Consider the following 40,565-nt stretch of genomic DNA (forward strand, 5'->3'; position numbering starts at 1 on the left):
CTAGATTTATCTGTTAGACAGTGGCGTTGTCCATCATGTAATTCCGTGAATGGACGTGATGAAAATGCTGCTAAAAATATTCAAATGGTTGGGGCATCAACCATTGGGTTAGGTGATGTGAGACTGGCTATGCCAGCAATCGCTGTTTGACCCCAGAATCCCCACCCTTTTAGGGTGGGGAGTATGTCAACAGTCCAAAAGGAAAATTTCTCGACCAACACAACTTTTCTAATCGTGCATGGAAGACAATCTTAGCTAAATGTGGGATTTCCTATCGTAAGAGCTACCAGACACGACATACTTTTATCAGTTTGTGCGTAGAGTCACATATTAACAGCACAGCAATCGGGCGATGGACTGGAACATCCACAAAGATGATAGACAAGCACTATGCTGCTACTAACTTTACAAATTTGAGACCACCTGAACTTTCCTGAAGTACCCCGACCTGTTTAGCTAAACTCGCTAACCTCAAGCAGTAGTATCAAGGCGATCGCTTTCACTTCGCACCACTCCACTAGAATAGATATATATTGCGAATTGTATAGTTAGGGATTAGCTGTGATGGCTCCCGCCGTTTTAATTCAAAATCTACAAAAACGCTACGGCACTGTTGAAGCTGTCAAAGACGTATCCTTTCAAGTAGAGTCAGGAGAAATCTTTGGTTTACTAGGCCCTAACGGTGCTGGTAAAACAACCACTCTGCGTGCTTTGTGTACCCTCACAACTCCAGATGCAGGTAAAATCGAAGTATCTGGGATTTCTGTATTGGATAACCCCAGAGTAGCCAGACAACGGCTAGGCTATGTAGCTCAAGAAGTCGCCTTAGATAAAGTGCTGACTGGAAGAGAACTGCTGCAATTGCAAGCCGCCCTTTATCATCTCCCAGGCGCAGTAGCCAAACAGCGAATTGAGACAGTTTTAGACTTACTCGGTTTACAAGAATACGCCGATAAAAAAACCGGAACTTACTCTGGCGGTTTACGCAAGCGTCTAGACTTGGCGGCTGGGTTACTTCATGCACCGGATGTTTTGGTGCTAGATGAGCCGACTGTGGGACTTGACATAGAAAGCCGTTTTGTGGTATGGGAATTCCTGCGGAAGTTGCGGGCGGCTGGGACAACGGTGGTGATTACCAGTCATTATCTCGAAGAGATTGACGCATTAGCCGATCGCGTCGCCATTATTGACCGTGGTGTTGTCATCGCCAATGGTACACCCTCACAGTTAAAAGACAAAGTAGGGGGCGATCGCATCACCTTACGTATCCGCGAATTTTCCCCCACCCAAGAAGCAGAAACAGCCAAAGCCCTGCTACAAACCTTGCCATTTGTCCAAGAAATCATCATCAACACGGCTCAAGGTAATTCCCTCAACTTGGTAGTCCAACCGCAAAATGATGCCTTGATTACCATTCAGCAATCGCTCAATGATGCAGGTTTACCCATTTTTGGCATTGCTCAATCCCGTCCCAGCCTAGATGATGTTTATCTGGCAGCTACAGGACGCACCCTTTTAGATGCAGAACTAGCAGCAGTCGCCAACCGTGATCCTAAAGCTGAGAAAAAGCAGAATATGAGATAGGGATTGGGGACTGGGGACTGGGGACTGGGTGATCAATACCCTATTCCCTATTCTCTATTCCCAATGCCCAATGCCCTATTCCCAATGCCCTATTCCCAAAATCATTATGAGTGTAACCCCTAAATCTGATATCAATTGGCAACAAATTACAGCACCTCAAGACTACTCACCTGCTGCACCTAACTTTTTGGGTGAAATAGTCCAAGAAACCCTGGCTTTAACTCGTCGTTTATTTATTCAATTACAACGCCGCCCCTCGACTTTATTGGCTGGGATTATTCAGCCTGTAATGTGGTTGGTGTTGTTTGGTGCGTTGTTCCAAAATGCACCTAAAGGTTTATTTGGCAGTACGACAAATTACGGACAGTTTTTAGCGGCTGGTGTCATCGTATTTACCGCCTTTGCTGGGGCTTTAAATGCTGGCTTACCTGTGATGTTTGACCGGGAATTCGGCTTTTTGAATCGCTTGTTAGTCGCTCCTTTAGCTTCCCGGTTTTCCATTGTCTTCGCTTCGGCAATCTTTATTGTCAGCCAAAGCTTACTGCAAGCAGCCGTAATAGTTGGTGCAGCAGCATTTCTCGGCGCAGGACTACCCGATGTAGCGGGATTGGGTGCGATCGCACTCATCGTATTTCTGTTAGCCTTGGGTGTAACAGCAATTTCTTTGGGTTTGGCTTTTGCCCTACCTGGACACATTGAATTAATTGCTGTAATTTTCGTCACTAACCTGCCCTTACTGTTTGCCAGCACAGCCTTAGCACCTTTATCTTTCATGCCCAAGTGGTTGCAAGTTGTCGCTACCCTCAACCCTCTGAGTTACGCCATTGAACCAATTCGCTATCTCTACACTCACAGTGAGTGGAGTTTAGGAAACGTAGTCATGCAAGCTCCTTGGGGTGATATTACCTTTGGTGGCGCATTATTAATCTTGTTCGGCTTTGCTGTAGTAGCTTTGTTGAGCATTCAGCCCCAACTTCGCCGAACTCTTGCATAAGATAAAAGCAGGATGGTGTGAAAGGAATCTATGCAAAAATCAATTTCAACAGTTACTAAACTTTTCTTAGCCAGCATCGCTGGTATTACCTTTGCTTCCCAGCCTAGCTTTGCTCAACTAGGCACTGTCGATGCTGGTGGCAATAATTCAGAGCAACAAAATAATCTCGACTTTAGCTCTGGCAATTTCAATATGTTTAACCTGATACATCAAGCCACCTTCGGCACTAGCTCATGGAATGCTAGTCAGCAAGGTGAACAACTTGATGAAGCAGCAAAAGCATTCCGAGAGAGGCAAAATCAAGCCATTGGCAATAATCAGCAGCAGGGACAGACACCCGCTATTTTGCCCATCATTATCAAGCCCAGCGTTACCCAACCAGTCGTTACACCCCCAGCCCAGTGATGAGTAATGAGTGCTGAGTCAGAAGTAAAAATACTACTCAGCACTCACCACTAATTAATTCAATCCCAAAGCAGCTAACACATCGCTAGCATGGGTGGATGTATTGACACTGGCATCAACATGAATGATTTTGCCATCAGGCCCGATAACGTAGGTGACACGCTTGGCATAACCACCACCATCAACATCATAAGCTTTGATGAGAGTTTGGTTGGTGTCAGCCAATAGAGGGAAATTCAGATTATATTTTTGAGTAAATGCCTGATGAGAAGCTTCATCATCAGCACTGACTCCAAACACAACTACATCTTTATTTTGATAATCTGCTTTGGCATCCCGGAAGCTACAAGCTTGCTTAGTGCAACCAGGGGTGTCATCTTTCGGGTAGAAATATAAAACAACAGTCTTTCCAGCAAAATCAGATAACGAGACGGTGTTACCGTTGGTATCTTTGACGGTAAATGCAGGTGCATCTGTACCAACCGCTAGAGGCATAATGAACCTTTCCTGTTTTAAATGTTTGATGACTCTGAAATTTTACAATAATTTACAATAATTAAATAACTTTATGAAACAACTAGAGGCGGGAGAGGAAGCAGAGGAAACAGAGGAAGAAATTCTTTCCCAGTCCCTTCCAGTCCCCAATACCCAAAACTATGTCTATTGTTGACTCTCAAAATTCCAAAATCCTCACCTATCCACCCAGCAGCGTAGCTAGAGCCGAGCGATCGCTGATTTGTTCTCCGTTCAAGCTAGAATTATTTGAAACCATGCGTCGCCAGAGTGTACCTTTAGGTGCGATCGCCTCCGAAAATGGTGTAAAAAATAGTTACAGTAAAAAACCACTCTCAGAATTGGCTTGCGATAACGCCTTGGGTTGGTTAATCGAAGTCGGTATATTAAGGCGCGAAGTTGACGGACAGGGTATTACAGATAGTTTTCGCCTCACACCTTTAGGACATCAAATCGTAGAAAAATACCAAAGTCAAAACTTACCTAATCCCTCATGGCGCGATCGCCTATATAATGCCATCACTCGCTGGTTGCGATCGCCATTTTAGAACTAACCACAAAAGAGTTAGGTTGAAGTATTTTCAGGGAAAGAAATCTTCAGAGAAACATCAACTTATGAATAAATTCTCTACCATATTCATCTAACTGCATGGGTGAGATTGTGCAACTGGGTTGCGTAGTTGATTCAATTTGAGGCAGAATTTCCGCCTTCGGATTAAGATAGTAGCTGCCCAACTTCTATATTATCCCCCAAATATCTCACCCAATCTTCTGAATAACTCAAAGTAGCTATGAAATCAATTATGGTAGTGGGGACAACCTCCCACGCAGGGAAATCACTGATAACTACAGCTATTTGTCGCATTTTGTCGCGGCGTGGTTGGCGAGTGGCTCCCTTTAAAGGACAAAATATGGCTTTAAATGCCTATGTTACAGGCAGTGGGGGAGAAATAGGCTACGCGCAAGCAGTCCAAGCTTGGGCGGCAGGGGTGATACCTTGGGTAGAAATGAATCCAATTTTGCTCAAACCCCAAGGTGATATGACATCCCAGGTAATCATCAAAGGGAAATATGTAGGTAAAGTGAATGCGGCTGACTACTATGAGCAATATTTTCAACTAGGTTGGCGAACCATTGAAGAATCACTACAGCATTTAAGCACAGAATTTGATTTAGTAGTTTGTGAAGGTGCGGGTAGCCCAGCAGAAATTAACCTCAAGCACCGAGACTTAACTAATATGCGGGTAGCAAAATATTTGAATGCCCCCACCATATTAGTAGTTGATATTGACCGTGGTGGTGCTTTTGCCCATGTAGTCGGTACCTTGGAATTATTAGATCCAGAAGAACGCCAATTAATTAAAGGTATAGTAATTAACAAATTCCGAGGACAGCGATCGCTCTTAGAACCGGGGATTAAATGGTTAGAAGAACGGATAAAAATACCTGTAATTGGTGTTATACCTTACCTGCAAGAAATTTTTCCCGCAGAAGATTCTCTAGATTTGTGGGAACGTAAAACATCGAAAACCCAGGGCGATGTTAACATCAGTGTGATCCGCTTACCCAGAATTTCTAACTTTACCGACTTTGACCCCCTAGAAGCAGAACCAACAGTTGCCGTAAAATACGTTAGTCTCAAGCAAGATTTAGGACACCCAGATGCAGTCATTATTCCTGGGACAAAAACCACAATTGCAGATTTAATACTGCTGCAAAAAAGCGGCATGGCAGAAGCCATACAAAACTATGCAGCTTCTGGGGGTACAGTTTTGGGAATTTGTGGCGGCTACCAAATACTAGGACAAATGATTGCTGATCCTGAAGGATTAGAAGGGCAAGCTGGTAGATTTACGGGTTTGAATCTCTTACCAATTAAAACAATCATTACAGGACAGAAAACTGCCCGTCAGCGTCAAGTTAGCTCAAATTTTCCGCAAATGGGCTTACCAGTTACCGGGTTTGAAATTCATCAGGGGCGATCGCGTGTTGAGTTACAAGCAGATAATCAAGCCTATCAACCTTTATTTGATGATGCTAACCTAGGCTTAGTGGATAGCTGTCAATCAGTTTGGGGTACATATCTCCACGGACTCTTTGATAATGGCCCTTGGCGACGTGCTTGGCTAAATCGGCTGCGTCAACAACGAGGCTTAAAATCATTACCCACAGGCGTGGCTAACTACCGAGAACAACGCGAACAAATGCTAGACAATCTCGCCACTGAAATTGAAAACCACCTAGACTTAAATCCCTTGTTATCCTAATTGGACTGTATTTCATGAATGTTCGTGTCCGCTTTTTACCAGATGATGTCACCGTTGATGCAGAAGTAGGAGAACCCCTATTAGATGTAGCTGAACGGGCTGGGGTGTTCATTCCTACTGGTTGCCTCATGGGAACTTGTCATGCTTGTACAGTAGAACTAGATGATGGAGATACCATCCAGGCTTGCATTACATCTGTACCACCCCAAAACCCAGAATTAACCATCAATTTATTCAGTGATCCTACTTGGTAATTTTTCTCAACTCGCAGCAAACCCTCAGCGTACCTCTGCGCTTACCTCCGCGCTCCTCTGCGTTTAAATTTCCACTGAGAAAATTGTGGTAATTAGTGAGAGGGTTGGGTCTGATACTTTAACCCAACCCTCAAAATTATCCTGATTCCGAGTCAACTAATTCGCTGTTTGCTTGAGAGCATATTCCCGAAATCTCTCTAAATCTTCCTGAATTGTCGATTCCACGGCTCGCCCCAAAAACAGGTTATCCATAATTTTGCCAAGAATACCGGGAATAGCATAAGAAACGGTCATCTTGACAATACTGCTACCGTGGCGATCATAAAAGCGGATAGCTCCCTGATTAGGCAACCCATCCACTGATTCCCATTGAATGATTTGATGGGGAACTACCTTGAGAATGCGAGATTTCCAGGTAAATTCTAAACCACCAGTATTCAGTTTCCAAAGGGAAATGTCGGGATTTTCTGGTGGCACCTTGACTGAATCAATCCACTTCATCCATTTGGGCATTTGTTCCAAGTCAGCCCATAGACTCCAAACTAAATCTATGGGTGCTTCTACTTCTATCTGTACGCTATGTTCTAGCCAGTTAGCCATTACTTTTTGGTGTTGAGATTTGGTTGGGTTAGTAGCTCTAACTCTATTGTTTAATATTTTCCAGAATGGCTTTTGCTGCCCGTCGTCCTGAAATTGTCGCTCCTTCCATGCTGTCGATGTAGTCTTGTTGAGTGTAACTACCTGCGAGGAAGAAGTTAGGTACTGGGGTTTTTTGGTTAGGACGATACAAATCCATTCCTGGTGCTTCTCGGTAGAGAGACTGAGCTAGTTTCACCACGCTATACCAAGTCATGTTTAATTCCCGTGATGAGGGGAATAATTCATGCACTTGTTTAAGGACGTGTTGGGCGATCGCTTCGTTACTTTCTTTAATAAATGGATCTCCCGGTGTCAGCACTAACTGTAACAATGACCCTTGTCCCGGCCGATAATAATCACTGGGGCTAGTTAAAGCCAAATCAGCAAAACAAGAAAAGTCAGCATCAGCAGTATAAAGCAAGTTATCTATGCCCACCGCATGATCCAGTTGTTGACGCTGCTGGGCATCTTGCAGTTCTGTCACCCAACCATCAAATCTTAACTGTACAGTAGCAACTGGTACTGCATCTAATTTATATATATTGTCGAATTCTGACCACTTACGCCATTCCTGTGGCAAAATCCGTTGAATTCCTGGCACATCGCAAGCGCAAACGTAAGCATCAGCTGTAATTAATTCTGTAGTCTCCCCTTGGGCAACTACTATGCCAGTTACGTGAGTTTTTCCCTCTACTTCCGTAAACTGAATTTCCCGGACTTGGCGACGAGTATAAACTTTTGTGCCTCTAGCTTCTAAATATTTCAGGATGGGTTTGTGTAGATATTCGTCGGGGGAACCTTCCAACATTCGCAGTACAGACGCTTCGCTTCTGACTGCGAAGAATTGGAAGATGGTTAACATACAACGGGCAGAAATGTTTTCACAGTCAATAAATCCCAAAGCGTAAGCGATAGGATTCCACATTCTTTTGATACTGCCCTGACTGCCGCCGTGGCTGCGGAACCAATCCGCAAAACTTATTTTATCTAAGTCGCGGATGGTTTTCATCGCTCCTTCAAAGTCTACTAACCCCCGAACAATGGGGCTAGTACCGAGAGCGATCGCATTTTGGACTTTATCTTGTAAAGAGAGTTGAGAAGTCGTAAAAAATGCTTTCAACCCATTAAAAGGCGCGCCCGTAAAAAAGCGAAAATCTAAAGCACCAGTACGCCCGCCTTTGTTGATAAAAGTGTGGGTATGTTCTTTGAGGCGTAAATGGGAAAACGCTCCCACTTTTTGCATTAGCTCAAACAGTTGGTAGTAGCACCCAAAAAATACGTGCAATCCCATTTCTAGATGATTGCCATCGCTATCAACCCAACTGCCAACTTTACCCCCAACAAACGGACGGGACTCAAAAATCTGGACTTCACAGCCAGCATCAGCTAAATCCATTGCGGTTGCTAGCCCAGCCAATCCCGCACCTACAATTGCAACGCGCATTCCGTTCTTCCTTATCAGTTTCTTTACAAATTGTAACTGGGTTGGTGTCGGAATTTGCTACTGATATCTCGTAACCCTGTATTTACAGGGACGGCAAAGTTATGCGCCTGATGCTCAATCTACTTGTCTTACTGCTACACAAAGCTTGGCTAAACTTATTTGAGTCTCACCATTCCTCTAGAAATGAATCACTTCTAGAGACAATCTTGTTAGTCAAAGCAGACTAAAAAGCATGAGTAAGTCTTTATTCACAAGTCAAAAGTTGTGCAGCCATGACATCAAAACACCTCCTATCTACATACCTATTTGTTTTCATCTGATATCGGTAAGCTTCTAATCAGTTCGCGAATCACATCAGTTGCTGGTCTACCTGTCTGTTGACAATATTTTTCCAGCTTTTCTGCTTCTTGTGCTGCTAAATTAACGGTGATGCGTTTAACGGCCCATTTTTTATTAGTCATTATCATGCTATTTGCTGTGTATTGACATCATCAAAAAACAACTAACTTGAAGATGAAGACGATAAGATTAACAGAATTTGCCGCAAGAAACAAGTGATACCGTTCATACGTAAAATCTTTCTTTTGTGAAGTTTTGCCGGTTTTTTCAAGGAAATAGAATAACTCTCTACGAATGTCACGAGTTTAATCGTACAGACTCCCTATTTAACGGGATGACTTTTGTCGTATGATTTTTAAGTCTGACTATATAAACTTAAGCAATGAATTTTAGCTAATTAGTTTGCATATCATCTATCTCTCCCAAGTTTTTGCTGTTCCCAAGCTGGTGGATTGTGATTCTCTCAAATCATATAGAGACACTGGAATAGAAACATATTCTAGAAGTCATTCCTTAAAAGTAAATCCCAACAGAGCGATTACTCAGTTGGCTGGTAGTGTCTAATCTGCATATCCCCCTCATCGATGACTGCTTCTGAGTAAATACTGTTTGCTGCTTCTTGGGCGATTTTTTATCAGTTTAGACAACTGATTATAGCTCTGCATCCAGGTACTATTTAAAACTGACAAACTCATTGGAACACAATGTTTTGCACTTAGATAGCCATGATGAGTTTTTTTAGCTTTTGTTCCTGTTGTTTTGGCAAATTTCTGCGGATTTTTGAGGAATTCGCGTTGATTAAATTGCATCAGTATGAAGATAGCCAAAAAAAGACTAAAAATCTCTTCGTCTTTGCTGGCTATTCCCTAGTAGATGCTCAACCATAATTGTCAGTTACTTGTGCAACTAAAGTTAAATGGTTGACTTTATTTATTTATCTATAACTAGCTGCCGAATATCGCCATTCACTTTCATCATTAAATTCAGAAATTAGAAAAATCCAGTATCATGGTTTTAGGTGGTTGTTATATAGCTATTATAGCCATAATTTTTGGGCTTGAGAAAATATTTATGAACAGAGAAAATTGTAATTTGTGGGAATTTGCTCCGTAAATATCCAGATAAAAAGAGTTATTTTTATCTAAATTTCACAAATTCTTAGTTTAATCATCTCAGTTTCCGGTTAAATACTGAATATAAATTTATGAGTAGTTTAAAATTAGCTACTGACTGAGATATTTCTGAAGCAGTTCAGTTACTATCTAGCTACTGAAGTTACCCAAATAATTGGCAAAAATAACTAGAAAATGGGTAAGTTTATGAAAATTTTATGAAGTCATTAGATGATTAAATGGCCTATGTATTGAGGAAATAGTGTTGATTTTTGGGGAAAAATAATCAATCCTCCCACATCTATCACTCAGGGTGACAGATATTAGTCATATAACTAAGGCTAAAGCTGCTTGTGGGACTGAAATCAACTTGTAGGCCGCGTCAAACTTACGTGATATATACCGCGTAAGTAGTTTTTCAGAGCATACAGTAACTATAAGGACAGTGATAGCGGCTAAGAGTCAGTTAGCCGCTATCACAGATGAGGTAATTAAATTTAGCGATCGCTTTCCCCCGCATCCTATTCTGTTTCAAATTGGGGCATGAGTTGGAAAGTACCAATACCTAAATCTTTGGGGGAGAGCGATCGCGTCTCAAATAAAGCCATCATATCTCGCAATTGGGGATTGCCACGAGCCGCACCTGTCAAACCTTTGGCAATAATTAAACCACAATAACCCTTGGTATTCTTACAACGTTGATTCCATTTTTTTCTGGCTCCTATATGCACAGGATCATCGTCTAAGAATTCGCCAAACAAGAACAATTCACCATTGTGAGTTTGTAATAAACCTAAGTCGTAGCGATCGCCATCAAAAGGATCTGTCCCTGGATTAAAGCAAATCGCTTTTAACCCCCCAGCCGCTTCCAGATTTTCGATCACAGTCTTAGCCTTGGGGCGGGAAGTTTGGATTAATACCACTGGCAAGCCATCCCCCACTTGTTCAATGTCACCGACTGGATGATAATTCACACTTTCACGCAAATACTCCAGCATTTCCCAAGAAATCACGCCCAAGCTGAGAAAAGAGTCTTCTGGGATTAAGTCATCTCGCAAAGAATGAAACAGGGTTGAGCCTACACCATCAAGTTCTGACTCTGCCCCTTCCACCTCTGCCATCTCCTCTAATTCTGCTGCGAGTTCTGGCATGGTGGAGATAGTCACAGCCACCGATTTTGTAGATTCCTTGGGTTTAGGTAGAGAAATACGATAGCGATGACTGAGGCTAGGAAATTCGTCACTATACAGTTGACTACCGTGATCACGAATAAAGCGACAAATACTTTCTAAAGCCAGGAACATCACCTGGGCTTCTTCTTCATAGAGAACAGCACGTAGACCTTCTAAGGGGTGGATATTACCGAAATTTGGCGTAATTTCAGATACATCTGTATCTGCTAAATCATCAAATTCATCCTCATCATCAAAATCATCCTCACGTTCAAAAGTGAGAAACAAACAATCTTGCTTGAGAAAAGCTTCTTCTAAATGCGCTGGCGATTCGCCATCCTGTAAAACTGCCGACCGAAATCGTTTGAGGGAATCTTCGGAGCGATATAACAAAATGCCATACTCCATCCCCAGCATACCCATTATGGAGGCGTAGAGTGTGCCTACATCCCACTTATTAATTTCTATTGACAAAATTTGCTGTTCTTGTATGAATTCCCAAGGAGCAGTTTGCCAAATAGCTAATGCTTTATCTTCTAAAGCCTGGGCGTACTGTGGCGGTAAATCAGGGGTTTGACTGTCGATAATTTCGGCAAAAGAGCGAAATAATTCATCAATCAACGGTAATTCGGGAACATAGTCAATGGCGATATCTAAATCTTGCAGGACACCACGCAAGTAAAACTGGATTTCCCGATCCCTGACCACAATTCTTTGGGGTCGTGCTGGTTTAGCTGGACTGTGGGGGTTTTCCATTGCTCGCATCAGTGTGCGAACAATTGCTTCAGGGCCAGCGTCAGGAGATATTACGTCCATTCCCCGGACAATACCTTGTGAGCCATCTACCCAAAGAATACATTCGCCCTTGGCCTCTGAGTTGGTAGTTTCGGCAGCTGATAACAACGGACGGCGATCGCCCTCCCATATAGAAGGAATTTGGGTTAATTTCTTCAGCCGACGACTGGTAGAGCGATTCAAACTTGTCATAGAGTAAAATTAATCAAAAGAAGCAATTTAGGAGTAACCTGGTGGGAACGGCTAGCCAAGAAGCAAATTTTCCTAGCTTGACCTGAAATTGGTTGCGACTCAGGTTGCCACAGGGATGGATCTTTAAAAATACCGAATCTATAAACATACCGAGTCTCTCAATTCTAGAATAAAAATCTTTCAGTGCTTTGGCGCGAGTGTTGACAATTTCGCAATTAGCAACATCATTCTCGCTAGAATAAGTACAAAAACGCCAAACCAACCCACGGCAATCACCAGCCCCAAACAGGGTATCTTAGACTACTTAAGGAGTTGAAAACAAAATGACACAAGCAACCCAACCTCAACAACGCGGTATACAGTTGAGTGAAGCAGCTCTACGCCAAGTCAAGACTCTCCAACAGAAGCAAGGCTCAGACTTATGCTTACGGGTAGGAGTGCGCCAAGGTGGCTGCTCTGGGATGTCTTATATGATGGACTTTGAACAAGAAAGTAAAATCACTTCCCAGGATGAAGTTTTTGATTACGATGGCTTCAAAATTGTCTGCGATAAAAAGAGCCTACTATATCTTTATGGCTTAATGCTCGACTATAGCGATGCCATGATTGGCGGGGGTTTCCAATTCACTAACCCTAATGCTAACCAAACCTGTGGTTGTGGTAAGTCCTTTGGTGTATAGTCAACTGTCCACAGTTAAGAGTTTGCAGTCAATTTTGGCGGAATTTTTGACTGTAGACTCTTGACTTATGCCTAGTATTGACTATTGACTATTGACTATTGACTATTGATGAATATTGTATGACTCAAACAGTAGAATCCTTGTTTGATACAGGTTTGGAACGTTATAAAGCCGGAGAACCGGCGGCTGATTTAATTCCTGTGTTTAAGGAAGTGTGCGATCGCTCCCCTAAAGCCAGTGCTGCTTGGATTTGTTTAGCGTGGTTGTACCTACTGGAAAATAAACCCAACTTAGCCCTGAAAGCTGCCCAAAAAGCAGTCAAGTTAAATCCACAAGACCCCCAAGCCAGAGTCAATCTCGCTATAGCTATGCTGGAAACCAAAGAAAAAGGTGTGCGCCAACATATTGATATTGCACAGCAATTAATCACCATCAATCCAGAATGGCAGGAGGAAGTGCAAAATAGTATTGCAGATGGTTTCAGCCGTAAACCAGATTGGCAAAGTTTAGCAAAAGTTAAAGGCTGGTTGTTTGGGGAGTAGAGGATAGGGGTTAGGGGGACAAATCAATGCAAAATTCAAAATACCCTGCGGGAACGCCAAAGGCGTACAAAATTCAAAATTAAATAAATAAATTTTCCACAGAATTCTTGACTTTTGACTTGTTTATACCCAGTCCCCAGTCCCCAATACCTGATGAATTATGAAAGATAAACTCTTAAACTGGCTGAATTTGATTTTAGTCGCGGATGTATTTTTGGTGTTGTTTGGCTTTGCTTGGTTTGCGATCGCAGTTATGGGTGATGCAGCCGGAGTCAATCTCGGTCTGGATTTGTGGCACAAACTCTGGCAACCTGTGTTTAACCCGGCTATTGGTATCCTCATGGGCGGTGCGCTGCTGAGTGGGTTAATCAGTTGGGTATCCAAAAAGTTTCTTTCTAGTCAGTAGTCATTAGGCATTGACAAGAAATAGATCCCCGACTTCTTTGAGAAGTCGGGGATCTGGTTATGCGCGACACAAATATCACTTGCCGAACCACCGCAGAATTTGCCACAATAAAGCCAAATTCCCTGCTACTAAGTCAAAAATCATGCCTAGCAATGGTGACATCCTACGTAACCGCTATCAAATCATCAAGCTCCTGGGAAGTGGTGGATTCGGTGACACCTATTTAGCTGAAGATTTGGGAATACCTATTAATCCTAAGCCTAAGTGCGTGGTTAAGCGGCTGAAAACTCACAACCTCACAGCCGAGCAATTAGATTGGGTGAAAAACTCCTTTGAGCAGGAAGCGGTAGCTTTGTACACATTGGGTAATCTTCACCCCCAAATTCCCAAGTTATCAGAATATTTTCAGGTAGGGAATGAATTTTATTTAGTCCAAGAGTTTATTGACGGGTATGATTTAACAAAACTCATTACCCTTGGGAAAAAACTCTCTGAAACAGAAGTTATCCAGCTTTTAGCAGAAATTTTAGAAGTGTTGGCTGTTGTCCACCAACAGAATATGATTCACCGGGATATCAGCCCCAAGAATATCATGCGTCGTCGTCTGGATGGGAAAATCATGTTGATAGACTTTGGCGCAGTCAAGCAGATAGTATTTCAGAAGTCTGGGCAAACTAGCTTGACTATGGGGGTAGGGACACCTGGTTTTATGCCTTTAGAACAATTTAATGGTAAACCGAAATTAGCCAGTGATGTCTACGCCGTCGGGATGGTGGGTATTCAAGCACTCACAGGTATACCACCACATTTATTAGAAGATGATGAAGATGGTGAAGTAATTTGGCAAAAGCACGTCAGTATTGATCAGCGATTTGCACAAATATTGAACAAAATGATCAGTCGTCGTGTGGCTCAACGTTACCAAAATGCAGCAGAAGCTTTACAAGCCATACGCTTATTAAATCAACCTCTTGCTCCCACAATTCTCAAACCAACCCTACCCCTCAAAAGTTTTTCTTTTGAAGTGGTAACGGTAAATGCAAGCGGAAACATCACCAACCGCCGCAAGCAGGAAGCAAAATATTTTGCAGAAGACTTGGGGAAGGGTGTCACCTTGGAAATGGTGCAGATACCAGGGGGAACTTTTATGATGGGTTCACCGGAAAGCGAAAAAGACCGACGTTCAAATGAAAGTCCTCAGCATCAGGTGACAGTTCCCGGTTTCTTCATGGGGAAATATCCAGTCACCCAAGCACAGTATCAAGCAATGATGGGGAAAAATCCTTCTTATTTCAAAGGTGATAACAGACCTGTAGAAACAGTGAGTTGGGATGATGCGGTAGAATTCTGTAAAAAACTGAGTCAGAAGACAGGAAAAACCTACAGACTACCCAGCGAAGCCGAATGGGAATATGCTTGTCGAGCAGGAACAACCACGCCGTTTTATTTTGGCGAAACCATCACCACAGATTTAGTTAATTACGATGGTAACTATACCTACGGTGCTGCACCCAAAGGTAAATATCGTCAACAAACAACAGATGTAGGAATTTTTCCGCCGAACTCTTGCGGTTTATATGATATGTGTGGTAATGTATGGCAGTGGTGTCAAGATATATATAATAGTAGTTACCAAGGTGCGCCGACAGATGGTAGTGCGTGGTTAACAGGTAGAGATAATAACTCAAGGCTGCTGCGTGGCGGTTCTTGGCTCAACCATGCTAGGAGTTGCCGTTCTGCCTTTCGCTTTAGCTATGCGCGCCACTATCGTCCCTTCGATGTTGGTTGTCGGGTGGTGGGTGTGGCGGTGGACTGAGGATTCCTTACCCTTTACACTTCTTATTATTTTCCCTTCTTTTCTTATTCCGCCTGACGGCGGATCGAAATTTTTTCAAAATCTGGTGTCTTGATATTGAGAATATTATACGCTTCATTCTGGAAATTTGTCAACTAAACCGAGTGGCGGTGAAAGATGGTAGGGGTGGGAGCAATGCTCATCTGAAGGAGAATCAGCCCAAATTTATATGACTTACGCAATATTTCACCAAACCCCTGATGATTACGTAGGGGTAATACCCTACGGAAAGCCTTCGGCTACATGAATTACCCCTACTGACGTGGCAAGCTTAAAATGTTGCATTAAAACTCTCTTGTGGGATGGGCATCTTGCCCGTCCGGTGCGGGCAAGATGCGCCCACACCACAAGAACTATATTTCTGCACTACTTTAGCCTTGCCACGCCAATACTTTCATGATGTTTTGGGTAAGTCCTGATTTACTTCAAAATTTCTTTGAGTGCTGGTTCTAAATTCGGGTATTGATACTGAAAACCAGACTCTAAGGTGCGTTTGGGTAAGACTTGCTGACCTTCTAATACTACACGCGCACCGTCTCCCAACATGGCTTCTAATGCAAAGCCAGGAACAGGTAGCCAAGAAGGACGATTCATGACTTTACCCATTGTTTGGCTTAAATCATTCATCCGTACAGGATTAGGGGCAGTAGCGTTATATACGCCTTCCATTTGGGGATTTGTTAAGGCTTGAATAATCAAGTTTACCACATCTTCTAGGTGAATCCAAGAAAACCACTGTCTACCGCTACCAATAGGGCCGCCAGCAAACAGTTTAAACGGGGTAATCATTTTACCCAAAGCACCACCTAAACCCAACACAATACCGAAGCGTAAAATTACTAAGCGGACACCAGCTTGTTTGACTTTTTCGGCTTCTGCTTCCCAAGCTTGGCAAACTTGAGCCAGAAAATCATTGCCTGGGGTGCTACTTTCATCAAAGGTAGCTGTTTCACTCGTACCATAATAGCCAATGGCAGAGGTATTAACTAACACTCTAGGCTTGGGGTTAGCTTTAGCTATGGCTTCGACTATTTTTTGTGTGCCTAATTTCCGACTGTTGAGAATTTCTTGTTCTTGTTGTGGTGTCCAGCGTTTTTCGGCTATTGGTTCTCCGGCTAAATGTACCACACCATCACACCCGGCAATTGTATCTTGCCAAGCACCGGATGTAGTGGGTGTATAGGCAACAATTTCTACATTGCTAAAAGCTTCTGCTGGAAACACTTTGCGAGCAGAAGCGGTGTTACGGGTTAATACTATTATTTGATGACCGTCTTTGTGGAGTCTTGCTACTAATTCACTACCTACAAATCCTGTTGCACCAGTAATTGCTATTTTCATCATGCACCTCAGCTTAACCCTTATTTTAAAGTTTTTTATCAAATTTTAAACTTATGTTGCACTATTGGGCATTGGGAAATGGGCATTGGGCATGAGGAATAGGACTATGCTGTTTACTTTTGGCGTTTAGTAGTAAAGATGGTGGTAAACATCATTAACATCCCACCAACCAGGATAATGGCTGCTAGTCCTCCTGTCACCCAGTCCAGTAGATTTTGATTTTCCATCAATGATTCCATAGTTCAGTAGTCCATAGTCAATAGTCCATAGTCAATAGTTTATAAGCTAATGACTAATGACTAATGACTAATGACTAATTTAAAAATCTACTCCGCGTTTGAGTTCTACACCGTGGTTAGCATAGTGTTTGTGACAGTAAACTTCTGAGTGAACGCTAGCTAAGTCAAAGTAGGCGGGGTGATTTTGGCATCGTCCGGTAATAATCACCTCGGTGTCGCGGGGTTTGCGAAGTAAAGCTTCAACTATGGGTTCAACGGGTAATAGTTCTAAGTCAACGGTGGGATTTAGTTCATCGAGGATGATGGTTTTGTAAAGTCCAGATGCGATCGCAGTTTTGGCAATTTCCCAACCACGTTCCGCTTCTACATAGTCTAATTCTTGCCGAGAATTGCGCCAGACTATGGCATCTCGACCGCAGCGTTGATGATCGACGACTTCAGGATATGATTGTCGCAAGGCGGCGATCGCTGCATCTTCTGTGTAACCGCTACCACCTTTGAGCCACTGCATAATCAATACACGGGTAGAACCAGGATGGTTGATACCTCTACCAATGGCTTGTAAGGCTTTACCTAAAGCACTGGTGGATTTTCCTTTACCTGCACCTGTATAAATTTCAATCCCGTTAATCAAGAGTTCTTGGGCTTTGGCGTGGTGTTGCGGTTTCATTTCGGAATGCAAATCCGCAATATCTAGTAATTGTTGCGGTGCAGCGCGTCCGGTGGCGATGATTTCTAACTCTTGGGGTTTAGATTTAAGTGTCCGTACTACTTCATCAACTGAGAGTAAACCTAAATCTAGAACGGGGTTAAGTTCATCCAAGACGACGACGGAATATAAACCAGAGGCGATCGCACCTTTGGCAACATCCCAACCTCGTGCAGCTTCGGCGCGATCGTAGGCTGTAATTTCTTCTGGGCCGAAAAATTCGGCTCTCCCTGTCCGTACTTGATCGATTAAATGAGGAAAACCGCGTTGTAAAGCAGCGATCGCCCCATCTTCATCATAATCCCGTTCTGGCCCTTTTAAAAAGCGCAGTAGTAAAACTCGGTTGTAATTACTCTGTGTATTGATTCCTAAGCCAATTGAGCGCAAAACCACGCCTAAAGCCGCTTGGGATTTTCCTTTACCCAAGCCATCATATACGTGTATTTGGCCAGTAAGCCGTTCTGAACGCACTTGCGCTGTGCGAATACCGATGCCGTTCCTTGTCATCTGTTGAAAAGCTATAACGTGGCAGTCTCTCATCTTACCGGAGGTGCTGCACAATCAGCCAGCATATCCAGTTGTACTCTTTGTGCGTGTGTGGGTATTTTAAGGATAAATTAGGGTATACTGACACACCAAGATAGCAAGCAGCACAGTCAGATAAATACCCCTAGTTTTCTCAATAGTACAGCTATCCTCTTTATAGTTTATCTTGGCTTTTGTATTTTTATGTTTGACGATTTGATTCTGCCTAGAATTTGGCCTATTGGTTTAATTTTGTTTAACTTTCTCTTTTTCTTGATTGCTATTCCCATTGAGGCTTATGTTTATCATAAAAGATTAAATTTTGATAAAAAAACCAGTGTATTTTATGCCATCGCTGTCAATCTCTTTTCTGGTGTTTTTGGTTGGCTATTATTCTTTTTTGTAGAACCTAGATTACCAATTCAGCTTCAAACCGAACTCATAAACTTTGTTTTTTTTAATAGCTTAAAATCAACTAACACACAAGGTGTATTAATTTTTACTACAATTACGATTTTCTTCTTTACCTTCTTAGTGAAGTTTTTTCTGTTAAGGTTTTTTGTGTTTCTCCTCAATGAAGATTTTACTAAAAAGCGAGAAGAACAACCAACATCTCCCCGTGCTAGATTGCGCTTCTTAACTAAAGCTCAATTCCAAAATACCAATTTAGTTACTACTACTATCATAGCTAATTCATTGAGTTACACTGCTATTACTATAGTTCTAGTGTTACGTAATAGGTAAAAATGTTTATCTTTTGCTCAAGGGTATCTCCATGAACTCATTTATCAAAGATATTTTCGGGATATTTAAAATATTTGAAGATGTTTACGCGCGCATCAAAAAGATATTAATTCCACCTAAAGCTTACTCCTGGCAAACCTTAATGTATTTAAGTGTTTTTTCCTGGGCATTATCTTATTTTGCCATAGGTTATGTCAGGGATATAATAGCATTGTGTGGCTGGTTATTTTTAATTGCGGGTACAGCTTGGTATACTACTGATGATCCTGTGAAAGTACCTGGAACTTATATGCCTCTAGGCGCAGTAATTACAGGGTTTTTAGTCAGTGTATTTGCCTTGGGAAATCAAGAAACTGGAATTACACCAATAGCAATTGTTTTTTGGCCGACAATAGCAGCATTAATTACAGCTATTCCTGAATTTATTGAAGGTAATGATATTGATTCTAAAGCGCGAGTTCCTAAACCAGAATCACGGCAAAAAATTATTATTTTAGTTGGTAGCTGTATGATTATTAGCTGCTGGCTTCAGTTTTATTTTGTTATGGATAAATGGTTACAGCAATATCCGAGTGTACTGGCTGATGATTTTCGGCGTAGTACCTTTGTAATTATCAGTGAAAAATCAGAAGAAATCCCAAAAAATGGCGTTTTGATTCTGAATAGACTGCAACCATTAGTAGAAGAACAAATAGCTGATAAACGTTGGTCAGAAGTTGAAAGATGGTTGCTAGAGGCAAATGTCAGATTAGCACAATTAGGTAAGCAAGTTTTAGAGCAAAATTTAGCCCAATATCAAGAAAAAGAAGTATGGCGTATTGAACCACGCGTAGTTAACACTAAGGCTGGGTATAGATTAGATTTATTAAGTATCTGGCTAGGGCCAAGTTCTAATGCCAATGGGTATTATTTGAAAAAATCATGCCAAATCGAACCAGTGGCTATAAGTACAGGCAATCGACGTACAAGTAATAGATTACCGGAAGATAAACCTACTGTAGCAGAAATCGATTGCGATCGCTTAAGTCAATTGATTCCAGGTGCGCCACCACCGCAGCAGTAGGTAATAGGGAATGGGGGAGATGAGGCAGAAAACTAATGACTAATAACTAATGACTAATGACTAATAACTAATAACTAATAACTATGACGAGAACTTTTGTAATTGCCAAAAATGTCTTTCAGGAAGTGATACGCGATCGCATCCTCTATATTATCGGTTTTTATGCTCTACTCTTAGCTGTGGCTATCCGCGCTTTCCCTGAGTATGCAGCTAGTACCGAAGACAAAATGTTTTTAGATTTCGGTTTGGCGGCAATGAGTGCTATTAGTCTAATTGTGACTATATTTATCGGTACTGGACTTGTTAACAAAGAAATCGAAAAACGCACGATTCTATTATTAATTGCTAAACCTGTCAGCCGTGGGGAATTTATCGCAGGTAAGTTTTTGGGTTTATCGTCGGTTTTGGTTGTCTTACTTGCTAGTATGACAGCTATTTATATTCTGTTTTTGCAGTTTGGTAATATCGCTTATTCCATCACCAGCATTTTAATTGCATCGGTGTTTTTATGCTTGCAATTAGCTTTGATGGCTGCTGTGGCTATCACTTTTGGTGTATTTACTAGCTCTTTGTTAGCTGTATCTTTAACCTTTGCTGTATATTTAATGGGGAATATTACTGAGAATTTAGTACAACTGAGTCGGATGAGTCGCAATCCTGTAATGGAACGAATTACTAATATTTTGTATCTGATATTGCCAGATTTATCGCGACTAGATTTAAAAAATGATGCGGTTTATGGTTTGCAAGCAATACCGAATGCTACTACATTGATTGCCAATGCTGGTTATGGCTTAGTTTATATGATTATGTTGTTAGCGATCGCAATTTTTATTTTCTCACGTCGGGAATTTTAAAGGCTGAAAATCATACCAAGCTTATGTAATTTTATTCAAGCACATCAGGGCGGGCTTTCCTGCCCACCCTACAAGATTTATTTTCTACGTTAGGAATATATCCTAGTGCATCATTGAACAATGGCTATTTGAGGGTTGTGAATTTTGCCATCTGGCATAATTGTATTCCGCAACTTAGCAAAAATAATTTTGGTGTCTCGCAGGGTTGCATCACTCAAGTTAGCCTGGGTTAAATTTGTCCATGTCAAGTCAGCAGCAGTTAAGTTTACCTGAGTTAAATCAGCTTCGAGTAGGTTAGCCCCGCATAACTTGGTGGCTGTGAGATTGGCTTGAGTTAAATTAGCTTCAATTAATGATGCTTCTATTAACTTAGCCTGACTTAAGTTGCTTTCCCTCAAATCAGTCTCACATAAAGAAGCACCCCAGAAATTTGTACCACAACATTGCGATCGCCACAAAAAAGCTCCGCATAAATTTGCAAATGTTAAATCAGCATCATTTAAATTAACTTCTGATAACGAAGCTTCATCTAACTTAGCTTCACGCAAATTAGCTTGCTTTAAATTCGCACCGTTGAGGTTAGCACCTGTCAAGATACAACCGCATAAATTAGCGTAGCTTAAATCAGCACCAATCAAATTAATCCCAGTTAAATCTACCCCGGCTAAATCAATACCGCTTAAATCACAGCCACTAAAATCTCGACGCTGACAAAATTTGTCTTTGATTTGACTCAATACTGATTCTTGTTTGTCAGCAAAATTCTTCATTGTGTTTACCTCAAAGTGTCAATGTTTACAAAAATCAGTTATTAAACTTGCTGTTTACCGAGATGACACCCACAAAAAAAAGTCAGTCTTACACTCAAAAAAATCCCAAGTGATTAAAAAATTTGGCAGTACGAAAAATTATCCTTGACAAGCTATTTTAGCGACATACAACGCTGATTTAAGTCAGGAAAAATTGATAATGTCAAAGAATTATATACTGAGAAATCATTTAATTAATGCAGTATACAATTTTTAGCAGCTTGCAAGCGGTTAATTTGGCAAACCTTTGAAATATCAAAGCTGCGTGTAATTATTACTTGTATTGAAAAAAATAATTTTTACTTAAAATCTTTCTTGAGAGGGATTTATTTTTTGTGGAAATAAGTTATTAGTCCTACAAAAATTCTAGTAGCTGATAAAACATTAAAAAAACGTGAATTCGATGAACCTCTCCCCAACCCCTCTCCGACGCGGAGAGGGGCTAAAATCTGCTGAGGTTTCAACGAAAAATAAAGCTTTGAAAGCCTCTCTCCTTGTAGGGGAGAGGTTTGGAGAGGGGTTTTTCAATTCGTCGAACTCACATTAAAGAAGACAGGAAAATATCTAGAGACGGTTGTTTATTCTTCTTCCCAGGTTTGTAATTGCCAATAAACAAGTACAAGAGTAATGCCTAACAGCACTGTAGCGGCTGCGGCTGCATAACCAAAATCGAATTGAGCAAAAGCTTCTTGATAAATATAATACACGAGTAAATTCGTAGTATTCAGGGGGCCGCCACCTGTGACTACATAAACTGTTTCAAAACTGCGTAAGGTAAAAATAGAGGTGGTAATTGTGGCAAAAATTAAAGTCGGTCGCAAACCGGGTAAAGTAATATGCCAAAATTGTTGCCAACCGTTAGCACCGTCGAGTTCTGCGGCTTCGTAGCGACTGGGGGGAATAGTCTGTAAACCAGCCAAAAACACCACCATATTAAAACCCAGTTGCTTCCAAATAGTCATAATAATTATTACAGGCATTGCCCAAAATGTATCTCCCAACCAAGAAATTGGCGCAATACCAAATAAATTTAACAATTCATTGACGGGGCCTGATGTTTGAAATAACCAACGAAATCCTAAACCGGCGGCTACTAGAGAAATAATAGAAGGTAAAAAATAGGCACTGCGGAGAAAACCGCGCAAGGCTAGAGAACGATTTAATAAAGCTGCCAAACCGATGGGAATAACTAAACTCGGAATTAAACTGGCAAGGGTAAAATAAACTGTGTTGCCGATAACTTGCCAAAAATCAGGGTTGAGGATTAAACGCCAATAGTTTTTCAAACCTACCCAATAAGTACCTCTAGAGGTGAAACTCCCAGCAGTAAAGCTGAGGTAACACAAATAGGCAATCGGCCAAATCACAAATAAACCTAACAAAATTAGGGCAGGTGTGAGAAAAGTCCAGGCGGCAAATGTATCATTGTCTAACCATGAGTTGGTGTATTTTTTTGGCATGAGCATTTTCCTCTTGGCGATTTAGCTACTGTATTGACAGCTTTGTAATTTTGAGTTTTGATTTTTGAATTGTTGAATTGCTTATGAACCTCCGCCTTGATTCTACTTTGAGCCTTGTTTCTCCCAGCGTTAATACTCATCACCTAGCTCAAGACGCTCCTTTAAAATTGGGGATAATGGCTTCTGGTAGTGGCAGTAATTTTGAAGCAGTTGCTCAAGCGATCGCTGATAAACAACTTAATGCCCAAATTCAAGTTTTAATTTACAATAATCCCCAGGCTAAAGTCGCAACTAGAGCCGCCGACAAGGGCGTAAAGGCGGTTTTGTTGAATCACCGCGAATATAAAAGCCGTGAATCTTTTGATCAGGAAATTGTCAATACTTTACAGCAATATGATGTAGATTGGATAGTTTTAGCGGGTTGGATGCGTGTTGTGACATCTGTTTTGATTGATGCTTTTCCCAATAAAATTATTAATATTCACCCCAGCCTATTACCTAGTTTCAAAGGCATTCACGCTGTTGAACAAGCTTTGCAAGCTGGGGTAAAAATTACTGGTTGCACAGTGCATTTAGTTTGTTTAGAAGTTGATAGCGGCCCGATATTAGTGCAAGCAGCCGTGCCAATACTACCAGACGACACAGCCGAAACCCTCCACGCCAGAATTCAAGTCCAAGAACATCAGATATTACCACAGGCGATCGCGATCGCAGCAGGTGTAGCAGTGTAGGGGAGCAGAGGGAGCAGGGAAACTAACAACTAATGACTAATGACCAATGACCAATGACTAATAACTATGAATTCTGAAGTTTCCACAAACAGCTAGAAACCCAATTTGTCATCATATGAGCAACAATTGGCACTAACAAGTTACCACTCAACAATGCGCTGTATCCCAGTATTATACCAATAATGGTAGCCCAAATTACATAAGGCCATTGTTGAGAACCGCTCAGATGCAAAATGCCAAAGCACACACTAGAGCCAATTACAGCGAAATGATCCAGCCCTAAAGCGGATAACATCACACCGCGAAATAATAATTCTTCACTTAATCCCGGTAGCAAACCTAACCAAATTAAATCCGGCCATACTAAAGGTTTCAGCACTAATTCTAAGTAATAGTCTGCACTTTGGCGGTATGGCGGGTATAAGCGATAAGCCAGCCCACTCAAAACTGTAATCATTACACCCACACCCAACCCTAAAGCAAAGTCTCTTGGATACCAATGCCATTCAAATAATAAAAAGTTGCCCAAGCGTAACCACACTTTGGCAACTATCCATAACAGGGTTGCAGTTGCTCCCATCGCCACTAGCACTTGGGTGCGGGTTAAGTATGGAATTTCTGGATCTTGTTTTTTTTGTTCAACCACGGGAGTTTGGGGAATGGGGGAGATGAGGGAACGGAGGAGAGAAACTAATGACTAATAACTAATAACTAATGACTAATGACTTTCTTCTAAAGGAGATATTTTAGGAATTAGGGAAGCTGGGTTTATACCTGCTTTGTGGGCAACTAAAACACCTACGGCTTCTAAATATGAGTTTACTTGTATAGATTTTATGCCTAAGCTTTGGGGTGTGACTTTGACTTGGGTGTGATTTTCCTCAACGGTGATGATTTGACATGGCTTTTGGCTGAGGCTGAGTAATGCACTACTGCCGCAAGCTGTGGCTGGCATAATTATCGCATCTACTTGTTCCGCCCAAATATCAGCAGCGTAAGATGCAGTTAATTCCTTTTCTAATATAAATTGTGGGGCGCGACTCAATCCTACAAGTACGCTTGGTAAAAAAGTATAACCTATTTCTTCCGCAGCCGAACGGGGGGCTAAATTTGGCTCTGGAGGTTCAGCAGCTAGGGCGGGTGCATGGGCGCAGGGAATTTGCCAGTTTTTAACTACTAAATGGCTAATTACGGCTTCTGCTCCGGCAATGGGGTCTACACCTTCACCAAGGCGGTAGTTCTGCACTGCTTCCTCATCCATATTATCAGGGAAACGGGCGACGACTGCGATCGCCTCTGCTCCTGCTTGTTTAATTAATGTTTCCGCCCCCCGCAATAAACTATCTGGGTTGCCTATTGTTCCCCAACTTGCCCCCGATGGTGCGGTGCGTAATTCTACGTTTAAGGGGGCATCGGTAATTACATAATCTGTTAAAGTTAAGCCCAAAGTCGCCCGTGCTGCGTCGGCTGTTTGTAGGTGTCTGAGCCTTAACTCTGGTTCAATTCCCTGGTCTAAAAGTAAACCGATTTTGTTGTTGCGGACAGGACGCAACCCCCAGCATCCGGCGGCGAATTTGTCAAGCCCGTAGCCTTCCACATAGAAAGCGTTGGGAATATTCCAGTACAAACTTGCACCATTGAGGACATTGGGATGAGTGATCAGGCGATCGCAAACCTGTGCTATTAATCTAGCAACGGGTATACCATCTCCTGCATAACCACCAATCGCCGCACCAACGCCAGTTGGTATAATCAGGATAGCTGTGTAGGGACGATTCATTTTGAGACTTGAGTGCTGAGTTAATCTAGGTTAAAAATTATTACGGATTAATTTATTTAATTCAAGTTCTAGTTACTCAGCACTCTTGTAAACGAATTATTGCGCTTGTGTAGTCACCACAGCTTCCACAGTCGCCTTTTCCTTTTCAGAGTCTACAGCAGTAACAGCCCAGCGTAGGGGTTCTCCCTGCTTTTTCAACTCTGCTTCAATCACTTGTTGTAACTCGGTGGGTGTTTCTTGAAGGTCAATTTCTGCGGTAATAAAATGAGTAGTCATGGCTATCAATCAAGTTGATTTGTAGATTCTAGATTAACCGATTTCAGCCGCAGTGAAACACTCTTCTGATTGAGAGGCAGCAGGTTTGATTTTTCCATAAAATGTATTTGTAGTAGCGTGGCAAGGCTAAAGTAGTGCAAAAATATAGTTTTTGTGGTGCGGGCTTCTAGCCTGCACCGGACGGGCAAGATGCCCATCCCACAAAAGAGTTTTAATGCACAAATTTAGCTGTGTCAGTCCAGTAGGGTGAGTTAGCCACAGCGTAACGCACCAGAATCTCAACAAGGGTGCTGTACTTTCCGCGAAAAAGAACTCTCCGTATCTATGAAAAATCAAATAGTAATCATATATCTTATTGATTTGTAACAGTAATTGGTAATGATGACAATCAGTAATTTGCATTTTAGGCAATTAATCCTGACAGTAAAAAATTACCAATTACCGACATCAAACCATTGGTATTACTTACCGAATTGCAACTGATAAACAGTGTCTTCTTTTTCTGTTTCAATTTTCAAATCAGAACGGGGATAGGCGACACAGAGCAAAGTATAACCTTGTTTTTGTAAATCAGGACTAACGCCCATACCATCAGTTTGATCTACAGTTCCGCCGTTAATAATTTTCGCTGCACAAGTGGTGCAAACACCTGCATGACAAGAACTGGGCAACTCTAAACCAGCAGCATCAGCTACGGATAAAATGGTTTCGTTTTCAGGAACTTGTAATATGTGAGTTTTGCCTTGGTGAAGAATTTCAACAGTGTAAGTTTGAGACATATACCAAACCAGAGTGAAGCAGACAAATGTAATATTTTATCGTAAATTTTGCCGAAAAATCAAATTCAGCAAGGCAACTAAAGGAATAGTTTTCAAATAGCTATAAACGCAAAAGTAGCTATACAGTAATAATTATATAGCGTTTTCTAGTCTCACGAGGTACAAATTTATCTGCGTTTATCTGCGTGCATCTGCGTTTAATTCTGACTGACTGTACCGCACGGGAATGGAAATTGCTATAAGTCCTTGCTAGACACAAAAAATCAAGTCAGGAATCTCACTTTCTATCTAGTTCACCTGGGAAAGAGTGATGAGGTGGTATTCTCATCCTACATAGGAAGTGATGATAAATTTTGACGAACCTTTGCTTGAATAACTTGGAGAACACAATGCTGGAATTATATCGTCAACAAGAGGCCCAAAGAGCAGCCCTAGGTATTCCTCCCTTACCGTTAGATGCAAAGCAAACCTCAGAGTTATGCGAATTGCTGAAAAATCCACCCCAAGGGGAAGAAGATACATTATTGCATTTATTGCGCGATCGCATACCCCCTGGTGTAGATGCAGCAGCTTATGTGAAAGCTGGGTTTCTCACAGGTATTGCTAAAGGCGAAATTACCAGCCCCTTGATTTCCGCCGTAAAAGCGGTAGAATTACTCGGCACAATGGTAGGCGGTTACAATGTGCAGTCTTTAATTGAGTTGCTAGCATTCCCCGTTGCTGAACAAGCTGCCACCGCTTTAAGCAAGACTTTGTTAGTGTATGATGCTTTCCATGATGTGTTAGAGTTAGCGAAAACTAACCCCTACGCTAAACGGGTAGTTGACTCATGGGCTGCGGCTGAGTGGTTTACAATGCGCCCCACAGTACCAGAAGCTATTACCGTCACCGTGTTTAAAGTCCCTGGGGAAACCAACACCGATGACTTATCCCCAGCCACCCACGCCACTACTCGCCCAGATATTCCCTTACACGCCCTAGCAATGCTAGAGACACGCCAACCGGGAAGTTTAGAAACCATTGCCGAGTTGAAGAAAAAAGGACATCCTGTAGCTTATGTTGGGGATGTGGTGGGGACTGGTTCTTCGCGGAAATCAGCGATTAATTCGGTATTGTGGCATACAGGGCAAGATATCCCCTCTGTTCCCAACAAACGCGCCGGGGGGTATATTTTAGGTGGTGCGATCGCTCCCATCTTTTTTAACACAGCCGAAGATGCCGGTGCTTTGCCTATTCAGTGCGATGTCACCAAACTCGAAACCGGCATGGTAATAACCATCCATCCCTACAAAGGCGAAATTACCAACCAAGCCGGCGAAGTCATCTCCACCTTCACCCTCAAACCCGACACCATTCTTGATGAAGTCCGCGCCGGGGGACGTATTCCCCTACTAATTGGGCGTACCCTCACCGACAAAACCCGCCAAGCCCTTGGTTTAGAACCCAGCACCGTCTTTATCCGTCCCCAGCAACCCAGCGACACAGGTAAAGGCTATACCCTCGCCCAAAAAATGGTCGGTAAAGCTTGCGGTTTACCCGGTGTACGTCCCGGTACATCCTGCGAACCCATCATGACTACCGTTGGTTCTCAGGATACCACAGGCCCCATGACCCGCGACGAACTCAAAGAACTCGCTTGTCTCGGCTTCAGTGCTGACTTAGTAATGCAGAGTTTCTGTCACACCGCCGCCTATCCCAAACCCGTAGACATCAAAACCCACCAAGAACTCCCCGATTTCTTCGCCTCCCGTGGTGGTGTAGCATTGCGTCCCGGCGATGGTATCATTCACTCATGGCTCAACCGGATGTTATTACCCGACACCGTAGGCACAGGCGGCGACTCGCACACCCGCTTCCCCTTGGGAATATCCTTCCCGGCTGGTTCTGGTTTAGTAGCATTTGCTGGCGCGTTGGGTGTGATGCCTTTGGATATGCCAGAATCAGTTTTGGTAAGATTCAAAGGAGAATTGCAACCGGGAATTACCTTAAGAGATATTGTTAACGCCATTCCTTACGTTGCCATTCAACAAGGTTTGCTCACCGTCGAGAAAGAGAACAAGAAAAACATCTTCTCCGGTAGAATTATGGAAATTGAAGGCTTACCAGATTTAAAAGTAGAGCAAGCCTTTGAACTTACCGACGCTACCGCCGAACGTTCTTGTGCAGGTTCTACAATTAAATTGAGTGTAGAAACAATTTCTGAATATCTGCGTTCTAACATTGCGCTGTTAAAGAACATGGTAGCCAGAGGCTATCAAGACGCGCGGACTATCATGCGTCGTGTCGCCCAAATGGAAGCATGGTTAGCCAACCCTGTGTTATTAGAAGCCGACACAGATGCAGAATATGCAGCAATAATTGAAATTGATTTGAACGAAATCAAAGAACCAATTGTAGCTGCACCAAACGACCCCGATAATGTTAAGTTATTATCGGAAGTTGCCAATGACCCAGTACAAGAAGTATTTGTTGGTTCTTGTATGACAAATATTGGTCATTATCGGGCAACAGCGAAAGTTTTAGAAGGTGCAGGTGGGGTGAAAACTCGCCTGTGGATAGCACCACCAACCCGCATGGATGAACACCAATTAAAAGAAGAAGGTGTGTATGGAGTGTTTGGTGCGGCTGGTGCGAGAACAGAAATGCCTGGATGCAGTTTATGTATGGGAAATCAGGCGCGAGTTGCTGATGGTACAACAGTGTTTTCTACCTCAACCCGCAACTTCAACAACCGCATGGGTAAAGGTGCAAGAGTGTATTTAGGTTCTGCGGAATTAGCCGCAGTTTGTGCGTTGTTAGGACGCATTCCCACAGTGCAGGAATATCTGGATATTGTGGCGAATAAGATTCATCCTTTTGCTGATAATTTGTATCGGTATTTGAACTTTGATCAAATTGTCGGTTTTGAGGATGAGGGTAGGGTAATTAGTAAGGAGGAACAGGCTTTGTTGGTATAGTTTAGGTTAGGGTGAGTCCATCAAGACTCACCTGAAATAAACAGCAAAATCTTGTGTGTGGAACAGGCATCCTGCCTGTTATCTATTAAATTGAATTAACACTATTCATTTCACAGGTTTGATGTTCACATTTTCACAGGCTAGAAGCCTGTGCCACTTAATTAGATGCCAACCTGTTAAAAGATTTTAAATATATTTTCACAGGCTAGAAGCCTGTGCCACTTAATTAGATGCCAACCTGTTAAAAGATTTTAAATATCAATCATGAACAACATCATATTAATAAAATTATGAAAATAGAACAATCGAAACTTTTATCAGTGGAAAATAATCCAGAAATAGACATCAAAAAAAGATGTTTACCCCACTGGGAATTAGCGGGATCTGTTTATTTTGTGACTTTTAAAACTTGGGATAAGTTAGAATTAACTAATGAAGGAAGGCAAACTGTTTTAAACTGTTGTTTGTTTTTTGATGCTAGTCAAAATAAAAATCAAATTAGATATCGTACTTTTGCTTTAGTAATTATGCCTGATCATGTTCATTGGTTAATGCAGCCTTTACCTAAATCAGACAATGAACATTGGTCTTTAAGCAGTATTATACATAGTATTAAAAGTTATAGTTCTAAGCAAATTCCCACAGTTATGAAGCATATTGGCATTGTGTGGCAAGATGAAAGATATGATCGAATTATGAGAAATCATCAAGAGTTTTTGAATACTTGGAACTATATTAGGGAAAATCCTGTCAAGGCTAGTTTAGTAGAAACTCCTGAAGATTATCCTTTTTTATGGGAGGAATTTTAGTTAAAATAATTTTACTGTGAATTGTGGAACAGGCATCTTGCCTGTTATCCACTAAAAAGAATTAAAACTAATCATTTTATAGGCTTGATTTTTTACTTTTTAAAGTTTTGTTTTTGAGAGTTTCACAGATTTTATTTTAAGACTTTCACAGGCTAGAAGCCTGTGCCACTATTTATATTTATGAAGCATCGAAAACTAACATTTTATTATCAAAATATTTCTTAATTGTAATATAATCTTCTGCTATCTCAGAAAAATCTTTTTTTTTGTCTATTTGTTTAGACCTTTGAAAATATTCTTCTTGTATAACCTCCCATATTTCTTCATTAACAAAGTAAAACCGTGATTTCGGGTGTAATATAATTTTTGAGTTTTTCCCCAGAAATTTTTCTATCTCACCATAAGCATTTAGACTGGGAAATTTAGTTTCTATATTTTCAATAAATTTACTTTCCAACGTTTCATCAACTTTTTCTTCTTTTTCTAAAATCTTCTTTAACTCCTGCAAAACTTCGTCATGCTTTATAGTTTTAGTAAATTCTTCAGAAAAATACTTGAGTCTTGCAAAATGAACACCTTGAGACATAAATTTTAACTCCTAGCTTGTTGAATGTATTGAACTAATTCAGGTAAGCTGTTTACTTTTTGCAAAGATTTTACAAGGAGATCAACTGATTCACAATCATAATATTGTATATCTATATTAGGAAATTCTGCCTTCAGTTGTTCTAAAAGATTGCGATTATTGCTATCTAGACGATTAACAGGGAAGATATAACGAAAACCGCTTGGTTGTTTTCTTTTCAATAGTTTTTTTACATCATTTATCCATTTTTTAAGACTATTTTCATTAATAGGAGCATCTAGATTATTAGGAGAAGATTTACACTCATAGATATAGTTCCCTTCTTCAAAATATTTTGGTTTTTCTGTAAAAAACATTGATTTTACCTATTAATTTGTTGCGATATATTTGTTTTACACTTGTTGAAACAGCAGACAGCTAATTCATTAAATTCAGTTAGGCTGACTTTCTCAAATCACGGAAATGAGCTTTAACAGTAAATTGATTACCTAATTTACTAACTTTACTATGCTCTGAAATAGCGACTATCTTACCAGTTAATAATCCTTGAATTAAATCATCTGCTTTTGGTGACAAGGCTACAAAATCTGTAATTGGTTCAGTATCACCTAAATTATCAACATAATCAATACCAGGCTTCATATTGAATTGTTCCATTAAATCTTTCAAAATAGATTTAAAAGATTTATCAATTTGCTGTCCTTTCTCAAAGGGGTTTAGACTGTTCCAATCTGGTAAAGATTCTAAAGCTTTGCTTAAAGCATTTTTAATATATTTAAATCCAAAGTTTGACATTCAATACTTCCTGATAGCTTTTTTGGCGTTAGATATAACTTCTTAAATATATGTAAATGTAATTTAATTGTGAATTTTTTTGAAGAATTCAGTAATTGTACGCAGAATTTTTTCCCTAATATTCCACACAGACCTAACCCCCCAGCCCCCTTCCCTACCAGGGAAGGGGGAGAAATCTTACTCCCCTCTCCGCGTCGGAGAGGGGCTGGGGGAGAGGTCAGCCATAATATTTAGATAAGTGCAAATTTTGAGATTTTTCGCTTCTGCACCTCAGATACAGACCTAACCCCCCGGCCCCCTTCCCTACCAGGGAAGGGGGAGAAATCATACTTCCCTCTCCGCGTCGGAGAGGGGCTGGGGGAGAGGTCAATCTCGACAATGTTATAACAAACCTTATTTTTTAAAATTTCTCAAATTGTAAGTGTCTTGATATCTGCCAATATAAACTGCATTTCGCATTTCTACATTTGAAAGCAATTTTGCAGGAAATTCCTTTGCTGAATATTTAGCATCATACCAAGGTTGCTGATTAAAATAATCCTGTATACCAGCATTCTCAAAACTGCGACCGTGACGAGCGAAAATTGTATTTCGCATAATATCTAATTCAAAACCTGTTTTACCTTGTAAATCTGCATCGGTAACAGGTCTTTCAGATAACCAAAAATAATTGTCAGTAGTTGTAACTAAATTTGGCGATTTGCTAATATCTGGTGATGCTGTCACCTCTGCTGGTGTTGTCACGTCATCAGGCGCGATATTTGAGTCTTTGATCGAAGATTTACTGTTTTGTCCGACTGTGGTTTGAGGAGAATTCGTTAATACCTGGCCTATAATTACAGAGCTACCAATTAACCCACCTGCAATCAAACCTCCTAAGAGAATAGCCTTCTGATTATTACCTGAAGTTTTTGGTGGAGTAGTAACAGGGACTTTGGTAAGTGTTGGTGGAACTCCTACTTGTGTCGGTGGTATGGAGTAGATTGTACTCTGCAAAGCCTCAAGCATGGCTCTAGCGGTGGGGTAGCGATCGCGCGGATGATAAGCGATCGCTCTTTCAATTACACTAGCCATAGCAGGACTAATCTCATTCACATTATTACGCCAAATAATCTCTCCCGTCTGTGAGTCTGTTGCTAATTGTTGCGGTTGCATCCCAGTCAGCAGATATATGGCTGTCAAACCCAAACTATATAAATCACTCGAATAAACTGGTCTACCTGCGGCCTGTTCACTTGGCATATACCCAGGTGTGCCAATTACAATTGAACTGGTAGCATTACCCTGGGAATTCATCACTGTTCCCATTGATTCCCGCACAGCACCAAAATCAATCAGTACAGGTTTGCTATCACTGTAACGCAAAATAATATTGTCTGGTTTGATATCTCTGTGAATAATGTGCTTTGAGTGAACATACTCTAAAATCGGTAACAAGTTCACCAAAAGTTCTTCGACAGCATTCACACTCATCAAACCTTGCTGTTGCACTTTTTTGGTGAGTGTGTCCCCTTCTATAAACTCTTGCACTAAATAGAATTGCTCATCAGCAGAAAAATAAGCGTACAATTGAGGAATTTGGTCAGTAGCACTACCTAGTTCTTCCAAAATCGCTGCTTCGCGTTGAAATCTGTCTTTTACTATATCGTAAATTTGCGGATTATTTTGAATAGGTTTGAGTTGTTTAACCACACATCGCCGTTTTGATGGCATATAGCTGTCTTCTGCTAGATAGGTTTCGCCAAAACCCCCAGCCCCCAACGTGCGAATAACTTGATAGCGGTCATTTAATAGATTTATCGTCATGACAACCCTGTGGCTATCTACAAGGTTTATTGCATCTTCTGATACAACCTTGCTCAATATATATTATTTCACCTTAGTATAATTTATATTGTTTGTTATCCCAAAACTATTAACTTTTAATTCAGAAGTTCCAGAGGTAAGGAAACATAGATGTATATCCTTACCGTGTCTTGTCATGCAAATAGATAAGTAATTATTTATGGTGTAATTATTTCAAATCAAGTAATCCTTGTTCTTTTAACTTAGGATTAAAGCGCATTTGTGTTTTTAACCCACGATTTTCTAAAACTTGGAAAATTTCTGCTTCTACTCGTCGGGCGACATTTTTTAAAATTGCAATTTTTGCTAACTCATCATTAGCCGGATTTTCATAATTTTCCTGTTCTTCAGGTGTTATGAGATTTTTAACATTAATCGGTTGTGTCCATTGTTCTTTATTTTCCCCATTGCCCACAGGAATACTGCCATTTTCACTAATCCAAGCTTTCTCGATATTTTCTAAAACTGTCCGACTGGGACGTTCAATAGTTTCAACTTTCACCCAATAGCATTGTTGTGGCTGACGAACTAAATGCTGTCTCAGACTTAGATAAACATCACGAGAATAACCGACAAATTGCAGGATTTTTTCTTGATTAAAAATGGCATATACTCCAATTTTTCCCTGTAAGTATTCCGGTAATTGACCGTTTTCATCAATATAGGGAATATATTCTAAGCTGCTGAGGTTAGTCATATTTTAGAGAAATAATTGAACGCAGAGAGAAGTCTGAGCGGCGGCTTCCGCCGATCAGAACTTCGGTGTAAACGCAGATAAACGCGGATGATTTGATGATTTATCCGGTTGCAATCTGCTATAAAATTGTACTTTGTTGAAGAAACATTAAATTATATTCAACTTTATGATTGAAAGCGATCGCTCTCTTCTTCTTCTTGGTACAAATCTTGTAAAGCTTGCACTTGAGTGCGTCGAGAAGTACGGCGATATTTTTTACTTTCTAATTTAGGTTCGTATTGGCTTTGACCTTTACCTTTGGTTTTGCGCTTTAAAGTAGATTCGGGATCAGCTTGTTGTTGAAGCTGAGTTTGTCTGGCGATCGCTTCCTCCAAAAACACTAAATAATGTTCATATCGTTCCCAGTCACCCCGCACCGCACAATCCGGTTCATCTCGATGTAGACAATCATTAAACCGACATCTAGCATCGGTGAGGCGTTTTCGTACTTCTGGGAAATAATGAACTAATTCCTCTGGACTACAATCTAAATCAGGTTGATTAAAACCCGGAGTATCCGCCAGCAACCCACCACTGGGTAATTCAAATAATTCTACATGGCGCGTAGTATGACGACCACGCGCTAATTTACCGGAAACTTCACCCACCCGCAGGTTAACGTCGGGAATTAGCGCATTAATCAAGCTGGATTTGCCCACACCGGAAGGGCCAGCCACCACGGTAATTTTATTTTCTAGGTGTTGGGCTACTTGGTCAATATTGATTTGATTCTGGACGCTAATAAATAGCGGTTGATAACCCCAAACTAACAGGCGATCGCGAATTTCTTGCTGTTCCTCTGGGGTAACTAAATCACTTTTATTCAAACATAAAAGCACATCTAAACCCGTAGACTCAGCCTTAATTAAAAATCGGCTGAGTTGGTAGGGTTCTAACGGAGGGTCAGCCACCGCAAAAACTAACAGGATTTGGTTCGCATTGGCGATTGGCGGGCGGTCTAATTCAGTTTGACGGGGTAAAACCTCCGCGATCGCTCCCCGTCCTCCAGACCAATCTGGCTCTTCTACAAGCACGCGATCGCCAACCATCACCTGCTGCCCGATTTTCTTCAACCGCGTTCTGCGAGTACACAGGAGCAGAGGCAGAGGGGCAGAGGGGCCGAGGGGCAGAGGTGAATCTAAATCCACTTTTTCCCCTCCTCCCCCGCTCCCCTGCTCACTTGCTTCTACATCTAGCTGTACCCTGTAAAAATTCGCTTGCACGGCTAACACCGTACCTAATAACTGTTCAGTAGCATCAAATCTCATGAGACAGTCACAGGACGGCGAATTAACAAAGAGAAATAACCAGAGCAGTCTGTAATTTCTTCAACCTGATAACCTGCCATCGTCAAGCTATCAGGAACCTGCTCAATTGGCTCGCCAGGGTCTAACCAGACTTCGAGTAATGCTCCTGGGGGCATTTTCTCCAAATAAAGTTTTGTCCGCACAAAATTAATCGGGCAAGGAGTGCCACGCAAGTCAAGTTGAGCATCAGGTGTTGATAGAGGAGAGAGCGTCATTACTTAAACAGATTTCCCAAAAATCCTTCCAGACCGCCTTTACCAGTACGGTCTCCTTTAATTTTAGCTAGCTTCTCCAACAATTCTCTCTCCTCTGGTGTCACCTTCGTCGGAATATCAATTAATACGGTTAATAGATGATCACCCCGACTCACAGGGTTGCCTAAGCGCGGAACACCTCGATTTTCCAACTTCATCACCGTATTCGGCTGAGTTCCGGGGGGAATAATTAATTCCACAGGCCCGTCTACCGTCTCTACCTCCAAACGACAGCCTAAAATCGCTTGTAAGTAGCTAACTTGAATTTCCGAGAGAATGTTAATGCCATCGCGCTGGAATTCGGCATCTTCATTCACAAACAAATAGACGTACAAATCTCCAGGGGGGCCACCACGTTGACCAGCATCACCTTCTTGGGATATGCGTAAGCGTGTACCATTATCCACACCTGCGGGAATGGTAATTTTCAGTTTCTTGGTAACTTGATTTGTCCCTTTACCATCACAAACATCACACTTGTCTTCAATTACCATGCCAGTACCATTGCAGGTAGGACAAGTTGATACCTGAGTGAAACTACCAAAAGGTGTTCTAGTCACACGACGGACTTGACCAGAACCACTACAGGTTGAACAAGTGCGTGGACGAGTGCCTGGTTTTGCTCCCGAACCACTACAAGCTTCACAGGTTTCTAGATGGGAAATCCGAATTTCTTTTTCTCCACCAAATACTGCTTCGCGAAAGTCTAACTTTAGGTCTAGCCGTAAATCATCACCTCGCACCGGCCCGCCGCGCCGTCTTTGCGTTGGGCCGCCCATACCACCAGCAAACCCACTAAAAATGCTTTCAAAGATATCAGCAAAACCACTCATATCGCTCATATCTTGGAAGCCGACACCAGCACCACCAGAGACACCAGCTTCACCAAAACGGTTATAACGCTCTCTGGTTTCCGGCTCAGACAGGATTTCATAAGCGCGGTTAATTTCCTTAAAGCGTTCTTCCGCTCCCGGTTCTTTGTTCACATCTGGGTGATACTTCCGGGCTAACCGGCGGTATGCTTGTTTGATTTCTTCTTTGTCAGCGTCACGAGAAACGCCCAAAATTTCATAATAGTCGCGGGCCATATAGCAAAGGTAAAAGTAGGGGGAAGAAAGCAGTTCGGCTTAAGCCGTTACAAAAGGTAAAAGTTAATTTATTGTAATATTCGATTTTACCTTGTTCTCTTTTACTAAAGATCACCAGCAAGTTTCAAGCAATAGCTGCTTTACTCGTGGAAAACGAAAAAAGCTACCGAAGTTGGGAACAGAGGCAGCATAGCTGTAAACCTCTCACTTCCTGCTCGACAGTCTCTTTTATCATTGTGCTACGTAGCAGACCAAAGCCCTGCTGATCAACCAGAGGGGCTAGCCGCACTATTAGGTGTGGAAAACCACCCATGTTGGGGATTGGGGATTGGGGATTGGGGATTGGGGACTGGGGATTGGGAAATAATTTCTGCCTCCGCTTCCTCCGCTTCCTCCGCACCCTTGCACCCCTGCCCTATGCCCTATGCCCGAATTCCTAATCTATCGCTTCATAATCAGCTTGTGCTGTACTTTCTTCATCAAAATCAAAATTAAATTGTGGAATCAAGGTGCCATTCATCGGCTGTTCTAGTTCTACTGAGAGAGAACTATCTGAAACCATGTCAATTTCCTCTGCATTTTGGTCAGTGGCTCGTTCGTAAACATTCGCACCAATAGCAAACAGAGATTGTTGGAAATCATCTAAACATTGTTGGAATTCTTTGAGAGAAATGGCGGGATTTGTCATTACACTCTGGAGGATAGCCGCTTTTTCGTCGGCTAAGGCTTTCATTTGCTCGTCTATGAATTCGCCATTATCCTTCAAGGTGGATTCGTAACTTGATAGTAGATTATCTGCTTGGTTTTTCAGTTCAACTAATTCTCTACGTCTTCTATCTTCTTCCGCAAACACTTCGGCTTCTTGCCGCATCCGTTCTACTTCATTGTTACTCAAACCACCTGTATTAGTAATCCTAATACTCTGCTCTCTACCAGTGCCTTTATCTTGGGCAGCAACTTTGAGAATTCCATTAACATCAATATCAAACGATACTTCAATTTGCGGCACACCACGGGGGGCTGGAGGAATTCCTGCTAACAGAAATTTGCCCAGACTTTTGTTATCTCGTGCCATTGCCCGTTCACCTTGGAGAACGTGAATTTCTACTGAGGTTTGCCCATCCACGGCGGTAGAAAATACTTGAGATTTACTGGTAGGAATTGTGGTGTTACGTTCAATAATTTTGGTGAATACTTCTCCCAAGGTTTCAATTCCCAAGGATAGAGGCGTAACATCTAACAGCAACAGATTCTCGACTTCGCCACCCAGTACACCCGCTTGAATCGCCGCACCTAACGCCACAGCTTCATCCGGGTTCACGGAACGGTCGGGGGCTTTGCCGTTAAAAAACTTAATCAAGGCATTTTGTACCGCAGGAATGCGGGTCGAACCACCGACTAAAATAATGCGGTTGATGTCTTGTGGTTTCAGGTCTGCATCTTTGAGGGCTTGAATCATCGGCTCGATAGTAGCTGCAATTAAATGCCCTGCCAACTCTTCAAATTTAGAGCGGCTGAGTTCCATCTCTAAATGTTTTGGCCCGGTTTCATCAGCCGTAATAAAAGGCAAGTTAATCGAGGTACTTGCCATGCTGGAAAGTTCAATTTTGGCTTTTTCTGCCGCTTCTCGCAGGCGTTGCAGTGCCATTTTATCTTGTGCCAGGTTGATTTTCTCTTGCTGTTGGAAGCGTTCAATCATCCAATTGACAACACAGCTATCAAAATCATCGCCACCCAGTTGGTTATTACCGCCAGTGGCTTTGACTTCAAAAACTCCGTCTCCTAACTGCAAGATAGATACATCGAATGTTCCGCCGCCCAAGTCAAAAACCAAAATTAGCTGTTCTTGGTCTTGTTTATCTAATCCAAAGGCTAAAGCAGCCGCAGTCGGTTCATTAATAATTCGTAAAACTTCTAGCCCAGCGATTGTGCCAGCGTCTTTAGTAGCTTGTCGTTGGGCATCAGTAAAATATGCTGGTACGGTAATTACTGCTTGCGTCACCGCTTCACCCAAAAAGTTTTCCGCATCCTGCTTAAGCTTTTGCAGGATCATGGCGGATACTTCTTGGGGTGTGAAGTTGCGTCCGCGAATTTGCACATCAACGGTATCGTCTCGACCTTTCACACAGCTATAAGGTACACGCTCGCGCTCTGTGGCTGTATCATCCCAGCGACGACCGATGAATCGTTTAATACTATAAATCGTGTTTTCCGCATTCGTGACACCTTGGCGTTTTGCTAATTGACCAACTAAGCGATCGCCACTTTTACCAAATCCTACAATACTCGGTGTGGTTCGTCCGCCTTCGGAGCTAGCAATTACTATTGGTTTGCCACCTTCCAAAACTGCAACACAACTGTTTGTAGTGCCTAAGTCGATCCCAATAACTTTTCCCATAATTAAGTATTTTTACTGAGGGCTTTTGCCGTGATGTTGCACGGACTATTTTTATTTAACTACGGACTCAGGCAAGACACAGGGCGCAAGGGGACAGGGGGCAGGGGGCATCAATCAATTCAAAATTCTCTCATTTAAAATTCAAAATTAAAGAATTGTTGGGAAAAACCTCCCCTGCCTCTCTGCTTCCTCGGCTTCCCCAGTCAAGAGTCAACAGTCAAGAGTCGCCGATAGCCAATCCTTCATAATGCTCGCCTTTACTATGACCTAGGCACTATTGGTCAGCGAGGCGAGCTTTAGACAGGTTAACTATCGGCTGGACTCGACTGACTTTCTGGTGCTGGTGGTGCATCTTCTTTCGGAGCAGCCACTTTGACCATAGAATGGCGTAGCACCCGCTCGCCCAAGTAATATCCGCGTATTAACTCTTCTAACACTGTTCCTTCAGGATGTTCATCCGTAGGTTCCCGCATTACTGCCTCATGAAGGTTGGGATCGAACTGCTGGCCTTCCGGACGCATGGGCGATACACCTAATCGCTTCAGGGAATCTACGAGTTGTTTGTAAACTCCTTGATAACTTTTGTGAATTGTCATCTCACCTTCGGTTTGTGGCTTGAGGTGCGCTCTTGCCCGTTCAAAATTATCGACTACAGGCAGCAATTCCATAATGGTATTCCGCTTTGCCTGTATGTCTAGTTCTTCTTTTTCTTTTTGTGTGCGTTTGCGGTAATTCTCAAAATCAGCCGCAATTCGCATATATTGCGTACTGCGTTCTTCTAGTTGCGCTTTGAGCAACTCAATTTGTTGAGTCAATTCTGCCAAAGCAGCTGTTTCGACTGGAGTAGTCTCTGGTGCAGCGATGTTATTTTCTTCTGTGAGTACAGTGTCTCCCGCTACATCAGTTGGGGCTGCCACTTGCTCAGTAACCTCGCTGCCAGATTCATGAGAATTGATTGGGGCTTGGGAGTCGCTCATCATTGCTTGATTTACCTCTGTTGATTCACCCAATGGCTGGCTTGTATAGTGTACCTGTTTATTTTCGTCCATTATAAGAATGTTGGCACAGGGAACAGGGAACAGGGGACAGGTAACAGCTTTGAAAGTCTCTTAGCATAAGACTTTGTTCCTCAAATTTGTACCTTATTTACCCCAAATCTGCTGTATTAGTTATTAGTCATTAGTTTTTCTCCCCTGCTCCCCTGCCTCCCCTGCCTCCCCTACTCCCCTGCTCCCCTGCCTCCCCTGCCTCCCCTGCCTCCCCTGCCTCCCCTGCTCCCCTGCC

The 40,565-nt window shown here is 42.0% G+C and carries 42 protein-coding genes (1 of these 42 cut by a window edge); 18 read left to right on the forward strand and 24 right to left on the reverse strand.

All coding sequences use genetic code 11. The annotated features are described in order from the left end of the window. From A3775_RS16530 to A3775_RS16545, 4 genes are all read left to right on the forward strand, one after another. Positions 1 to 150, forward strand: the 3' end of a protein-coding gene (locus tag A3775_RS16530; RefSeq protein ID WP_066425891.1) for an RNA-guided endonuclease TnpB family protein. Its footprint begins 975 nt before the window's first position; the window shows 150 of its 1,125 coding nt (coding positions 976-1,125); the start codon falls outside the window, past its left edge; the stop codon is at positions 148 to 150. Between the two features lie 414 nt (positions 151 to 564). Further along, entirely contained in the window at positions 565 to 1,584 is a 1,020-nt protein-coding gene (locus tag A3775_RS16535) for an ABC transporter ATP-binding protein (protein WP_066375042.1), read from the forward strand. A gap of 106 nt (positions 1,585 to 1,690) precedes the next feature. Next, positions 1,691 to 2,578 carry an ABC transporter permease gene (locus A3775_RS16540; RefSeq protein ID WP_066425892.1) on the forward strand — a complete coding sequence of 296 codons (888 nt, stop codon included), beginning with the start codon at positions 1,691 to 1,693 and terminating at the stop codon, positions 2,576 to 2,578. Between the two features lie 30 nt (positions 2,579 to 2,608). Next, positions 2,609 to 2,983: a hypothetical protein gene (locus tag A3775_RS16545; RefSeq protein ID WP_066375036.1), complete on the forward strand. Its 375-nt coding sequence runs from the start codon at positions 2,609 to 2,611 to the stop codon at positions 2,981 to 2,983. 54 nt (positions 2,984 to 3,037) lie between these two features. Here A3775_RS16545 and A3775_RS16550 read toward each other — a convergent pair whose 3' ends face one another. Further along, the gene (locus A3775_RS16550) at positions 3,038 to 3,478 is read right to left on the reverse strand and encodes a peroxiredoxin (RefSeq protein ID WP_066375034.1); all 441 of its coding nucleotides are present in this window, start codon (positions 3,476 to 3,478) and stop codon (positions 3,038 to 3,040) included. A 161-nt stretch (positions 3,479 to 3,639) separates the two neighbouring features. Here A3775_RS16550 and A3775_RS16555 point away from each other — a divergent pair, with 161 nt between their 5' ends. The 3 genes from A3775_RS16555 (at position 3,640) to A3775_RS16565 (ending at position 6,017) form a co-directional block, all read left to right on the forward strand. Next, the gene (locus A3775_RS16555) at positions 3,640 to 4,044 is read left to right on the forward strand and encodes an Npun_F0494 family protein (RefSeq protein ID WP_066375026.1); all 405 of its coding nucleotides are present in this window, start codon (positions 3,640 to 3,642) and stop codon (positions 4,042 to 4,044) included. 243 nt (positions 4,045 to 4,287) lie between these two features. Continuing rightward, a complete protein-coding gene (cobQ, locus tag A3775_RS16560; RefSeq protein ID WP_066425893.1) occupies positions 4,288 to 5,763 on the forward strand; it encodes a cobyric acid synthase CobQ in 1,476 nt (491 codons plus the stop codon). Between the two features lie 14 nt (positions 5,764 to 5,777). Beyond that, positions 5,778 to 6,017 carry a 2Fe-2S iron-sulfur cluster binding domain-containing protein gene (locus A3775_RS16565; RefSeq protein ID WP_066375014.1) on the forward strand — a complete coding sequence of 80 codons (240 nt, stop codon included), beginning with the start codon at positions 5,778 to 5,780 and terminating at the stop codon, positions 6,015 to 6,017. A 156-nt stretch (positions 6,018 to 6,173) separates the two neighbouring features. Here A3775_RS16565 and A3775_RS16570 read toward each other — a convergent pair whose 3' ends face one another. The 3 genes from A3775_RS16570 to A3775_RS16580 form a co-directional block, all read right to left on the reverse strand. Beyond that, a complete protein-coding gene (locus A3775_RS16570) occupies positions 6,174 to 6,617 on the reverse strand; it encodes an SRPBCC family protein (RefSeq protein ID WP_066375012.1) in 444 nt (147 codons plus the stop codon). Between the two features lie 43 nt (positions 6,618 to 6,660). Beyond that, positions 6,661 to 8,100 carry a 9,9'-di-cis-zeta-carotene desaturase gene (gene zds, locus A3775_RS16575; protein ID WP_066375010.1) on the reverse strand — a complete coding sequence of 480 codons (1,440 nt, stop codon included), beginning with the start codon at positions 8,098 to 8,100 and terminating at the stop codon, positions 6,661 to 6,663. A gap of 302 nt (positions 8,101 to 8,402) precedes the next feature. Further along, positions 8,403 to 8,567, reverse strand: coding sequence for a ribbon-helix-helix protein, CopG family (locus A3775_RS16580; protein WP_066375008.1), 165 nt, complete (start codon positions 8,565 to 8,567; stop codon positions 8,403 to 8,405). A 597-nt stretch (positions 8,568 to 9,164) separates the two neighbouring features. Here A3775_RS16580 and A3775_RS24725 point away from each other — a divergent pair. Next, positions 9,165 to 9,326, forward strand: coding sequence for a hypothetical protein (locus A3775_RS24725; RefSeq protein WP_197480181.1), 162 nt, complete (start codon positions 9,165 to 9,167; stop codon positions 9,324 to 9,326). Positions 9,327 to 10,072: 746 nt separating this feature from the next. Here A3775_RS24725 and A3775_RS16590 read toward each other — a convergent pair. Then, positions 10,073 to 11,710: a DUF6930 domain-containing protein gene (locus tag A3775_RS16590; protein ID WP_066425895.1), complete on the reverse strand. Its 1,638-nt coding sequence runs from the start codon at positions 11,708 to 11,710 to the stop codon at positions 10,073 to 10,075. A gap of 323 nt (positions 11,711 to 12,033) precedes the next feature. Between A3775_RS16590 and A3775_RS16595 the strand changes: the two genes are divergently transcribed. The 4 genes from A3775_RS16595 to A3775_RS16610 all read left to right on the forward strand — a co-directional run bounded on the left by A3775_RS16595 (position 12,034) and on the right by A3775_RS16610 (position 15,154). Beyond that, positions 12,034 to 12,390 (forward strand): iron-sulfur cluster assembly accessory protein, encoded by a 357-nt coding sequence (locus tag A3775_RS16595; protein ID WP_066374998.1) that lies wholly within the window; start codon positions 12,034 to 12,036, stop codon positions 12,388 to 12,390. A gap of 119 nt (positions 12,391 to 12,509) precedes the next feature. Beyond that, a complete protein-coding gene (locus tag A3775_RS16600) occupies positions 12,510 to 12,932 on the forward strand; it encodes a tetratricopeptide repeat protein (RefSeq protein ID WP_066374996.1) in 423 nt (140 codons plus the stop codon). A 160-nt stretch (positions 12,933 to 13,092) separates the two neighbouring features. After that, on the forward strand, positions 13,093 to 13,338 hold the full coding sequence (locus A3775_RS16605; RefSeq protein WP_066374993.1) for a hypothetical protein: 246 nt from the start codon (positions 13,093 to 13,095) through the stop codon (positions 13,336 to 13,338). 142 nt (positions 13,339 to 13,480) lie between these two features. Continuing rightward, positions 13,481 to 15,154, forward strand: a complete 1,674-nt coding sequence (locus A3775_RS16610) for a bifunctional serine/threonine-protein kinase/formylglycine-generating enzyme family protein (RefSeq protein ID WP_066374986.1) — start codon at positions 13,481 to 13,483, stop codon at positions 15,152 to 15,154. 459 nt (positions 15,155 to 15,613) lie between these two features. Here A3775_RS16610 and A3775_RS16615 read toward each other — a convergent pair whose 3' ends face one another. The 3 genes from A3775_RS16615 to A3775_RS16620 all read right to left on the reverse strand — a co-directional run bounded on the left by A3775_RS16615 (position 15,614) and on the right by A3775_RS16620 (position 17,989). Then, entirely contained in the window at positions 15,614 to 16,534 is a 921-nt protein-coding gene (locus A3775_RS16615; protein WP_066374983.1) for a TIGR01777 family oxidoreductase, read from the reverse strand. Between the two features lie 113 nt (positions 16,535 to 16,647). Next, the gene (locus A3775_RS25285) at positions 16,648 to 16,773 is read right to left on the reverse strand and encodes a hypothetical protein (protein WP_255362681.1); all 126 of its coding nucleotides are present in this window, start codon (positions 16,771 to 16,773) and stop codon (positions 16,648 to 16,650) included. 79 nt (positions 16,774 to 16,852) lie between these two features. Beyond that, positions 16,853 to 17,989 carry a cob(I)yrinic acid a,c-diamide adenosyltransferase gene (locus A3775_RS16620; RefSeq protein ID WP_066374981.1) on the reverse strand — a complete coding sequence of 379 codons (1,137 nt, stop codon included), beginning with the start codon at positions 17,987 to 17,989 and terminating at the stop codon, positions 16,853 to 16,855. Positions 17,990 to 18,211: 222 nt separating this feature from the next. On the opposite strand from A3775_RS16620, the gene fraC reads away from it, so the two are divergent. The 3 genes from fraC (at position 18,212) to A3775_RS16635 (ending at position 20,671) form a co-directional block, all read left to right on the forward strand. After that, positions 18,212 to 18,751 carry a filament integrity protein FraC gene (fraC, locus tag A3775_RS16625; protein WP_066374978.1) on the forward strand — a complete coding sequence of 180 codons (540 nt, stop codon included), beginning with the start codon at positions 18,212 to 18,214 and terminating at the stop codon, positions 18,749 to 18,751. 31 nt (positions 18,752 to 18,782) lie between these two features. After that, entirely contained in the window at positions 18,783 to 19,814 is a 1,032-nt protein-coding gene (gene fraD, locus A3775_RS16630; RefSeq protein WP_066374976.1) for a septal junction protein FraD, read from the forward strand. Between the two features lie 83 nt (positions 19,815 to 19,897). Beyond that, on the forward strand, positions 19,898 to 20,671 hold the full coding sequence (locus A3775_RS16635) for an ABC transporter permease (protein ID WP_066374974.1): 774 nt from the start codon (positions 19,898 to 19,900) through the stop codon (positions 20,669 to 20,671). A gap of 110 nt (positions 20,672 to 20,781) precedes the next feature. Here the strand turns inward: A3775_RS16635 and A3775_RS16640 are convergent, their stop codons facing one another. Beyond that, positions 20,782 to 21,441, reverse strand: coding sequence for a pentapeptide repeat-containing protein (locus A3775_RS16640; RefSeq protein ID WP_066425897.1), 660 nt, complete (start codon positions 21,439 to 21,441; stop codon positions 20,782 to 20,784). Positions 21,442 to 22,058: 617 nt separating this feature from the next. Then, the gene (locus tag A3775_RS16645; RefSeq protein WP_066374968.1) at positions 22,059 to 22,940 is read right to left on the reverse strand and encodes a carbohydrate ABC transporter permease; all 882 of its coding nucleotides are present in this window, start codon (positions 22,938 to 22,940) and stop codon (positions 22,059 to 22,061) included. Between the two features lie 83 nt (positions 22,941 to 23,023). Between A3775_RS16645 and purN the strand changes: the two genes are divergently transcribed. Further along, on the forward strand, positions 23,024 to 23,671 hold the full coding sequence (purN, locus tag A3775_RS16650) for a phosphoribosylglycinamide formyltransferase (RefSeq protein ID WP_066374965.1): 648 nt from the start codon (positions 23,024 to 23,026) through the stop codon (positions 23,669 to 23,671). 64 nt (positions 23,672 to 23,735) lie between these two features. Here purN and A3775_RS16655 read toward each other — a convergent pair whose 3' ends face one another. The 4 genes from A3775_RS16655 to A3775_RS16670 all read right to left on the reverse strand — a co-directional run bounded on the left by A3775_RS16655 (position 23,736) and on the right by A3775_RS16670 (position 26,506). After that, a complete protein-coding gene (locus A3775_RS16655; protein ID WP_066425899.1) occupies positions 23,736 to 24,317 on the reverse strand; it encodes a CPBP family intramembrane glutamic endopeptidase in 582 nt (193 codons plus the stop codon). 72 nt (positions 24,318 to 24,389) lie between these two features. Beyond that, positions 24,390 to 25,451: a DUF3326 domain-containing protein gene (locus A3775_RS16660; protein ID WP_066425900.1), complete on the reverse strand. Its 1,062-nt coding sequence runs from the start codon at positions 25,449 to 25,451 to the stop codon at positions 24,390 to 24,392. A gap of 96 nt (positions 25,452 to 25,547) precedes the next feature. Next, on the reverse strand, positions 25,548 to 25,727 hold the full coding sequence (locus A3775_RS16665) for a hypothetical protein (protein WP_066374959.1): 180 nt from the start codon (positions 25,725 to 25,727) through the stop codon (positions 25,548 to 25,550). A 461-nt stretch (positions 25,728 to 26,188) separates the two neighbouring features. After that, entirely contained in the window at positions 26,189 to 26,506 is a 318-nt protein-coding gene (locus tag A3775_RS16670) for a 2Fe-2S iron-sulfur cluster-binding protein (protein ID WP_066425902.1), read from the reverse strand. Between the two features lie 389 nt (positions 26,507 to 26,895). On the opposite strand from A3775_RS16670, the gene acnB reads away from it, so the two are divergent. Both acnB and A3775_RS16680 read left to right on the forward strand, forming a co-directional pair. Further along, entirely contained in the window at positions 26,896 to 29,463 is a 2,568-nt protein-coding gene (acnB, locus tag A3775_RS16675) for a bifunctional aconitate hydratase 2/2-methylisocitrate dehydratase (protein ID WP_066425903.1), read from the forward strand. 290 nt (positions 29,464 to 29,753) lie between these two features. Then, positions 29,754 to 30,272, forward strand: a complete 519-nt coding sequence (locus tag A3775_RS16680) for an REP-associated tyrosine transposase (RefSeq protein ID WP_066374952.1) — start codon at positions 29,754 to 29,756, stop codon at positions 30,270 to 30,272. 178 nt (positions 30,273 to 30,450) lie between these two features. On the opposite strand, the gene A3775_RS16685 is transcribed toward A3775_RS16680, so the two are convergent. The 10 genes from A3775_RS16685 to grpE form a co-directional block, all read right to left on the reverse strand. Next, positions 30,451 to 30,858 carry a hypothetical protein gene (locus tag A3775_RS16685; protein ID WP_066374951.1) on the reverse strand — a complete coding sequence of 136 codons (408 nt, stop codon included), beginning with the start codon at positions 30,856 to 30,858 and terminating at the stop codon, positions 30,451 to 30,453. A gap of 5 nt (positions 30,859 to 30,863) precedes the next feature. Continuing rightward, entirely contained in the window at positions 30,864 to 31,214 is a 351-nt protein-coding gene (locus A3775_RS16690; RefSeq protein ID WP_066425905.1) for a hypothetical protein, read from the reverse strand. Between the two features lie 79 nt (positions 31,215 to 31,293). After that, positions 31,294 to 31,653, reverse strand: a complete 360-nt coding sequence (locus A3775_RS16695) for a hypothetical protein (RefSeq protein WP_066425906.1) — start codon at positions 31,651 to 31,653, stop codon at positions 31,294 to 31,296. A 393-nt stretch (positions 31,654 to 32,046) separates the two neighbouring features. Beyond that, entirely contained in the window at positions 32,047 to 33,459 is a 1,413-nt protein-coding gene (locus A3775_RS16700) for a protein kinase domain-containing protein (protein ID WP_066425910.1), read from the reverse strand. A 208-nt stretch (positions 33,460 to 33,667) separates the two neighbouring features. Continuing rightward, a complete protein-coding gene (locus A3775_RS16705; protein WP_066374944.1) occupies positions 33,668 to 34,195 on the reverse strand; it encodes a GIY-YIG nuclease family protein in 528 nt (175 codons plus the stop codon). A 164-nt stretch (positions 34,196 to 34,359) separates the two neighbouring features. Further along, on the reverse strand, positions 34,360 to 35,502 hold the full coding sequence (rsgA, locus tag A3775_RS16710) for a small ribosomal subunit biogenesis GTPase RsgA (protein ID WP_066425912.1): 1,143 nt from the start codon (positions 35,500 to 35,502) through the stop codon (positions 34,360 to 34,362). Continuing rightward, positions 35,499 to 35,756 carry a sulfurtransferase TusA family protein gene (locus A3775_RS16715; protein WP_066374940.1) on the reverse strand — a complete coding sequence of 86 codons (258 nt, stop codon included), beginning with the start codon at positions 35,754 to 35,756 and terminating at the stop codon, positions 35,499 to 35,501. Before A3775_RS16715 ends, rsgA begins: the two co-directional genes overlap by 4 nt. Next, positions 35,756 to 36,883, reverse strand: a complete 1,128-nt coding sequence (gene dnaJ / locus A3775_RS16720) for a molecular chaperone DnaJ (protein WP_066374938.1) — start codon at positions 36,881 to 36,883, stop codon at positions 35,756 to 35,758. The genes A3775_RS16715 and dnaJ overlap by 1 nt, the downstream gene beginning before the upstream one ends. 436 nt (positions 36,884 to 37,319) lie before the next feature. After that, complete coding sequence (gene dnaK / locus A3775_RS16725; protein WP_066374936.1) at positions 37,320 to 39,281, reverse strand: molecular chaperone DnaK; 1,962 nt, start codon at positions 39,279 to 39,281, stop codon at positions 37,320 to 37,322. Positions 39,282 to 39,586: 305 nt separating this feature from the next. Next, a complete protein-coding gene (gene grpE, locus A3775_RS16730) occupies positions 39,587 to 40,333 on the reverse strand; it encodes a nucleotide exchange factor GrpE (protein ID WP_066374933.1) in 747 nt (248 codons plus the stop codon). Positions 40,334 to 40,565 lie beyond the last annotated feature (232 nt).

The organism is Anabaena sp. 4-3 (assembly GCF_001597745.1).
Classification (GTDB): domain Bacteria; phylum Cyanobacteriota; class Cyanobacteriia; order Cyanobacteriales; family Nostocaceae; genus Trichormus.

Bases quoted from the DNA above. Each gene is read 5' to 3' on its own strand.
- A3775_RS16620 (WP_066374981.1), bottom strand. From the start codon at position 17,989: ATGACAAGGAACGGCATCGGTATTCGCACAGCGCAAGTGCGTTCAGAA.
- A3775_RS16695 (WP_066425906.1), bottom strand. From the start codon at position 31,653: ATGTCAAACTTTGGATTTAAATATATTAAAAATGCTTTAAGCAAAGCT.
- A3775_RS16555 (WP_066375026.1), top strand. From the start codon at position 3,640: ATGTCTATTGTTGACTCTCAAAATTCCAAAATCCTCACCTATCCACCC.
- fraD (WP_066374976.1), top strand. From the start codon at position 18,783: ATGAACTCATTTATCAAAGATATTTTCGGGATATTTAAAATATTTGAA.
- A3775_RS16700 (WP_066425910.1), bottom strand. From the start codon at position 33,459: ATGACGATAAATCTATTAAATGACCGCTATCAAGTTATTCGCACGTTG.
- fraC (WP_066374978.1), top strand. From the start codon at position 18,212: ATGTTTGACGATTTGATTCTGCCTAGAATTTGGCCTATTGGTTTAATT.
- A3775_RS16660 (WP_066425900.1), bottom strand. From the start codon at position 25,451: ATGAATCGTCCCTACACAGCTATCCTGATTATACCAACTGGCGTTGGT.
- A3775_RS16570 (WP_066375012.1), bottom strand. From the start codon at position 6,617: ATGGCTAACTGGCTAGAACATAGCGTACAGATAGAAGTAGAAGCACCC.
- dnaK (WP_066374936.1), bottom strand. From the start codon at position 39,281: ATGGGAAAAGTTATTGGGATCGACTTAGGCACTACAAACAGTTGTGTT.
- A3775_RS16670 (WP_066425902.1), bottom strand. From the start codon at position 26,506: ATGTCTCAAACTTACACTGTTGAAATTCTTCACCAAGGCAAAACTCAC.
- A3775_RS16565 (WP_066375014.1), top strand. From the start codon at position 5,778: ATGAATGTTCGTGTCCGCTTTTTACCAGATGATGTCACCGTTGATGCA.
- dnaJ (WP_066374938.1), bottom strand. From the start codon at position 36,883: ATGGCCCGCGACTATTATGAAATTTTGGGCGTTTCTCGTGACGCTGAC.
- A3775_RS16535 (WP_066375042.1), top strand. From the start codon at position 565: ATGGCTCCCGCCGTTTTAATTCAAAATCTACAAAAACGCTACGGCACT.
- A3775_RS16645 (WP_066374968.1), bottom strand. From the start codon at position 22,940: ATGCCAAAAAAATACACCAACTCATGGTTAGACAATGATACATTTGCC.
- A3775_RS16545 (WP_066375036.1), top strand. From the start codon at position 2,609: ATGCAAAAATCAATTTCAACAGTTACTAAACTTTTCTTAGCCAGCATC.
- A3775_RS16590 (WP_066425895.1), bottom strand. From the start codon at position 11,710: ATGACAAGTTTGAATCGCTCTACCAGTCGTCGGCTGAAGAAATTAACC.
- purN (WP_066374965.1), top strand. From the start codon at position 23,024: ATGAACCTCCGCCTTGATTCTACTTTGAGCCTTGTTTCTCCCAGCGTT.
- A3775_RS16690 (WP_066425905.1), bottom strand. From the start codon at position 31,214: ATGTTTTTTACAGAAAAACCAAAATATTTTGAAGAAGGGAACTATATC.
- A3775_RS16540 (WP_066425892.1), top strand. From the start codon at position 1,691: ATGAGTGTAACCCCTAAATCTGATATCAATTGGCAACAAATTACAGCA.
- A3775_RS24725 (WP_197480181.1), top strand. From the start codon at position 9,165: ATGATGAGTTTTTTTAGCTTTTGTTCCTGTTGTTTTGGCAAATTTCTG.
- A3775_RS16605 (WP_066374993.1), top strand. From the start codon at position 13,093: ATGAAAGATAAACTCTTAAACTGGCTGAATTTGATTTTAGTCGCGGAT.
- A3775_RS16665 (WP_066374959.1), bottom strand. From the start codon at position 25,727: ATGACTACTCATTTTATTACCGCAGAAATTGACCTTCAAGAAACACCC.
- A3775_RS16615 (WP_066374983.1), bottom strand. From the start codon at position 16,534: ATGAAAATAGCAATTACTGGTGCAACAGGATTTGTAGGTAGTGAATTA.
- A3775_RS16640 (WP_066425897.1), bottom strand. From the start codon at position 21,441: ATGAAGAATTTTGCTGACAAACAAGAATCAGTATTGAGTCAAATCAAA.
- rsgA (WP_066425912.1), bottom strand. From the start codon at position 35,502: ATGAGATTTGATGCTACTGAACAGTTATTAGGTACGGTGTTAGCCGTG.
- A3775_RS16705 (WP_066374944.1), bottom strand. From the start codon at position 34,195: ATGACTAACCTCAGCAGCTTAGAATATATTCCCTATATTGATGAAAAC.
- A3775_RS16685 (WP_066374951.1), bottom strand. From the start codon at position 30,858: ATGTCTCAAGGTGTTCATTTTGCAAGACTCAAGTATTTTTCTGAAGAA.
- zds (WP_066375010.1), bottom strand. From the start codon at position 8,100: ATGCGCGTTGCAATTGTAGGTGCGGGATTGGCTGGGCTAGCAACCGCA.
- A3775_RS16715 (WP_066374940.1), bottom strand. From the start codon at position 35,756: ATGACGCTCTCTCCTCTATCAACACCTGATGCTCAACTTGACTTGCGT.
- A3775_RS16595 (WP_066374998.1), top strand. From the start codon at position 12,034: ATGACACAAGCAACCCAACCTCAACAACGCGGTATACAGTTGAGTGAA.
- A3775_RS16580 (WP_066375008.1), bottom strand. From the start codon at position 8,567: ATGATAATGACTAATAAAAAATGGGCCGTTAAACGCATCACCGTTAAT.
- A3775_RS16610 (WP_066374986.1), top strand. From the start codon at position 13,481: ATGCCTAGCAATGGTGACATCCTACGTAACCGCTATCAAATCATCAAG.
- A3775_RS16635 (WP_066374974.1), top strand. From the start codon at position 19,898: ATGACGAGAACTTTTGTAATTGCCAAAAATGTCTTTCAGGAAGTGATA.
- A3775_RS16600 (WP_066374996.1), top strand. From the start codon at position 12,510: ATGACTCAAACAGTAGAATCCTTGTTTGATACAGGTTTGGAACGTTAT.
- A3775_RS16550 (WP_066375034.1), bottom strand. From the start codon at position 3,478: ATGCCTCTAGCGGTTGGTACAGATGCACCTGCATTTACCGTCAAAGAT.
- A3775_RS16680 (WP_066374952.1), top strand. From the start codon at position 29,754: ATGAAAATAGAACAATCGAAACTTTTATCAGTGGAAAATAATCCAGAA.
- A3775_RS25285 (WP_255362681.1), bottom strand. From the start codon at position 16,773: ATGGAATCATTGATGGAAAATCAAAATCTACTGGACTGGGTGACAGGA.
- cobQ (WP_066425893.1), top strand. From the start codon at position 4,288: ATGAAATCAATTATGGTAGTGGGGACAACCTCCCACGCAGGGAAATCA.
- acnB (WP_066425903.1), top strand. From the start codon at position 26,896: ATGCTGGAATTATATCGTCAACAAGAGGCCCAAAGAGCAGCCCTAGGT.